The following is a 57,671-nucleotide window of genomic DNA, read 5'->3' as shown; positions in this document are numbered from 1 at the left end:
CCGGTCGAGCTGAAGCTCGCGCCCGCGCCCCGTACCAGCGGGCCGTTCCAGGACCTGTTCGTGCTGCCCGACATCATGGGGCACCGGCCGGACGCGCAGAAGCTGGCGCAGGCCGGCGCCGACATCGCCGCCTATGCGTGGCCGGTCGAGGCAACCTCCGGCGGGCTGCCCGCCATCCGGCTTGGCGAAAAAACGCTCGATGCACGTAAGCTGGCGACGGTGCAGGACGGCGACGTGGTCGAGATCGCGCCGCCGGCCGCCGGCGAAGCCATCGTCGTCGCGCTCGACTATCCGGCGCCGCGTACCGTGCGTTCGGCAACGATCTTCACGCCGGGGGCCGGGAACATTTTCGAGGGCCCCGCCTACCAGTCGGTGCTGGAAGCCAGCATGGACGGGCAGGCGTGGAAAAAAGTCGCGGACCTGCCGCTGTCGCTGGTGCCGGCCACGGCCGGCTTTGCACCGGTCACGGCGGCGAAGTTCCGGGTCGTGATCAAGGCCAACCCGCCCGCCGTCAATCCCGGCTTCATGCCGGTGCCCGGCGCCGATACGGGGCCGTTCGCGGCGATGGCCAAGCCGAAGAACCTGCGTCTCGGCCAGCTGGTGCTGTCGGCCGAGCCGCGGGTCAACCAGTTCGAGGCCAAGGCGGGCTTCGCGACCGTGGCCGATTACCACGCGCTGGACGCGGCCGCCGATCCGAACGAGGCCGGCACGCCGCCGTCGCAGATCATCGACCTGACGGACAGGCTGGCTGCAAACGGTACGCTGCGGTGGACGCCGCCAAAGGGAAAATGGAAGATCGTGCGGCTCGGCTGGTCGCTGACCGGCATCGAGAACCATCCGGCGACGCCGGAAGCCACCGGGCTGGAAGTCGACAAGTACGACAGCGGGGCGGTGCGCCGCTACCTGCAGACCTACCTGGGCAATTACGAAAGCGCGGTCGGCAAGGAGCTGATCGGCAAGCGCGGCGTGCGTGCGCTGGTGACCGACAGCACCGAGGTCGGTGCCGCGAACTGGACGCCGCGCATGCTCGAGCAGTTCAGGCGGCTGCGCGGCTATGACGCGCGGCCCTGGCTGCCGGCCCTGACGGGCCTCGTCATCGGCAATCGCGGCCGCACCGACGCATTCCTCTACGACTACCGCCGCACCCTGGCCGACCTGGCCGCCAGCGAGCACTATGGCACCGTGGCGGCCGTCGCGCGCGAACGGGGCATGAAAGTGTATGGCGAAGCGCTGGAGAGCGCGCGGGTCACGCTGGGCGACGACATGGCCATGCGGCGCCACGCCGACATCCCGATGGCGGCGATGTGGACGTATCGCCAGGACCTCGGACCCAACCCGACCGCCATCGCCGACATGCGGGGCGCCGCCTCGGTCGCGCACATCTACGGGCAGAACCTGGTGGCGGCCGAATCGATGACGAGCGCGATGGCGCCGTGGGCCTTCGCCCCGGCCGACCTGCGCCCGATGATCGACACGGAGTTCGCCAATGGCGTGAACCTGCCGGTGATCCACACGTCGGTGCACCAGCCGCTGGGCGATGACAAAAAGCCGGGACTGTCGCTGGCGATCTTCGGCCAGTACTTCAACCGCAACGAAACCTGGGCCGGCATGGCGCGGCCGTGGGTCGACTACATGGCGCGCAGCGCATACCTGCTCCAGCAGGGCCGCCACTACGCCGACGTGGCGTATTTCTACGGCGAAGAGGCGCCGCTGGTCACGCTGTACAAGGCCGGCCAGCCGGCCGATGCGCCGCGCCGGTATGCCTACGACTTCGTCAATGCCGATGCGCTGGCGCAGGCGCTGTCGGTCAAGGACGGCGACCTGGTGGCGAAGAGCGGTGCGCGCTACCGCGTACTGTACCTCAGCGGCAGCAGCCGGAAGATGACGCTGGCCACGCTGCGCAGGCTGCACGCGCTGGCGTCGCAGGGTGCGACGATTGTCGGCCCGGCACCCGCCGGCTCGCCGGCGCTGGCGGACGATGCCCGGCAGTTTGCCGCGCTGGTGAAGCGCATGTGGAGCGGCAATACGAGCGGCAAAGGCGGCACGGGCAGGGTCGGCAAGGGACGTGTCGTCGACAGCCGCGATGTGGAAGCGGTGCTGGCGACGCTGGGCCAGGCGCCGGACGTCGAGTACGCCGGCGCCGGCGGCACCCCGCTGTCGTTCGTGCACCGCCGGCTGGACGATGGCGACGTGTACTTCATCGTCAACCGCACGGCGGCGCCGGTCGCTACCGAGGCACTGTTCAACGTGCGCGGCAAGGCACCCGAGTTCTGGCGTGCCGACAGCGGCATCGGCGAGCCGGCAAGTTATCGAACGGAGGGCGGCAGGACGGCGGTGCCGCTGTCGCTGGGCGCCAACGAGTCGGTCTTTGTCGTGTTCCGGAAGGCGGCTGCCGGGCCAGGCGCCACCGTCGCGTCGCCGGAATGGGCGCAGGCCGCGCGCCTGGACGACGGCTGGCAGGTCGCCTTCGACGGCCCCGGCGCACCGGGCGCCATCGCCGGCCGGGTACCGGGCTCGTTGACGGACAGCGCCGATCCGCAGGTCAAATATTTCTCGGGAACGAGCATCTGGCTGCGTGGCTTCACGCTGCCCGATGGCGCCGAACCGGGCAGGCCGATGAAGCTGGACCTCGGCCGGGTGGGCGACGTGGCGGAGGTGATCGTGAACGGCCGGAGTGCCGGCATCGCGTGGAAGCAGCCGTATGAAGTCGACATCGGCAGGCTGGTCGTGGCGGGCGCCAATACCGTCGAGGTCAGGGTTGCCAACCTGTGGGTCAACCGGCTCGTCGGCGATGCGCAGCCGGGCGCGCGGAAGGTGACGTTTACCGCCGCGCCAACCTACCAGGCCGATGCGCCACTGCGTCCCGCGGGGCTGATCGGACCGGTCACGCTGCGGGTGCGCTCGAGGTAGCGGGGGGCGGCCGGGACAGGCAAGCGCAGATAGCAGGTATCGCCAAACAAGGCTTTGGCGATACCCGCGGCGCCACTAAAGTTGGGGCATCAATTTCAGAAATACAGGAGACACAAGTGGCTGGAATCATTATCAACAACGTACGCATCTTCGACGGTGCCCAGCTGCGGACCGGCATCGGCGCCGTGCGCGTCGAGGGCAACCGCATCAGCGAAGTGGCCGACAGCGGCCGCCGCATCGAACCGCAGGCCGGCGACCGCGTCATCGACGGGCAGGGCGGCACGCTGATGCCGGGCCTGGTCGAGGCGCACGCGCACCTGTCGTGGCCGAGCTCGGTCGAACGCTTCGTGCCCGGCATGGCGCTGCCGCCGGAAGACCTGGTGCTGACGACGGCGCGAAATGCGCGCATCCTGCTCGATCACGGCTTCACCAGCGCCTATTCCGCCGGCTCGCTGAGCAAGTCGGTCGAGGTGGTGCTGAACACGTTCATCACCAGCGGCGGCATGCCGGGTCCGCGGCTGGTGGCGTCGTCGATCGAACGTTCGCCGCCGACCATCGACGAACTGGATCCGGGCCAGGTGGCCGACCACGGCACCGGGCCGCAAGCGGTGCGCGAGTTCGTCAAGCAATGCGCGTCGATCGGCGCCAAGTCGGTGAAGTTCCTGCTGTCGGGCGAGGATGCATTGATGCCGGGCGCTTCGCAGCAGCTGCTGTACACGCAGGAGGAAGCCAGCGCCGCCGGCGAGCAGGCGCGCGAGTCGGGCGTGTGGCTGGCCTGCCATGCGCAGGCCAACGAGGCGGTCAAGATGGGGCTGCGCGCCGGCTTTCGCGTGCTGTACCACTGCACGTATGCCGACAGCGAAGCGCTCGACATGCTGGAAGCCAAGCGCGACGACATCTTCATCGCGCCCGCGGTCGGCATCATCCAGGCCACGCTGGACGCCAACCCGCCGCCGCACTTCGACATGACGCACATGAAGACCAGCGCCGCCGAGGTGCTGGCGCTGCAGAAGAAGCTGGTGCCGGAACTGAAGCGGCGCGGTTTGAAGGTGCTGCCGGGCGGCGACTACGGCTTCCCGTTCAACCCGAACGGGCGCAATGCGCGCGATCTCGAACTGTTCGTCGAGCACTTCGGCTACAGCCCGGAGGAGGTGCTGTCCGCCGCCACGCTGCTGGGCGGCGAGCTGATGGGCATGGGCGATGAGCTGGGCCAGGTGAAACCGGGCTTCCTGGCCGACCTGCTGCTGGTCGATGGCGATCCGGTGGCCGACGTAAGGGTGCTGCAGGACCGCAAGCGCCTGCGCGCCATCATGAAGGATGGCCGCTTCCACAAGGATCCCGCGCTGGCCGGGCTGGCGGGAGCATAAGCATGGAGGCTGTCCTGAACACGCCGGACACGCGCAAGCTGGAAAAGGCGATCCGTGCCGCCGGGCCGGTGATCGATCCCGCGTTCGCGAAGAACCTGTATGCGCCGCTTCTGGCCAGTGCGCCGCGCGGCGGCGGCATCGTCCGCGACATCGCCTACGGCGACGACGAGCGGCACCGGCTGGACGTGTACCTGCCGCTCGGCGCGCAGGGGCCGGCGCCGGTCGTCATCTTCCTGCACGGCGGCGGCTTCATCCGCGGCGACAAGGCCGACCGGGAAGCCGTCGGCCATTACTTCTCGCGGCACGGCGTGCTGGCCGTGCTGCCGAACTACCGGCTCGGCCCGCGCCACCGCTGGCCGGCCGGCGCGGAAGACGTATCGTCCGTGCTGGCCTGGGCGCGCACCCACGTGGCGGCGCACGGCGGCGATCCCGGGCACATCGTGCTGGCCGGCGAATCGGCCGGCGCCGCGCACGTGGCCGCCGCCACGCTGGTGCGGCGTTTCCATCCCGCCGAGGGCCTCAACATCGCCGGCGCCTTCCTGGCTTCCGGCGTGTACAACGCCGAACTGGAACTGCTGGCCCGGGCCCAGTTGAACATCGCCACGCCCGATCCGCGCAACGAAGCCTACTTCGGCACCGACTTCACGGCCTACCGCGCGATGTCCACGGTGGCGCTGGCCGACGCGGCACCGTTCCCGCTGGCGATCAGCTACGCGGAGCTGGACCCGGTCCAGATGCAGGCGCAGGCCGGCGAGCTGTTCGCCACGCTCGTCACCCGGCACGGCTTCCAGCCGAAGATCTCGGTGGTGCGCAACCACAACCACCTGACGCAGGTGTATGCGATCAACAGCGGCGACAACGCGCTGGCCGGGCCGCTGCTGGCGTTCGTGCGCAATCCGCGGGGATAGCCTGAAAACCGTTGGCACAAAAAACCGGTGACAGGCTCCAGTTATTTTGCAATGTTTCAAAAAAACCGGTGACAGACACCAGTCGTATTGAGGGGATGACCCCGGTTTTCGCGAGCGTGCAGGAATGCTGGCAAAAACCGGGGTCAGTCCCCTGACAGCGCCGGTGGCAAGTACGTTGGGCATCACTTACCGGGGACAGACCCCTTGTGACTCTGCCGCCACGTTCCAAACTCTTCTTTACATCCGTAACAGCCAGCCTTTCCAGATGACAGCAACCATAAAACCCCCTACAGTGGAAGATAAAAATATGCTGGCAATAAATAATATCAAGGAGACAAAACCATGCGATTCAACCGGCTGGACCTGAACCTGCTGCTCGCCCTCGACGCGCTGCTGGAAGAGCAGAACATCACGCGGGCCGCGGCCCGTGTCAACGTCAGCCAGTCCGCCATGAGCGGCATGCTGGCGCGCCTGCGCGAATTCTTCGAAGACGACCTGCTGGCCGCGGTGGGCCGCAACATGGAATTGACGGTGCTGGGCCGGCAGCTGGTGGGCCCGGTGCGCGACCTGATCCTGCACGTGCACGCCACCGTGGGCATGCGCGTGTCGTTCGATCCGGCGCGCGAGACGCGCTGCATGAAGATCATGGTGTCCGACTATGCCACCGAGGTATTCCTCAACAAGGTGGTGGCGCGCGTGCTGCGCGATGCCCCGAACATGACGCTGGACCTGGTGCCGCTGGCCGACGACGCGGCCGAGAAACTGCGCCGCGGCGAGAACGATTTCCTGATCATCCCGCGCCAGTTCCTCGACCCCGAGCACCCGCAGCGGATGCTGTTCGAAGACCATTATTGCGCCGTGATCTGGGAAGGCAACATGCAGGTCGGCGATACGCTCGATGCCGCCACCTACGAACGGCTGCCGCACATCGCGCCGATGCTGGGCCGGCCCCGCTCGCCAACGGTGGAAGAACTGCTGCTGAAGGCCCAGAACGTGAACCGGCGCATCCGCGTCATCACCGCCGATTTCACCAGCATGGCCACCGCGCTGGTGGGTACGGACCTGGTGGCCACGATGCACACCCGCCTCGCGCTGGCCTGCGCGCGCCGCCTGCCGATCCGCGTGCTGCCGCTGCCGTACGCGCTGCCGTCGATGGCCGAATGCCTGCAATGGCACCGCTTCCAGGAAAACGATCCCTGCCACATCTGGCTGCGCGGCATCATGCTGGAAATCGGCCGCGGCATGCCGGCCAATGCCGAGCTGGCGATGGCGCCGCACAGCGCCAACGCGCTGGAGACGATGCCGTCGCTGCGCCTGCCGGCGCTGGAACCGGCCTGACGAAGCGGCTTATGAAGCGGCCTCGCCGCCCCGGCGCGCCGCCGCTTCCAGCAGCAGCGCGTCGATGCGGGCCAGGTCGACCGGCTTGGTGAGATGCGCATCGAGGCCGGCGTCGCGCGAGCGCTGCCGGTCCTTGTCCGTGCCCCAGCCGGTCAGCGCCACCAGTATCGCCCCGGCCATGCCGTCGAGCCGGCGCAGGTCGGGCGCGACCTCGTAGCCGGTACGGTCCGGCAGGCCGATGTCGAGCAATACGATGTGCGGCCGCTCGCGCGCCGCGATGGCCAGCGCGTCCTTGCCCGTATGGGCCATCCGCACGGCGTGGCCGCGCATTTCCACCAGTGCCGCCAGCATCTGCGCGGCATCCACGTTGTCGTCGACCACCAGTACGCGCAGGGCACCGCCTTCGCCCTCCGGCGCGGCCGGATCGCCGGCGGCGGCGGACTCCGCCGCGAGCGCCGCGACGCCGGAATCGCCCAGCGGCAGCGTAATGGTGAAGCGGCTGCCTTGCCCTGCGCCGTCGCTATGCACGGACACCCTGCCGCCATGCAGTTCGACGAGGCGCTTGACGAGGTTCAGTCCCACGCCCAGTCCACCCTGCGCCAGTTCGTGGTGCTGCTTGACCTGCGCGTACATGTCGAACACGGCAGCCAGCATGGCGGCGTCGATGCCGATGCCGCTGTCGGTTACCGCGATGGCGATGTCCGCCCCCTTGATGCGGGCGGCAACTTCGATGTGCCCGCCGGGCGGCGTGTATTTCGCCGCATTGTTGACGAGATTGCTCAGCACCTGGGCGATGCGGTGCCGGTCGACGTGCAGCGTGACGGTGGCGGGCGGCAGGTCGACGGTCAGCCGGTGGCGGCCGGCATCCACCAGTGGCGCACTGATCTCCAGTGCGTCGCGGACCAGCCGGTCGAGCGGCACCGGTTCGCGGCGCAGTTCCACCTTGCCTTCGGACAGGCGCGCCATGTCGAGCAGGTCATCCACCAGCCGCACCATGTGCGTGACCTGGCGCCGCATCATGGCCTGCACGCGGCCGGTGTCCATCCCGGCGGGCGCGGCGCGCATCAGCTCCAGCCCGGTGCGGATTGGTGCCAGCGGATTGCGCAGCTCGTGCGCCAGCGTGACCAGGAACTCGCTCTGCATGCGGTTGGTGGCGGTCAGCTCGTCGGCCAGCCGCTGCAGTTCGCGCTCGGCGTGCGTGCGCGCATCGATATCGACGACGGTGCCGACGAAGCCGTTCGGCACGCCCGCTTCGTCGAAGCGCGGCATGCCCGCATCGATGAACCAGCGGTACGTGCCGTCGTGCCGGCGCAGCCGGTAGTCGAACGAGAACGGCACGTGCTCCGCATTGGCCGCCACGAAGATGTCGCGCGCGTGCGCGAAATCGTCGGGATGGACATTGTCCAGCCAGCCCATGCCCAGGTCCTGCCCGGGCGAGCGGCCGGTGTATTCGTACCAGCGCCGGCTCAGGTACGTGCACTGGCCGCCCGGATCGGTGGTCCACAGCATCACCGGCGCCATGTCGACGAGCGAGCGGAAATACGTTTCGCGCTGGGCCATCTCGGCATGGCGTTCGCGGCGTTCGCGCGCCAGGTCCAGCTGGCGCTGCACGCGCGCCAGCAGCTCGCCGGCGGCGAACGGCTTGACCAGGTAGTCGTCGGCCCCGGCCTGCAGTCCTTCGACCTTGGCCTCCTGGCCGGCCCGCGCCGACAGCAGGATCACCGGCAGGTGGCGCAGCGCCTCGCTGGCGCGGATGCGGGCGAGCAGGCCGAAGCCGTCCAGCCGCGGCATCATCACGTCGCTCAGCAGCAGGTCGGGCCGGTCGCGCAGCGCCAGCGCAAAGGCCGCTTCGCCATCGGCGCAGACGGTGACCTCGGCATGGCACTCGAGCAGCGCTTTCAGGTAGGCGCGCATGTCGTTGTTGTCGTCGGCGACGAGGATGCGGGGCAGCGGCGCGGCGGGATGGGCCGGTGCGCCGGTGCCGGTGAAACTGGCGATGGGGCGCGGCGGCTCCGGCTCGTCCGGCAGCCAGCGCAATGCTTCCTCGACGAAGGAGGCGGCGCCCATGCGGCGCGCGTCGTCGCCCGAAACGGACACGTCGTCCGCCGCATCCTCGCCGCGGTGGTCGACGCGCTCCTCGGGCAGGTGCGCGTGGCCGAACGGAATGTCGACGTCGAAGCGGGTGCCGTTATCCGGTTCGCTGTGCACGGCGATGGCGCCGCCGTGCAGGCGCACCAGTTCCTGGATCAGCGCCAGGCCGATGCCGGTGCCTTCGTAGGTGCGGCCCGGCGTGCCTTCGATGCGGTGGAAGCGTTCGAATACGCGCGGCAGTTCCGCCGCCGGTATGCCGCTGCCGGTGTCGCGCACGGACAGGCGCGCCATGCCGGCGTGGCGATACAGGCTGACGATGACCGCGCCCTGCAGCGTGAACTTGAAGGCGTTCGACAGCAGGTTGAAGACGATCTTTTCCCACATGTCGCGGTCGACATAGACGGGCTGCCCCAGGTCCTCGATGTCGAGGTGGTACTGCAGGCCGCCTTTCTCCATCGCCGATTCGAACACGCCGGCCAGGTCGGTGGTGAGCCGGGCCAGGTCGAGCGGCGCGTAGGTGGCCAGCGCGCGTCCGGCCTCGATGCGCGAGAAGTCCAAGAGCGAATTCACCAGTTTCAGCAGCCGCAGCGCATTGCGGTGCGTGACGTCGATGCGCTGGCGCTGCGCCGGCGGCAGCGGATCGCGCCCGTCCGCCAGCGCGTCGGCCAGCGGGCCCAGGATCAATGTCAGCGGCGTGCGGAATTCATGCGACACATTCGAAAAGAATGCCGTCTTGGCGCGGTCGATCTGGGCCAGTTCCTCGGCGCGGCGCTGCTCCTTTTCATAGGCGACGACGTTGCCGGCGGCCGTGTTGACGGTGGCGCCGAGCAGTTCGTAGAAGTGCAGGTAGTCCTCGTCGAGCGCGCGCGCGGCGCTGACGCCGGCCACCACGAAGCCGTACAGCTCCGCCTGGCCGGGGACGGTCACCGGCAGCACCAGCGCCGCATCGGGCGCGGTCTCGTAGGGGCCGCACGGCCCGTCGGCGAACCGCTCCCGCAGCCCGTGCACTTGCTGCGGCGCCCGGGTCCGGGCCGCGCTGGCGAATGGCCAGATCGCGTCGTCCGCCGCCACGATGGCCGGTGCCAGGTGGTCATGCCCGGCGGTGCCGGCCGCGCCGCGCAGCAGCAGCTTGCCGCTGTGCGCATCGAGCTGGTACAGCAGCACGAACGGCAGGTCCAGCGCCATGCCCTGGTACTGCGCTTCGATGTCGTGGGCGATGTCGCCGATCGCCCGGGCGTCGGATATGGCGGCGTTCAGGTCGCGCAGCACACGCGTGCGGCGCGCGTTCAGCACCGCCGACGTGGCTTCCGAGATCGGGTGGAAGATGCCGCCCACGGCGCCCGTTTCATCGCGGATCGGCGAGAACGAGAACGTCATGAACGCTTCCTCGAGGTAGCCGACGCGGTCGAGGAACATGCGCTGGTCGCGGATGTACACGCCTTCGCCGTGGTGGGCGCGCTCGAAAGCATCGCCGACCACCGGCAGCGCGCTGGCCCATACTTCCCTGAACGCGCCGCCCATCGCGCGCGGGTGCAGGTCGCCGCAGATGGGGCGGTACGCGTCGTTGTAGATCTGGATGTCGTCCGGCCCCCATGCGACGAGGATCGGAAAGGTCGACGACAGGCACAGGCTGACGGAGGTACGCAGGCTCTGCGGCCAGCTTTCCAGCGGCCCCAGTGGTGTTTTCGACCAGTCCATCGAGCGGATCAGGGCACCCATTTCGCCACCGCCGGCCAGCCAGCTCAGGTCATTGTTGATGGTGGAAGACGCGGCAGGGGCAGGGAGCATTGAGATCTACAATCGTATTTGGCACGACCGTTCTGGTCGCAAAGTATTGTAAATCACTTATGACAAGTTACCGGTAATATTGGCTTTTCAATCAACGCAATCGCGCATCGGGCGGTGCCAGCCCGCCACATGGCGCCACATACCATCGGGAGATCCATGTCCGCTTCATCCGCCACCGTCGAACAGGGCATCCTTGCCGCTGGCGTCGGCAAGTTCCAGTATCGCCTGTTCGTGATCTTCGGGCTCGTATGGATGGCCGATGCGATGCAGGTGCTGTCGATCGGTTTTTCGGCACCGTCCATCGCCACGACGTTCGGCATCGGCATGCCGCAGGCGCTGCAGACCGGCACGTTCTTCTTCATCGGCATGCTGGTCGGCGCGTTCGTGTTCGGCCGGCTGGCGGACCGCATCGGCCGCCGCCCGGTGCTGATGGCGGCCGTCGTGATCGATGCCTGCTGCGGCGTGGCCTCGGCGTTCGCGCCGGAGTTCACATGGCTGCTGGCGCTGCGCTTCCTGACCGGCATCGGCGTGGGCGGCACGCTGCCGGTCGACTACACGATGATGGCCGAATTCCTGCCCAGCGACCGGCGCGGGCGCTGGCTGGTGTGGCTCGAATCGTTCTGGGCGGTCGGCACCATCCTGCTGGCGATCCTGGCGCTGTTCGCCGCCAGCTGGGGCGACGATGCGTGGCGCGTGATCTTCTTCGTCACCGGCGTTCCCGCCCTGGTGGGCGTGGTGCTGCGCCTGTACATTCCCGAATCGCCGATGTACCTGAACCGCAGCGGCCAGCCGGAGGCGGCGCGCAAGGTGCTCGAGCGGGTGGCCGCGGCGAACGGCCGTAGCGGCCCCATCCCGCCGCTGCTGCCGGAGGCGGCGGGCCGCCATCCGCTGTCCGCGCTGTTCTCGCCGCAACTGCGCCGGCGCAGCATTGCGCTGTTCATCGCCTGGGGCCTCATTTCGATCGCGTATTACGGCGTGTTCGTCTACCTGCCGGTGAAGCTGGGCGCGCAGGGGTTCGGTTTCATGCGCGGCCAGGAATTCCTGATCCTGCTGGCGCTGGTGCAGCTGCCCGGTTTTGCGCTGTCGGCATACGGGGTCGAACGCTGGGGGCGCAAGCCCACGCTGGTGGGCTTCCTGGTGCTGTCCGCCATCGGCTGCATGGGCTACAGCGTGGGCAGCTCGATGCCGGTCGTCGTCGGCGCGACGCTGCTGATGAGTTTTGCGCTGCTCGGCACCTGGGGCGCGCTGTATGCGTTCACGCCCGAGGTGTACCCGACCGACCTGCGCGCCAGCGGCATGGGCACGGCCGGCGCCGTGGCCCGCTTCGGCGGCCTGTTCGCGCCGGCCATCGTGGCGCCGGTGATGGCGACGCACTTCACGCTGGCGCTGGCGATGCTGGCTGCTTTCCTGCTGGCCGGCGCGGTTGCCATCCTGTGCGTGGATGCGGAGACGCGGAACCGGGTGCTGGAGTAACGATCGGGAATGACGGGCAGCACCCGTGCTGGCCCGTCTTTTAAACTTGCCACTCTCGTTGACGAGGTGGCAAGATGAAAGGGATGAACGCCTATTCCCTTGCCAGACAATTCCTGTTGCCCGCGCTGCTGTACGCCGCAATGTTCGCGGCGATGTTCGCTGCCACATCGGCGCATGCCGCCGCCCCGGTCGCGCTGCGCGATTACACGCGCACCACGTGGACGGCGCGCGACGGTGCGCCGACGGAGGTGCAGCAGATGGCGCAGACGAGCGATGGCATGCTGTGGCTGTCCACCTCGACCGCCCTGTACAGGTTCGATGGGGTCGGGTTCCATGTCTACACGATGCCGCCCGGTGCCGAGGAAATGAAGGCCATCGTCGAACTGCGCGCACGGCCGGACGGCGAACTGTGGATGGCCGATGAAGTGGGTGGCTTGTACATGCTGCGGGCCGGCCGGGTCTACAACCGGTCGCCGCCGGGGCATGCCGCCACGGTACAGGGCATCGCATTCGACCCGGACGGCAGCGTGTGGGCGGCCATGACTTCCGGTCTCCATCGCTTCGATGGCAGGGCATGGCGGCGTTACGATGCGTTCGAAGGCGGGCCGGAAGGCGGGGCCTGGAGTGTGCTTGCCGACCAGTATGGGCAGATCTGGACCAACAACGGCAAGGGCCTGTTCCTGCTCGACAGGGCCAGCGGAACGTTCCGGCGCATTCTGGCCACCACGACCGAGAGCAGCCTGATCGCGTCGCCCGACGGCAAGTTATGGCTCGCCGGGAAGAACGTGCTCGTCGCGGTGCCGATGCCGCCCCAGCAGATTCCGTTGCCGCGCCCCGAGTATGCCAACCGCGCGTCGTCGCGTTCGCAGGCCCAGTTCGACCGTGACGGCAACCTGTGGTCGCTGCAGTGCGGTCCGGGCCTGTGCTACCTGCCCCGTGCGGCCGAGAATTCCGTGCGCGGGAAGATCGACCTGAAGGGCGCGGAGCACCTGTCCCAGCCGTGGCAGCTGTCTTCGCTGGCCGTCAACAGCGTGCTGGAAGATCGCGAAGGCAATGTCTGGCTGGCCACCCAGAATGGCCTTGACCGGTTTCGCAGCAACAAGGTGCTGGCGATGCCGATCCCGGGTGAACGCGGCGATTTCAGCATGGCCAGCGATACCGAGGGCAATGTCTGGGTCGCCGAACCGAATGCTTCGGTGGCATGGCGCCTGGGCCTGGACGGCCCGCCGGTGGCGGATCGCTCGGAACCGTTCCACCTGGTCGCGAACGATCGCGACGGCGCCCTGCTGCTGGCGGGCCGCGGCGCGCTGGTGCGCCGCTATCGCGGCACGGAAACCCGCCTGCCGCTGCCGGCCGGCCGGGACGGCAAGCCGACCGAGGTACCGCTGTTCGGCATACTGGATGACGGCAAGGTGCTGTGGATCGCGTCCGCGGAAATCGGGCTGATGGGCTACGTCGACGGGAAATGGAAACCGCGCAACGCGTTCCACTTCCCGCCGAAGGTTTTCGTCTCCGCCTACGGCGGCCGTCCGGGAACGCTCTGGCTGGGCTGTGGCGACGGCAGCGTGGTCTACTACGACGAAGGGAAGCTGACGACGTATGACGGCACCGCGGTGGGCATGTTCACCGCGGTGCTGCCGGGTCCGGAAATGGTCGTCGCCGGCATCAAGGGGCTCGCGGTCATGCGCGACGGACGCTTCCATCTGCTGCATGCCGACGTGCCGGAAGTGCTGCGGGGCGTATCGGGACTGGCTGTCGCGCCCAATGGCGACCGGTGGCTGAATGGCGGCCGCGGCATCGTCCAGGTGAGGGCGGCGGACTGGCGCGCGGCAGTGACGCATCCGGAGCGACCGCTGCGCTATCGCCTGATCGGTCCCCAGGACGGTTATCCCGGCAGTGCCATGGTGGCCAACCGGCTGCGCAGCATTTTCACCTCGCCCGACGGGCAGATGTGGTTCATGGCGAGCGGCGGGATCGTCCGGCTCGATCCGGCCGCCGTACCCCGCAACTCCGTGCCGCCCGAGGTTCGCGTGGCAGCCGTCACGGTCGGCAGTGCCACCTATCCCGCGGAGGGCACGGTGCGCCTGCCGCCCGGTTCGCCGAACTTCCAGGTAGCGTTCGTCGCGCCGAGCCTGGTGCGCGCGGACGGCGTGCGGTTCCAGTATCGCCTGGCCGGCGTGGATGCCGACTGGCAGGACGGTGGATCGCGGCGCACCGCGCGCTACACGAACGTTCCCCCTGGATCGTATCGCTTCGCTGTGCGGGCCATCAACGAGGATGCCGTGGCCGGGACTGCCCAGGCGGACATGCTGATCGACGTGGCGCCGGCGCTGGCGCAGACATGGTGGTTTCGTGCCGCCATCGCGCTGCTGCTCGCTGGCGCACTCTACGCACTGTACCGCTACCGCCTGCATCGGGCACTGGCACGCACGGCCGAGAAACTGCACGTGCGCATGGCCGAGCGCGAGCGCATCGCCCGTACATTGCATGACACCTTCCTGCAAAGCGTGCAGGCCGTCATGCTGCGCGTGCAGGCCATGGCGATGGAACTGCCCGCCGGCAGCGCGGCACGGCGCAAGCTCGAGACCATACTCGACCAGGTCGACCGTACTCTCGACGAGGGCCGCGACCAGGTCCATGAATTGCGCTCCGGCCCCGATATCGTGCAGGCGGTACGGATGGCCGGCGAAGCCCTCCAGGCGGCGCATTCCACCACGCGTTTCATGCTGGTCATTGCGGATGAACAGCGCAAATTGCAGGCACAGACTGGCGAGGAAGCGACGGAAATCTGCCTGGAAGCGATCCGCAATGCCTATCAACATGCCGGCGCCACGCAAGTGAAGGTACGGATCGCGTTTGGCGAGACGAACCTTTGGATTCAGGTTGCGGACAACGGCCGGGGAATGACCGAGCTCGACATCCGCGAGCGGCTGGAAGACGGCCACTGGGGCATGCTGGGCATGCGCGAGCGGGCAGCACGCATCGGCGCTACCCTGGCAATCACCAGCAAGCCCGGGGCCGGCACGACCATCGAACTGACGGTTCCGCGGCGGCTTGCCTACCCGGAGAGCGAGGTTGGCAAGCTGCTGTCGTGACAGATGGCTGCCTGGCCGGCGCTGCAGGCGCGCCGCCGGCAGCGGCCCGTCGACGAAAAACCCGGAACACCGCCCGCAGGGGGCCGGTGCCGTGCGCACTGAAATACTCGTCCGGGCCATGGGGGTCCGGGTGCACGCTACCCTTTTCGCCACTCGGTCTAAAGCGCTCTAGAACGCGCCCGAATGGTCTAATACGGTCCAGAATCAGCGCTGCTCCTGAAACTTTAGACCGGAATCGACTTTTTCTGGCGAAGATTGCGGTGAAATAGACTGGCCGGTATGGGCATTTCAGACCGTTTTAGACTGTCGCGGTCCATCTTTAGACCGGTTTCGCGGACGGCCATTAAAGCGTGCCCGGCAGTCGTCAGCCCGGATCCATGCTTCGTCACCAGGAAAGCGTAGCCAGATGAAACGCCATGCATTGCGTCCATTCAAGCGGCGATTGGCGAAGAGCGATGGCGTCAACGTGCCGCCATCGTCCGAGACACGCGATCGCCCCTGACTTTGGCGAACTCGACGTTTTAGTCGTGCGTACGCAGGATCGTTCCATCCGGCAGAAACAAGGTTTTCCATTGAAAGCCGCGCAATGCCGGGCCATTGATGTGCGAGCCATGAGTTTCGGTTTTCGCTGTCATCCAGCTCCTGAGCAATTCCATCAGGAACGCTTCGGGCTTCATGCCTGGCCGGGTATCGCCCAATGGAGTTCCAGTTGCAGGAGATCGGCAACAGTAAGGTACACGGGCCGCTTCGATTCGTATTCCACGATTTCGGTCCTCTCTGAATGGGTATAAAAAATTGGACCGGCACGCGGCGATTAGGTTGTTTTAGACTGTCCTCGATCTGAGAGAGACCGAAATAGACCTGGGCCGGGAAGGTTTAGACGCTATTCATTGCCGGGTTGTCGGAACGAGAGCGAATTAGACGCTTATCGACACGTTTAGATCGGTTTAGACCTGCCGTGAAAAGGTAGCGTGTGCCTGGCACCGGTCAATGAGGTGTGTTCGACGAATGCGAAACGCATATGCCTTTTGCCAACCCGGCACGTGCGCTGGACATGCCCTATAAAAATGCCTGGATGCTCGTGTGTTCACTCAACGACGGTTTCGGCAAGCCGCTCGTTGTGGGCGGCACGGTACTGACATATCGGTAAGCGTCTGCTCAGCACCGTCTTGAGCACCGAGAGTTAAAGCGACATGATGCTTGCCAAACCGCTGGGAAGCGGAGTTCAGCCGTCCACCCTGGCGGCACAGTTCCGGGCAGGAAGTCGTCGACACAGTTCACGGCTTGATCGGCGATATGCGTCAGCACATCGCGCTACCAGGCTTCTGGGTAGATACCGTTCAGCTTGGCCGTTCCGATAAGCCCGTACAATCAAACCTGACTGAACATTCAGCGACTTTAACTCGCTGGGTGCATACTCCGTAGCACACAGCGAAATCCGATATGGGACGTGCTGGTATCGATCGACTGCGGCTGTCGCGCGGCAGGCCGATAGCGCTGGCAATAACTCGGCGAGCACAGATGTGAACCGCCCTTGATCACTTTCCGACCGATACGCCCTCCTGTGCCGCCAGGGACAAGGCTCTCCTGTTCAGACGCGCCGCGCAGGTTACGCGGGATACAATTCGGGCAGGACGCGGTGCTCCTGGACGGGTCAGCGTACCAGTCGGCCGTCCATTCCCATACGTTGCCGATTATGTCGAACAGTCCGTATCCGTTTGCTGGATAGCTGCGTACGGGAGAGGTGCCGGCATAGCCGTCGAGCGCCAGATTCTCGAACGGGAACTCGCCCTGCCAGAAATTGGCCAGGTATTGCCCGTCTGGGAGCAGGGTATCGCCCCAGGCGTAGTCCTTGCCCTCGAGGCCCCCTCGCGCTGCGAATTCCCATTCGGCTTCGGTCGGCAGTTCCTTACCTGCCCAGGCCGCATAGGCCAGTGCATCCGCATAGGCGACGTGCACCACCGGGTGCTCATCCAAGCCATAGATATCGCTGCCTGGACCGGCAGGATGCCGCCAGTCGGCCCCGATCACGTATTGCCATCCCGGAGTCGGCCTGGTGCGATCGCCACCGTCCCGTGCGCCAGGCAGCACGAACGAAAGCGAACCGGATTTCAGCAAGTGGAGTTCGACACCCGGGTATGCGGCGGGATCAAGCGGCAGTTCCGCCACCGTGCGGTAGCCGGTCGCATCGACGAACGCGCTGAAATGCGCATTTGTCACCGGCGTTTCGTCGATCCAGAAGCCGTCCACGGCGACCGGGCGGACCGGCGCTTCTTCGGGATAGAAACGCTCGGCCCCCATCAGGGTCGTGCCGCCCGCAATGAACCGCATGCCGCGGTATGCCGGAACACCAGGCGCCGTCATGCCAGCGTACGCAGCAATGCCACGCCTGCGTCGCCGACGGTCGCGATCCCGGGCTTGTAGAGCCCCTTCAACACTAGCACCGCGTAGATTCCAGCACCGAGGAGGTACTCGTCATTAGTGTTGATGGTGGCGATGCGCATGCGCTCCACGACCGGTGCCGCTGCAGCGCCGACATGGGTTAACGCCTCGATGGCGTGCAGTCTCACTTTCACCACCGGATGGCTTTCATACAGCTCGATCAGCACATTCAGCGCATGGTGGCCGGGGACGAGCTTGACAAGTGCTTCGGCCGCCACCACACAGGTTTGCGGCAGTTCGTCGCCGAGCATGCGTTCGAGATCGGCGATGGCAGGCCTGGCGTTCTCGCCCAGCATCAGCAAACCCTGCGTACCCCAATGGCGTATCAACGAATTGCTGTCGAGGGTAGCTTGGCGCAGCCGCGGCAGCGAGTCCGGTTGGCGCCGGGCTGCAATGCCCCCAGCTCGATCAGCCGTGCAAGCGGATAGACGCCAGGCACCCGGCTCGCCTCGTAGCCTTCCTGTGCCGCGCTCTCCGGGATGAAGCCATTGTCGTTAATGGCGAGCATCTGCTCGTCCAAGGCTGCGCGCATTTCGATGATCTTCGCCTGGCGCGAAGGATCGTCGATCAGGTTGTTGATCTGGTCGCGGTCCGATCGCAGGTCATAGAATTCCTCGAAAGGCTTTTCATTCCAGAAGCGCTCCTGCACTGGATTCAGCCGGCCCGCCAGGTGTTCGGTTTCCCACGACTGGTAGCTGAGCAATTGCGCCGAAAAGGCATTGCGAAGGCCCCAGGGACGGTGCGGCATGTAGTGGCGGATATAGAGCTCATTGCCGTCCGTGACTGCTCGGCTGAAGTCGGTCCGTTCGTCCATCCGGTTGCGCATGCTGAAGACATAGCTGGTTGTGCGCGGGAAATCGGAGCGCGATGCCAGCGCGGAGAGCAGCGGCTCGCCCTGCATGTGAGCAGGCGCCGTCAGGCCGGCCAGGGCCAGCACAGTGGGCGGGAAATCAATGAACCCCACCGGCGTCTCGACTTCCTTGCCCAAGCCTTTCGGAATGACGTTTCTCCATCGCTCAGGGACGCGCACCACCAGGGGGCAACGCACGCCTTCGTCGTAGAGGAAACGCTTCGAGCGGGGCATCACGCCACCGTTGTCAGAGAAGTAGAAGACGATCGTGTTCTCCGAAAGCCCGTCGTCGTCCAGTTGTTTCAGCACCGCGGCGAGTTCCGCATCCATCCGCTCCATGCGGTTGTAGTAGCTGGCCAGGTCCCTGCGAACGCTGGGCGTATCGGGCAGGAAGGCAGGCACCCTGACCTGTTCCGGCTTTACGTTTCCTTCGGTGATTGCGCCGGGAATCAGCGCGCTTTCATGCGTCGTGAACGTGGTGATCACCGAATAGAACGGTTTGCCGACCGGGCGCGAGCGCCAATGCGCAGTGCGCGAGTTCTCGTCCCATATCTTCGTTTCGTCGAAGCTATTGGTGTTGTAGTCCGTCTTCCAGTTATTAGTGCAGTGGTAGCCATGGGCGCGCAGGTACTCCGGCACGCTGCGCATGATGTCCGGCAGCTTCGCCACACCGCGCATGTGGTGTGCCGGGCCACAGCTCTGCGGGAGGACCCCGGTGATCAGGCTGAATCGCGTTGGCGCACACACCGGGGCGGTCGAGAAGACATTTCGATAGAGGATGCCGGTCCTGGCGAGCTGGTCGATTGTCGGCGTGCGGGCTATCGGGTCGCCGTAGGCGCCGATATAGGGGTTCGCGTCGTCGCTGATAAACCAGAGAATGTTGGGGGGGCTGTCCGGAAGGGACATGTTTTCGCCAGAGCCGCATGCGCTCAGGAAGGGGAGACCAGCGAGTGCTCCTGCACCCGCCAGCAGTTTACGCCTTGTTACCATGAGTTCCTATTAGTTGTAGCAGAGCTGCTAAGCACGCTGCAGCGTCCTATCGTTGCCGGCCTGCGCGATTGATAAAGCGGGAAGTCTATCGGGCCTCAACTCAATAGCGAAGTTGGTTTTTCGATAATGCAAATAATCTGTGCGACTATCCAGTTTTCTTAATTACACTTACTTTATTGCGCCTTGCACTTTACGGTGCAAACGGCCGGGGGCGCTGACTAGCCACTTGGTCGTTCGCCGAGGACTTAGCGTCTCTCCTGGCCGGGGCCGTAAGTGGGACCTCGCGGGCGCGAAAAAAAAGGCCCTCCCCGAAGGGATAGGCCAGAAAACAGAGGCTTACGCCACCGCAGGAGACATTAGCTCAACAATTAAAAATTGTAGCGGAATAGCGTAAGCGCCTTCTCAGCACCGTCTTGAGCACCGAGAGTTAAAACGAGATGATGCTTGTCACACCGCTGGGAAGCGGAGTTCAGCCAGCCAGCTTGGCGGCACAGTTCCAGGGCAGGAAGTCGTCTACACGGTTCACAGGATGATCGGCGATATGCGTCAGCACATAGCGCAACCAGGCTTCGGGGTCGATACCGTTCAGCCTGGCCGTTCCGATAACGGCCTTGCCGCATTGTGCTGTGGAGCGCAGGGATGGGTGCGTCGGTGGCCCTGATGAAGTGAAGTCAAACTGCGCGTGCCTGCGGGAGAGGCAATCAACGGGCAGTGCTTCTCGGCGCGCGCACGACGCGGCCCGACACCTGCAGTATCTTCTCTCATGACTCTGCCATAGGTGCCGGCCAACCTCTTTTGTATACAATATGTGTATGCAATTTGCTCGCATGATCGCGCGGAGCGGCTGGCGCCTGCTTGCCGGAACCGCGCCATCCGCTGGCGGCCAGGCATCCCAAACGGGGCAGGGCAGCGCAGCGCGATGATCGGTGGCCATCGCCACTTTCCCGGTATCCCCCATGTGTCCCCCATCCCTGGACAGCCATGCCCGAACCGGCAAGCAGGCATCATCCATTGAACGAGGTGTCCATTGAATTCGAGAGTGAAGCTGGCGATAGCGCCATTGGCGGCGCTGGCCGTCGCGGCAGGTGCGGGAGCGGCCGGTAACAGCACCCACTGGGAATACCAGGGCAAGGCGGGCGCCGAACACTGGGGCGAGCTGGCGCCGGAATTTTCCGCCTGCCGGGAGGGCAAGGCGCAATCGCCCGTCAATATCCGTGCGCACAGGGCGGGCACGTCGGCGCCGATCGGCTTCGGCTACCGCGCCGGCAGCGCCGATATCGTCAACAACGGCCATACGGTGCAGGTCGACCTGGCCGACGGTGGCGGCATCGAGGTGGCCGGCACCAGGTACCGGCTGGTGCAGTTCCACTTCCACACGCCGAGCGAGGAAGCCATCAACGGCCGGCGCTATCCGCTGGTGGCCCACCTGGTGCACAAAAACGACGCCGGCGAACTGGCCGTGGTGGCGGTCCTGTTCAGGAAGGGCCGCGACAATGCGGCGCTGGCACCCGTGTTCGCCGGCATGCCGGCGGCGGCGGGAGAAAAGCGGGCCGCGGGCGTCGAGTTCGATCCCGCTACGCTGCTGCCCGCGCGGCGCAGCTACTACGGCTATACCGGTTCGCTGACGACGCCGCCCTGCAGCGAAGGCGTGCGCTGGCATATCCTGAAGCAGCCGGTGGAAGTCTCGCCCGCACAGCTGGCGGCGTTTCGCAAGCTGTACCGGATGAACGCCCGTCCGGTGCAGCCGCTGAACGGCCGCGAGGTGGTGGTCAACCCCTGAGCGAAGTTCCCGGCAGTGGCGGGCCGGGACAGGAGCGTCAGAACTGCGCCCGCAGCGTTGCCGACGCCGTGCGCGGGTCCGCATAGTGCAGGCCGTTGTAGAAGCCCACGCGGTTGTAATACGTCTTGTCGAACAGGTTGTTCACATTAACGCTGGCCGTGAGATGGTCGTTGATGCGGTAGCTGGCCATCAGGCTGGCCAGCCAGATCGAGCCCTGCGAGATGCGTGACAGCGCCGTGACGGGTGTGCCGCTGGCGTTGAACGCGCCGGTCGGCTGCTGCGCGGTGCTCCACAGGTTGCTCTGCCAGTTCACACCGCCGCCCACCGTGTAGCGCCGCTCCGCGCCGAAGCGGTAGGTGGTGAACACTTTCAGCATGTTGCGCGGAACGATGGTGTTGATCGGGTTGCCGCGCGCATCGCGCGAGCGGGTGTGGCTGTAGCCGGCGGAGAGGTTCCAGTCGCGCGTGACCTGGCCGGAAGCCTCGGCCTCGAAGCCGTCGACCTTGTTGCCCTTGCCGGTGGAACGGTAGGCCTGCACGGCCCCCGGCAGGGAATTCGGCGGCACGCTGTCGTCGATCTCGCCCAGGTTGTCCTTTTCGCTCTTGAACACGGCCGCCGCGAAGTTCACGCGGCGGTCGAACAGTTCGGCCTTGATGCCGGCCTCGATATTGTTGCCGTCCACCGGTTCGAGGAAGTCGTTGTTCCGGTCGCGCAGGTTCTGCGGCTGGAAGATGCTGGTGTACGAGGTGTACACGGTCCAGTCCCGGTTCAGGTCGTACAGCAGGCCCACGTACGGGGTGTTGATGGCGTTCAGCGCATAGCCGGTGGTGCTGGTGACGGCGCCTGCCGCGCTGAAGTTGCGCGTCGTCGTCGCGTAGTCGCCGTGGCGCATGCCGACCACCGCTTTCAGTTCGTCCGTCAGGTTCAGGCGGGTGGCAATGAACGCGGCCTTCTGGTCGACGCTGCCGATGCTGGTCGGAACCGGTTCGATGGTGGCCGGGAATTGCGCGATGTCGCCGGTCCAGGTCTGCCAGTTCGGGATCCTGTCGTAGCCGGCGGGCATTGCGCCGAGCGTAACGCGCCCGGACACCGTCTCGCGATCCGCCTTGCCCCAGCCGAACACCACGTCGTGGCGGCGGCCGAACAAGTCGAACTTGCCGTCCACGTTCACTTCCAGCACGTCCATCGTTTCGTCGACAGGGAACCGGTTATAGGCGGCGACGATGCCGCTGCCGTCGGCGCGCGGGTAGCCGCCGTAGCCGAAGTACAGGCTGCCGTCCTGCACGCGGTCGGCCTTGGTCCAGCCGGCGCGCAGGCGCCAGTCGGCATTGAAGCGGTGTTCCACCGTGGCGAAGGTCTTCCTTTCATCCATGTTCCACGAGCTCCACGGCGTTGCCAGGTTCAGGTCGGACGGCAGGTTGGCCAGCGAGCCGTCGGCGTTCCAGTAGGGCACGGTGCCCCACGTGGAGCCGCGCGGATCGGATTGCTGCCGCTCGTAACCCACCGCCACCGTGGTGGCCGTCCCCAGGTCGGCTTCGAGGATGCCGTACAGCGCGCCGAGGTCCTGTTCATACATGGGCCGGAACGACTCGGCCTTCTGCTTCGCGGTGACGAAGCGGCCGCGCAGCTTGCCGTCGAACGCCAGCGGGCCGCCGATGTCGAGTTCCGCGCGGCGCAGGTCGTAGGTGCCGATGCGCAGCGCGGCACTGGCCTGGAACTCGCGGGTCGGCCGCTTGCGCACCTGGTTGATGGTGGCCGAAGGGTCGCCGGCACCGGTGGTCAGCCCGGTGGCGCCGCGCACGACTTCGATGCGGTCGTACACCACGTTGTCGCCATTCGCCTTCAGCGAGCTGCCGAACAGGTTCAGCATGCCGTCGACCTGGAAGTTGTTGACTGCATAGCCGCGCGCGTTATAGGTGATGCGCTCGGTGTCGTTGTAGTTCACGTAGATGCCGGTGACCTGCTGCATGGTTTCGGCCAGCGTCTGCAGGCCCTGTTCCTCCATGCGCGCGCGCGTGACGACCGACAGCGATTGCGGTATCTCCCGCGGCGTCAGGTCCAGGCGCGTACCGCTGGCGACCGGGCCGGTCGTCGTGTAGGAGCCACTGTGTTCGGTGGTCGCATCCTGGCTGGCGGTGACTTCGATTTCGGCCAGCGTGGCCGGCGGCGCTGGTGTCGTTTGATTGACGGTTTCCTGCGCGGCGGTCTGCGCGTGCGCGTACCAGGCCGGCAGGATGCCGAGGATGGCCGCGGCGGCGGCGCGCAGGGTCAGATGGGCGAGGGGACGGGCGTGGGCTGAAGGGTGGCTCATGTCGATATGGTTATTGGCGTGGACAGTACATTTTTGCAAGCGTCAACTGAAAATGATAACACGAATGATTATCATTTATGAGTCGGTCGCTTCTCGTACGTTATCCCTTGCTATGCCATTTTTTTGATGTCAATATTGCATTGTTTTGTGCCGGCACAAGCGCCGGTGCGCCTTCGTTGCTCTCGATGCCTTCGTGCCCGCACTGGCCGGCAGCCAGCAGGAGAAACAATCATGGCGAACCGTGTTTACCTGACCGGCCTGAACGAAGACTTCTTCGAAGATGACGATGTGTCGATGCACGCGCTGGTGGAACGCAACTACGCGATCCCGCTGCTGTGGTTCGGCCTGTTCGAAGCGGACGACCTGAAGCTGTACAGCGACGTGCCGATCCTGCTGACGTCGCGCGACAGGGCACTGGCCAACCTGCGGCGCCGCGCGCCCGGCCTGAAGGCCTTCCTAGGCGACCTGGCGGCGCCGGTGGTGGATCACTGGATCACGTTCATCGAGCAGAACGCGTATGCCAACTATCTGCTGAACACGCTGGAACTGGCGCAGATGGAGGAAGAGGAGGGCGAATTCCAGCGCGACCTGGAACAGTACCAGGCCGAGTTCGAGTCCATCGTCGCCGGCACGTTCGCCAGCCGCGAACTGAGCGTGATCCTGCAGGAAACCGACCAGCTGGCGCAGTTCCCGTACGCGGGCGGGCCGCTGCACCTGTGCGGCTACAGCTTCGATCTCGAACTGCCGTGGGAACGCAAGGCGGCGTAGGCACGTTTCGTGCTGGATAGCGATATGGGATGGTGCATTCCGCCATCGCCATTCGCTCCCCCAACACTGAAAGGACTGCCATGCAACGTACCGACGTCACCGAAATGATCATGACCGCCAAGATCCGCAAGGACATCAAATGGTGCGACGTGGCGGCCCAGGTCGGGCTGTCGAAGGAATGGGTGACGGCCGGCTGCCTGGGCCAGATGACGTTCGATGCGCGCCAGGCGGCGATCGTCGGCGAGGTGTTCGGCCTGCCGGAAGAGGCGGTACTGCTGCTGCAGCAGGTGCCGTACCGCGGTTCGCTGCCGACGGCGGTGCCGACCGACCCGCTGATCTACCGTTTCTATGAGCTGGTCAGTGTCTACGGCACCACGTTCAAGGCACTGATCCACGAGGAATTCGGCGACGGCATCATGTCGGCGATCGACTTCCGCATGGACATGCAGCGCGAGCCGGATCCGGCCGGCGACCGCGTCAGCATTACGATGTCCGGCAAGTTCCTGCCCTACAAGACCTACTGACAGCTTACCGGTCAATCTACTGGCCGCTCTGCCGGCCGATCTGCCGGCCTTGCCGGGCCGGGCGCGCACCAGCGCGGTGCGCCTGCCCGTTCGTGGCGCAGGCCGTTCGTGGCGCAGACCGTTCAGCCGGCGCCGCGTCCGTCCAGTTCTTCGATCCGGTGCTCGGCAGCTACCGGCCGGCCGAACAGGTAGCCCTGGAAATGCGAACAGCCTTCCACCTGCAGCTGCCGGAACTGTTCCTCGGTCTCCACGCCTTCGGCGGTGATTTCGATCAGCAGGCTGCTGGACAGACCGGTGATCGCACGGATGATCGCCATCGCCTCGCGGCTTTCGCCCATGTCGCGCACGAACGACTTGTCGATCTTGATCTTGTCGAACGGGAAGGAGCGCAGGTAGCTCAGCGAAGAATAGCCGGTGCCGAAATCGTCCAATGAGATGCGCACGCCCAGGTCCTTCAGCGCCTGCAGCGTGCGGATATTGCCCTCGGTGTTGGCGAGCAGGACGGATTCGGTGATTTCCAGTTCGAGGCGGTGCGCCGGCAGGCCCGCATCCTCGAGCGCCAGCGCGACCGTCTTTACCAGTTCGCTGTTCTTGAACTGCACCGGCGACAGGTTCACCGCCACGGTGGCGCCGTTGGCCCATGTCGCGGCTTCCTGGCAGGCCAGGTTCAGCGCCCGCGCGCCCAGTTCGTGGATCAGGCCGGTCTCCTCGGCGATCGGAATGAAGTCCATCGGCGGGATCGCGCCCCTGACGGGATGCTGCCAGCGGATCAGCGCCTCGTAGCCGGAAATGCGGCAACCTTCCTTTTCGATGATCGGCTGGTAGTGCATCTGCAGTTCGCCGCGGTGCAGCGCGCGGCGCAAGTCGATTTCCACCTGCCGGCGCACGCGCGACGCCGCTTCGAGTTCGGGGCGGAACAGTTCGTAGCGGTTGCGGCCATTGTGCTTGGCTTCGTACAGCGCCATGTCGCCGAAGCGCAGCAACTGCTCGGCGCTGCTGCCCTCGTGCGACGAGATCGCGATGCCGATCGACAGGCCGACCGTGAAACTGTGGCCGTCGATCGCGAAGGGCGGCGCGACCGCATCGATCAGCCGCCGCGCCGCGTGCTGCGCCTCGTCGACGCGGCCGATACGCGGCAGCACCACGGCGAATTCGTCGCCGCCCAGGCGCGCCAGCGTATCGTGCTCGCGCACGCATTTCTTCAGCCGCGCGGCCAGCATCAGCAGGATCTTGTCGCCGAAGCCGTGGCCGAACGCATCGTTGATGTTCTTGAAGTTGTCCAGGTCCAGGCACAGGATCGCGGCGTGGCTGCCGTCCGCCGCGCTGTCGGCGATGGCCGCTTCCAGGCGCTGCTGGAAGAACGTGCGGTTCGGCAGGTTGGTCAGGCCGCCGTGCTGCGCCATGTGGTGGATCTGCGCGTAGGCCGCCAGCTCGTCGGTCACGTCCTCGGTGATGACCAGCAGGTAGTCGCCGGCGCCATCGGGCTTGCTGCCCACCACGGTGCGGCTGCGCAGCGTGCGCGGGCCGAGCGGCGTCTGTACCAGGCTGTCGTCCGGCGGCGCTTCGCCGCTCGCCGAAGCCGCCGCCAGGCCTTCGAGATAGGCCGCCACCTCGGCACCGAGGCAGCCGCGCACGGTCTGGCCCTGCATGGCCGCCCCGCCGGAAAACAGGCGGCGCGCCTGGGCGTTGGCCAGCAGGATTTCGCCGGGACCCCCCTCCAGCTCCCCGTTCACGTCCAGCGCCAGCACGCTGCCGGGTATGTTCGTGATCACCGAGTCGAGGAAATGCGACAGGGACGCCATCTGCTGGCTGTACTGCTCGGCCAGTTCCTTGGCCTCGACCAGCTTCAGTTCCTGCTGGTGGCGCTCGGTGATGTCGCGTGTGATCTTGGCAAAGCCGACCAGCTTGCCGTCGTCGTCGTGGATGGCGTCGATCACCACGTTGGTCCAGAACCGCGTGCCATCCTTGCGCAGGCGCCAGCCCTCGGCCTCGAAGCGCGACTCGGCGCGGGCGGTTTCCAGCGCCTGCCGCGGCAGTCCCGCCGCGCGGTCCGCTTCGCTGTAGAACACCGAGAAGTGGCGTCCCACGATCTCTTGCGCGTTGTAGCCCTTGGCACGCTCGGCCCCGGCGTTCCAGTTGACGACATTGCCGTCGGTGTCGAGCAGGTAGATCGCGTAGTCGACCACGCTCTGCACCAGCAGGCGATAGATCAGATCGGAAGAGGAGGCAGTCATCGCTTGCTTGCACTTGAGTGATATCGGAGAGGCGGCTCGGTTCCAGGACAGGGGCTCGCGGGGCCCGTGCCTGTCCAGCGCAGGAAAAACTATACCTTAGTTAATGCCGGCAGGAAACAGCGGTTTGTCCTCGACAGTTGTTTTGTTGCTTGCCGGACTGTCACTGAGAATGATAATGCATTATCATTTGCGAAAAGACCCGTTCCCGGCAGTCCCGTATCAGTCAGTCCATTGTCGGCAATCCCTTTTCCCATTCGAGAGGAAGATCGTTTGAACATCGCAACTACCCACGCCGTGGCGGCAACGGAACGCGGCCACGTGCTCGAGGCCACGGCGGTCGTCGCCGGTTATGGCGGCAAGACCATCCTGCGCCAGCTCGACCTGCACATCCGCGCCGGCGAGATCTATGCGCTGCTGGGCGCCAACGGTGCCGGCAAGACCACCACACTGAGCCTGTTCCTGGGCTTCGTCACGCCGGGCGCCGGGCAGGTGCGCGTGCACGGCATCGATCCCGTCGCGCAGCCTGACGACGCGCGGCGCCATCTTGCCTACATCCCCGAGAACGTGGCGCTGTACGAACACCTGAGCGCCCGCGAAAACGTCGCCTACCTGCTCGACCTGGCGGGGCAGGGCGGCGATCCGGGCGCCATCGACGCGGCGCTCTCTGCCGCCGGCCTGGCCGCGGCGGCGTTCGACCGCCGCGTATCGGGCTTTTCCAAGGGCATGCGGCAGAAGGTGGCGATCGCACTGGCGCTGGCGCGGCGTGTGCCGGCGCTGCTGCTGGACGAGCCCACGTCCGGCCTGGACCCGCAGGCCACGGCCGAATTCAACCGCCTGCTCGGCGTGCTGCGCGAACAGGGCGTGGCCGTGCTGATGGTGACGCACGACCTGCTCAGCGCCGCCGACGTGGCCGACCGCATCGGCTTCCTCGATGGCGGCCGCCTGCTCGAGGAGGTGGCCGCCAACGGCGCCGACCGCTTCGACGTGCGCGCCCTGCACCGCCGCTACGGCGGCCACGCGGCATGAGCGCCGCTCGCGGTAGCAACGTCGTCGCGCGCATCGCACGCGAGGAATGGCGGGCCCTGTTCCGCGACCGGGCCGCGGTGGCCGGCATCGCACTGCTGACGATGCTGATGCTGGTGGCGGCCCTCACCGCGCACGAGCACCGGCGCGCGGCCGATGCCGAGCGTGCCCGCTACCAGGCGCAGGCGAACCATGAATTCGAGGCGCAGCCGGACCGGCACCCGCACCGCATGGTGCATTACGGGCACTTCCTGTTCCGGCCGCTGAACCCGCTCGCCGCCTTCGATCCCGGCATCGACGGCTTCACCGGCAATACGCTGTTCCTCGAAGGGCACCGGCAAAACAGCGCCAACTTCGGCGACGTGCGGCAAACCTCGCTGCTGCTGCGCTTCGGCCAGCTGACGCCGGCGTTCGTGCTGCAGGTGCTGGCGCCGCTGCTGCTGGTGTTCTTCGGCCATGCGGCGGTGGCGCGCGAACGCGAATCGGGCACGCTGCGCGTGCTGCTCGCGCAGGGTGTGCGCAGCCGGCAGGTCGTGGTGGGCAAGCTGCTGGCACTGGCTGGATTCGCCGGGCTGGCGCTGCTGCCGGCACTGGCGGCGCTGGCCTGGTTCGCGCTGGATGGCCATGCGCCCTGGCCGCTGGCCATGGCGCTGGCCGCCGGCTACACGGGCTGGCTGCTGCTTTGGGTACTGGCGGTGGTGCTGGTCTCGCTGTGCGTGGCGCGCGGCCGCGATGCGCTGCTGGTGCTGCTGACGGCGTGGGCGGTGATCGTCATCCTGCTGCCGCGCTGGGTGCCGGACATGGCCAACACCGCGGTGGCGCTGCCGACGCGCTTCGAGGATGCGATCCACGTGCAGCGCGAGTACCTGGCGCAGGGCGATTCGCACGATCCGGACGATCCGAAATTCGCCGCCTTCCGCGACAATCTGCTGAAGCAGTACGGCGTGGCACGCGTCGAAGACCTGCCGGTCAACTTCAAGGGGCTGGTCGGCATGGAAGGCGAGCGCAAGTCCAGCGAACTGTTCAACCGCTATGCCGCCGCCGCGTTCGACCGGCAGGAACGGCAGGCCGCGCTCATCGATGCCTTCGGCTGGGCCAGCCCGGCGCTGGCGCTGCGCCGCCTGTCGATGGCGGCGGCCGGCACCGACCTGGCCAGCTACCGCAGCTTCCTGGAGCAGGGCGAGCGCTATCGCTACGCGCTGATCCAGGGCCTTAACCGCCTGCAGGCGGAGCGCGTGGCCTACGCCGACGATATCGACCGGAGCAAGGATACCCGGGTGTCGCGCGAACACTGGCAGGCGTTCCCCGAATTCGCCTTCGAACCGCCGCCGCTGGGCGATACGCTGCGGCGCATGGCACCCGCCGGCGCCATGCTCGTCCTGTGGCTGGCGGTGCTGGGAGCTGCGGCCTGGGTACTGGCCGGCCGGCTGGGGAGGGCGGTGCGATGAACCGGCTCACGTTCGAATTGCGCCTGGTGCTGCGTTCACGGCTGTCCGCCGCTGCGTTGCTGCTGCTGTTGCTGCTGTCCGTGCTGGCCGTCTGGTCCGGCATGCGGGAAGTGCAGCGCCAGCGGCAGACCATCGAGCGCCTGGCGCCCCTGCACGAGCGGGACGTGGCCGCGCTGGCGGCCCGCTACCCGGACAGCAAGGACGCCGGCAACCCGGCCTACTACACGTTCTACAACACGTGGGATCCGCCGTCCGGCGCGGCCTTCCTGGCGCTGGGCCTGCGCGACGTGGCGCCGTACGTGCTGCGCATCCGCGCGCTGGGGTTGCAGGCCCAGCTCTACGAAGGGGAAACGTTCAACCCGGAAGTGGCGCTGCCGGGCCGCTTCGACTACGCGTTCGTGCTGATCTACCTGGCGCCGCTGTTCACGATCGCGCTGCTGCACGACCTGGTCTCGGCGGAAAGGCAGTCGGGGCGCCTGCGGCTGCTGCTGGCGATGCCCGACGCGGGGCGGCTGTGGCGGCGCCGCGTCGGGCTGCGCTACGCGCTGCTGTTCGCCTGCCTGGCCGTGCCGGCATGCGTGGGCGCGGCGCTGTCGGCCAGCGGGATCGCGGCCACGATCGTTGTGCTGGCGGTGACGGCGGCCTGCCTGGCTTTCTGGACCGGCCTTTCCCTGCTGGTCGCCACGCGCCAATGGCGTTCCGTCACCAACGCCACGGTGCTGATGGGAGCCTGGGCCATGCTGACGCTCGTGCTGCCGGCGCTGGCCAACGTGGCGCTGATCCGGGCGATCCCCGTGAACCAGGGCGTGGACCTGATGCTGGCCCAGCGGCAGGCCGTGCACGGCGCGTGGGAAATCCCGCGCGCCGAAACGATGCGCAGGTTCGTTGCCGGCCACCCGGAGTGGAAGCACCAGGCGGACGTGCCGGGCCGCTTCCACTGGAAATGGTATTTCGCCTTCCATCAGGTGGGCGACGAGAGCGTGGCCGGCGCAGCGCGCGCATACCGCGACGGGCTGGTGGCCCGGCAGGCGTGGACGGGGCGGCTCGGCTGGCTGCTGCCGGGCGTGGGGGCGCAGGCCGTGCTGCACCGGCTGGCCGGCACCGACCTTCCGGCGCAGCTGGCGTACCAGGACGCCATCGTGGCGTTCCACCGCGAGATCCGCCATTTCTACTATTCGTACCTGTTCAACGACCGGCCGTTCGGCTCCGCCGATTTCGCCAGGCGGCCGGCCTTCGTGCCGCACGCGGCGGCCGGGATGCCCGGCGGGACCGAGCTGTTCGCGCTGTTCCTGCTGGCCGGCGCGGTGTTCGCGGCGGGGGTGTGGCGGCTTGGCCGCTTGCGGATGCATGGGGGAGAGTGAACGCAAGCGGTGACAAACCGGCATTTTCACCTGTAGAATCCGGCGCTTGACGTGAACGGTGCCCTCCCGCCTGCCGGCTGGAGGGTGAAACGGGAAGCCGGTGACGCGCGGGATCGCCATCCCCCGCCAGTCCGGCGCAGCCCCCGCTGCTGTATGCCTGACGAACCGGTTCCATCGCCACTGTGCACGCACGGGAAGGCACGAACCGGCCAGAATGACGGCGAGCCAGAAGACCGGCCGTTCGCAATGGATGTGCCGGGCCCGGGGTGTGGTCCCGCCAGTTGCGTATACATGGCTGGCCCGCACGCGGGCAGGGCCGGACCGGTCGGATCAACTTGAATCTCTCTCCCTTCCTGCGCGCGCTGCTTGCGCTGCTGTGCATCCTGGCCTGCGCCCGCGGCCAGGCCGCCACGCTGTTCGCCATCGTCACCGAACGCGCCGCGCCGGTGGCGATCGAGGCGGCGCACCGCCACCTTGCCCTGCACCCGAAGGACCGCATCGAACTGCGCACGCCGGCGCAATGGATGGCGCTCTCCGACCGCGAGGCGGCGCGCCTGGTCGGCGGGGCCGACACCATCCTGGCCGTTTCGCTGTTCGGCGATCCGGCCCACCGCCTGAAGACCGCGCTGGCGCGCCACGCGAAGCTGCGCACGGCGGTCCTGGCATTCAACGGCGAGGCGGGACTCAGCCTGATGAGCCGCGACGGGCATGGCGCGATGAGCGATTTCCCGCCCGACACGCTGCGCGACCTGTCGACGGAAAATCCGCCGGCCGCGGCGCTGCGGGCGGCACAGGCCCATCCCGCGGCGCCGCACTGGCTGGCCGCGCGCCGCCTGTGGCAGGCCGGCGGCGTCGACAACACCGCGGCGCTGCTGGCCCACCGGCTGCACCCGGCCACGCCGCTGGCCGGCCCGCAGCCGGAACCGACGCTGCGCGTGCGCGCTGGCCGGCGCGAACTGGTCGACGGCGCCGCCTGGGGCAACGCTGCCCGGCTGGGATTGACGGCGCGGCCGGCCGTGGTGGTGCTGGACCTGTCGAACATGGACGCGGCCGTGCCGGCTGCCGTGTGCGCGCGCATCGAAGCGGGCGGCCAGCCGTGCGTGCAGGTGCTCACGCGCTGGGGCGGCGCGTCGCGCGAAGCGCTGGAACGGCTGCCGGAACTGGTGGCGCCGGCACGGCCGGCGGCGCTGGTGGTGCTGCAGGATTTCGTGGTCGGCGCGGCCGAAGGACGCGAAGCGGTCGCTGCGGCGCTCAAGCGCCTCGATGTTCCCGTGTTCAAGGCCATCCGGCTGTCCGACCGCACCGCGCTGCAATGGCGGCTGTCGCCCGACGGCCTGCCGCCCGATTCCGTGCAATACCGCGTGGCGCTGCCCGAACTGCAGGGCATCGGCCAGCCGATCGTGGTGGCGGCGCTGGGCCAGGCGCAGCGCGACAGGGCGACCGGCATCGAGAACCGGCCACCCGTCGTGCTGGACGCCGAGGCCGGGCGGCTGGCGGCCCGCGTCACCCGCTGGCTGGCGCTGCGCGAAAAACCGAACCGCGACAAGCGCGTGGCGCTGATCTATTACAACCACCCGCCGGGCCGCCAGAACATCGGCGCCGACAATCTCGACGTTCCGGCCTCGCTGTTCGACATGCTGCATGCGCTGAAAGACGCCGGCTACACGGTGGGGGAGCTGCCGGCGTCGCCCGAGGCGCTGCTGGACCGGATCATGGCGCATGGCGTCAACCTTCCCGAAGACCGCGCCGCCCTGCGCGAAATGGCCGCCGCCGTCAACACGATCGGCGCGGCGGACTATGCGAAGTGGTTCGGCACGCTGTCGCCGCGCGTGCAGCGGGAGATGGCCAGCGGGCTGCTGGGCCGCCTGCATGCCGACGTGCTGGAAGCGGAAAAGGCCGGCGAATGGCTGCTCGGCCGCAAGCAGGTGGACGTGATCGTCAAGGAATTGCAGCACCTGGTCGAAGGCGCCGACCATCCGCAGCGCGCGGCGGCGATGCGCGGCCTGGAAGCGCTGGGCAACGGCTACCGCGCCTGCCTGGAGGTGCGCGCGCCACACCGCTGCGGCACGCTGGAACCGCTGAACCGCACGGTGGCCGGCTACGGCATCGAAGGCTTGAAAGGGTGGGGCGCCGCGCCCGGCAGGATCATGGTCGACCAGGGCAGGATGCTGGTGCCGGGGCTCGTGTTCGGCAATGTGTTCATCGGCCCGCAGCCGCCGCGCGGCTGGGAAGTGGACGAGGAACTGCTGCACGCGAATACCAGCATCACGCCGCCGCACCAGTACCTGGGTTTCTACCACTGGGTGCGCGACCGGTTCCGGGCCGATGCGCTGGTGCACGTGGGGCGCCATTCCACGTACGAATTCCTGCCGGGTAAGGCGGTCGGGCTGGCCGGCGACGACTACCCGAGCCTGATCGCCGGCGACCTGCCGGGCATCTATCCGTACATCGTCGACGGTGTCGGCGAAGGCACGCAGGCCAAGCGGCGCGGCCTGGCCGTGATCGTCGACCACCTGACGCCGCCGCTGGCCAGCACGCCGCTGTACGACGACCTGCTCGCGCTGCGCCAGGTGGTGGAAAGCTACGAGGCGGCCAGCTCGGAATCGCTGAAGACGCAGGCGGCGGCCCTGATGCGCGAACGCGTGGCGGCGCTGAACCTGAAGGCGGAACTGGAAGCGTCGATGGCGGACGTGCTGGAAGTGCGCGGCATCGGCTACGACGCGGCCGACGACGACCTGCTGGCGCACGAGATCGGCCACTACCTGACCAAGCTGCAGGAAAAATTCATGCCGCACGGGCTGCACGTCTTCGGCCGGCAGTGGAAGCAGGAATCGGTCGACCTGATGCTGGCGTCGATGAAGAAGGGCGGCGTCGAGGGGCCGGAGGTGGCGGCGAAACTGGCCGATTCGCCACGCCTGGAAATGCTGGCGCTGCTGGCCGGGCTGGATGGCCGCTACATCGAACCGGGCAAGGGCAACGATCCGCTGCGCTCTCCGGAGGCACTGCCGACGGGGCGCAATTTCCACGCGGTCGATGGCGACATCCTGCCGACGAAGCTGGGCTACCGCCTGGGCGCGGACCTGGCGGGCAAGGCGGTCGCCCGAAGTTCCGACGCAACCGGCAGCGAAGGCATCATCCTGTGGGCGTCGGATGCGGTGCGCGACGAGGGCGTGATGGTGGCGTTCGCGCTGGCGATGATGGGCGCCGAGCCGGTGTGGAACGCGCGCGGCATCGTCACCGGCGTGCAACTGAAGCCGGGGGCGCCGCGGCGCGATGCGCTGGTGACGACGTCCGGCCTGTTCCGCGACCTGTACCCGAACCTGATCCGGCTGATCGACCGCGCCGGCCGGCTGGCGCTGGCGGCATCGGCCAATACGCTGGCGGCGCAGGATCCTTCGCTGCGCGAAGCACTGGAAGCCGCGCTGGCGCCGCTGGACGGCGCTGCCTGGGGCGACGAACCGGTGGCCGGCAACCGTGTCGCCGGCGAATGGCTGACCCGCCAGCGCGCGCTGGTGCGTGCCGGCCAGCCGGTGGCCGAGGCCGGGCGGGGCGCCGCGCAGCGCGTGTTCGGCGATGCACCGGGCGCCTACGGCACGGGCGTCAACCGGCTGACCGAGCGTTCCGGCGCGTGGCGCGAGCGCGACGAGATCGGCGACGCCTACCGCAACCGGATGGGCCATGCATACGGGCTCGACGGCAGCGGCGAAGCGCAGCACGCGGCATTCAACGCGGCGCTGGACGGCATCGCGCGCACCTACCATGGCCGCGCCAGCAACCTGTACGGCCTGCTCGACAACAACGATGCGTTCGATTACCTGGGCGGGCTGTCGCTGGCGGTCGAGGGCCGTACCGGCCGCGTGCCGGAGGCGCTGATCCTGCAGCACGCGCAGCCGGGCCGCGCCGACGTCGAGCCGCTGGCGGCGGCGCTGCTGGGCGAGCTGCGCGGCCGCTTCCTGAATCCGGCGTGGCTGAAGCCGCTCATGGAGCACGGCTATGCCGGCGCGCGCACGATGGGCCAGGAATTCGTCGAAAACCTGTGGGGCTGGCAGGTCACGCGGCCCGACCTGGTGAAGAACTGGGCGTGGGACGAAGTGAAATCCGTCTACTTCGACGACAAGCACGGGCTGGACCTGCCGCGGTTCCTCGGCCAGCGCCACAACGCGCACGTGAAGGCGCACATGCTGGCGATCTTCATGGTCGCCGCGGAGAAGGGATTCTGGAAGACCGATCCGGCCACCATCCGGCAGATGGGCGGCGAGCTGGCGCGGCTGGTGGCGGCCAACGGCCTGCCCGGCAGCGGCCACGCCGCGCCCGATCACCCGATGTGGAACTGGCTGGCGCCGCAGCTGGACAGCGCCGACGCGCAGGCGCTCGGCATCACGCTGGCCAAGGCGCGCGGCGACCTGCTGCCCGCCGGCAGCGATGCCAGCGCTGCCAGCGAAGCCAACAATGCCAACAACGCCAACAATGCCAACGATGTCAACAGCCGAGCCCGTGTTGTGCGAGCAGTGCTCGCACTGCCTGGCACCGGGACACGGGCTCATCAGCAAGCGCAGGCGCAGGTAAAGCCGGGCGACGAAATCGTGGTCCCTGACGTGCCTGCGCCGCGCGCGTATGAATTGCACCGGGAAGCTGACGTGGCGGAGGCGCCCGGCATCACCGTCGTCCGCCTGCTGGCCATGCTGGCGGCGGGCCTTGTCCTGTTCGGGGCGGGCCTGTGGCGCGGCCGCGCCGTACCCCAACCTTCGGGCGGCCGCCCCGTACCTCAACCTTCAAGGAGCTTCACATGATCGATCCCCATTCCTTCGGCTGGCTGCACGATGCGGTCAGCTGGCTGCTGGTGCCGTCGCTGGCGGCGCTGCTGGCTGCCTGCGCCATCGCGCTGGTGGAAGCCGGCATCGCGGTCGGCGAACGCTTCCACGGGCTGCGCCGCCTGCGCGACGGCGGCAATGTCGCCCAGGTGCAGGCGATCGCCCGCCACCGGCTGGAGCGCGCCGACCTGCTGGCGCGGATCCCGCCGATGCTGGGGCTGATGGCGACGATCATTCCGCTGGGCCCGGGCCTGGCCGCGCTGGGTGCCGGCGATCCGGCGCAGCTGGCCAGTGCCGTCACCGTGGCGTTCGATGCCACGGTGCTCGGGCTGGTGGCCGGCATCGGCGGCCTGGTGATCGGCAAGCTGCGCCGCCGCTGGTATGAAGAGACGCTGGAAGCCATGGAAGACGCGATGGAAAACGCGGCATGAGCACGAGATCCACGAATTCCACGAATGCCACGAAACCCGCACGCCGGCGGCTGCGCCTCTATTCGCACCTCGATGCGCGTTTCGACGGCGGCGACGAAGATCCGCGCGCCAGCCTGGTGAACCTGGTCGACGTGATGCTGGTCTTCGCCTGCGGCCTGATCGCCGCGGTCGCCGGCAGCCAGGGCGCGTTCAAGGCGCCGCAACCGGTGGAGAAGGGCCGGCAGATCGAACGTCCCGCCGCCGGCATCACGCAGGCCGGCAGCGGCTACGACCGGGTCGGCGAAGTGTATCGCGATCCGAAGACGGGCAAGCTGGTACTGGTCGAGCCGGGGCCGCAGGCGACGAAGTAACGACTCTTGCGCCCCACCTACCCCTGGCGGACCGCCAGGCCGCCGGCGCTTCGCCGCATCGCACCAGGCCCGGTGGCGCCGCCGCCGCGTGTGCAGGCCTGCAACAGACCCACTTCACTTGGTGAAGCCGCGCACAGTTCGCGTCTTCCTTGCACGGCATACTCGGAACCGTAGGAACCTATCGAGACAGGTCCGCCGGCGTGCCGGCGCGGCTTATCCACTGACTGATACCGGGGAGGCAAACATGATCGGCGCAGAACTGTCGAAGTTGAAAACAGTGCAATACAAGGGTTACGAAATCTGCATGGGCTCGGTCTACAAGGACGGCGAGCCGTTATTTCACTACTACGTCCCGCTCGGCATGAACGACGGCGGCGTCGAGCAGGGCAAGCGCATCATCGACCAGATCGGGCAGGAGGACTGAGCCAGGGACTGAGCCATTGCGTAGCTGAGCGATCCGCCGGCCGGCACCGCCCGGCCACTCCACCCGCCGCCTACTTGAATACGCCCTGCCGCACCCACTTGGTAGCGACCCATTTCTCGCCGCGCGTCACCGGCGCGCCGCCGTGCAGGCTCGCCTCGTCGAGCTGGCCTTCCGCGTTGACGTATTCGAAGTACACCGCTGACCCCTTGCGCGGCACGATGGACAGGCCGAGCTTCGGGAAGATGGTGTCGCCCGCTTCTTCCACGTCGTTCAGGTAGACGATCAGCGTGGCCACGCGCTGCCCGCCGCGCCTGAGCGTGGCGGCAAAGCCGCTGTTGGCGGGATCGAAGTAATCGTGGTGCGGCTTGTACTCGGCACCCACGCCGTAATGCAGTACGTGCAGCGCTTCGCCATGGGCCACCGGCTGGTTCATGATTTCGGCGATGCGCCGGTTCAGGCGGCGCAGCACCGGCTCGTCGGCATCGTCGAGGAAGGCGCCGAGGCTGGTGCGGTGCTCCTTCACCTGGTTTTCGCCGGTGGTGGGGCTCAGCGTGGCCGAAGGCTGCAGCCGCGCACGCGCCAGCGCCACCACGGCATCGCATTCTTCGGCCGAGAACACGTCGTCCAGCACGGCGATCACCGGCTGTTCGATGCGCATCGATACGCGCACCGTGCGGTCGCTGGTGGCGATCAGGTTGTTGCGGTGGCGGATCGTCGGCGTGCCGTAGCGGTACGGACCGGCCGTTGCCGCCGCCGGCGCGGCCTGCGCCCGCCGCGCAAGGCGTTCCTGCACGGCCCGTTCCGCATACGCCGCATCGTAGTTCGCGGCCACCATCGCGGCCACGATGTCTTGCGTGCGGCAACCCTTGTCCAGGCTGGCGTCGAGCCAGCGGTCCCATTCGTCGGACATGCGTGTGTATTTGTTCATGGTGACGAAGTATACCTAAAGCGGCTGCCCTTCCGCAGGCGCATCCGGGGCGAGAGGAGCGCTCGCCGGCGGCCCGGCAGGGCGTTCGGCAACCAGCGTGTCGGGCACGCGCTGCACAACACGCTGCTGGACGACCTGCGTGGCAACGGCACGGCGGGGCGGTTCGGGGCGGGGCGGTTTCGGAAACATCGGGTCCTCGAGTGAATTTAAGCAACAAGTGCCGGTGCAAATGCGGGTCGTTGCGCAATTTGCAAGGCCGATGTGCTACTGTGCGCGAGGGGATACGCCGGCGTGCTTATAATTCTTGACAACAAATCAACCTGCCTGGCGCGGCTTTATGAGACCAAACAGACACGGTCCGATGACACGTGCTCCAACCATCCAGCGTCCATCCGGGATTCGTGCGCCGATTGCGGCAGCCTGCCTTGCCATGGCAGCCGGGCTTGCGAATGGCGCGCCGCTGCAGGACGACATTGCGGAACTGTCGCTCGAGCAGCTGAGCGACATCGTCATCACGTCCGTCTCCCGGCAGGAAGAAAGGCTGGGCAACGCCGCCGCCTCGGTCTACATCGTTTCCGGCAACGAGATCCGCCGCAGCGGCGCGCGCACGCTGCCGGAAGCGCTGCGCCTGGCGCCGAACCTGCAGGTGGCGCGCGTCGATGCGCGCGGCTACGCCATCACGGCGCGCGGCTTCAACAGCCTGCAGTCGAACAAGCTGCTGGTGCTGATCGATGGCCGCACGCTGTATACACCGCTGTTTTCCGGCGTGTCCTGGGAAGCGCAGGACGTGCTGCTCGAAGACGTCGAGCGGATCGAGGTGATCAGCGGGCCCGGCGCCACGATCTGGGGGGCCAACGCCGTCAACGGCGTGATCAACGTGATCACCCGTTCGGCCAAGGACAGCCAGGGCGGCCTGGTGGCCGGCGCGGCCGGCAAGGAAGACCGGGACGGCAGCGTGCGCTATGGCGCGGCATTGCCGAACGGCGGCCACTACCGCGTCTATGCGCGCTATGCCGAGGCGGACGACGCGGTGCGCGACACCGGGCGGGCGGCCACCGGGTACTCGCGGCGGCAGGCCGGCTTTCGCGCCGACTGGGACCGTGCGCGCGGCGGCCTGATGCTGTCGGGCGACGTCTACGAGGCCGACCTGGCGCAGCGCACCGGCGGGTCGACGCTGCTGTCCGGCGCGAACCTGGTGGCGCGGCTGACGCGCCGGCTGGCGGACGATTCCAACGTGCGCCTGCAGCTGGTGCTCGATCACACCGAATGGAACCAGCCGAACCTGATGTACGAGCGGCTCGACACGGTCGAGCTGGAAGCACAGCACGGCGTGCGCCTGGCGGCCGATTCTTCGATGCCGCACAGCGTGACCTGGGGCGCCGGCTACCGCTACTCGCGCGACCGCATCGCCAACGGCCGCGCCCAGGCTTACCTGCCGAACGACCTGGCGATGCACTGGGGCAGCCTGTTCGTGCAGGACGAAGTGGCGCTGCGCGGCGACCTGCGGCTGACCGGCGGCGTCAAGGTGGAGCACAACCACTACACGGGAGCCGAAGTGCTGCCCAGCATGCGCCTGGCGTGGACCCCGGACAGCCGCCAGCTGCTGTGGGCCAGCCTGGCGCGCACGGTGCGCGCGCCGTCGCGCATCGACCGTGATTTCCACCGGCCGGTCAATCCCGTCCTGGTGGGCGGCGTGCCGCGCTATATCTTCGGCGGCGGCCCCGATTTTCAGTCGGAGACGGCGAAGACGGTGGAGCTGGGCTACCGCATCCAGCCATCGCCGCGCTGGTCGTATTCGGCCACCGCGTTCATCGCGAAGTACGACCGGCTGCGTACCCAGGAACCCAATCCCGACGGGCCGGCGTACAGCGGACTGACGGAATTTCGCAACATGGCCCATGGCCACACGCGCGGCATCGAGATGTGGGCGCGCTGGGAGCCGCTGGACGGCTGGCGGCTGAACGGCGGCCTGGTGGTGCAGCGCGTGCGCACGGCGCTGTACCCCGGCAGCCGCGACCCGGGAGGCAGCGGCGGCGTGACTGGTGCCGACCCGAGCCATTACTGGCAGCTGCGCTCGTCGCACGACCTGCCGGGCGACATGCAGCTGGACTGGACGCTGCGGCGGGTCGGCGCGCTGCCGCGCCCGGCCGTGCCGTCCTATCATGAACTGGACCTCCAATGGTTATGGAAGGCCACGCGCAATCTCGACGTGGCGCTGATCGGCCAGAACCTGCTGCACCGGTCACACCCCGAGTTCGGAGCGGCGCCGAACCGCAGCGTGTTCGAGCGTACCGCCGTACTCCGGCTCACTTACCGTTTCTGACATGACGTCACTCGCGATCGCACACCACCGGCCGATTCCGGCATTGCCCTGCTGGCCGGGCTGGCTTACTGCACTGCTGGCGCTGGCCATGCTGTGCGTGCTGCTGAGCTGCCCGGCGATCGGGCAGCCGGCGGCACCGGCCGTGCCGAACCTGGAGCGCAGCGTGAAGGCTGCCTACCTGTTCAAGTTTCTCGGCTATGTGGAATTCCTGGCGGCGAAGGAAGGCGCGGAAGGCGGCAATGCGCTGGCCGTCGGCGTGATGGGCGCGGACGACGTGGCCGCCGAACTGTCCCGCATCACGGCCGGGCGCACGGTGAACGGCCGCCCGATCACCGTGCGCACCCTGCGCGAAGGCGAACCGGTGGCGGGCTTGCAGATGGTGTTCGCCGGTGCGGCCGACGACTTGCCGAAGGTCCTGCGCAGCGCCACGCAGAGCGGCGCGCTCGGCGTGGCCGACGACGAGAACGGCTTGCAGCATGGCGCCGTCATCAACTTCCGCATCGTCGAGGAGCGCGTACGCTTCGAGGTATCCCTGCCGGCCGCGGAGCGCAGCAACCTGAAGCTCAGTTCGCGCCTGCTGTCGGTGGCCTGGCACGTGCAGAAGGGCAACTAGTGCTGTCGCACCTACGTCCCGATACCGTGCGGGCAAAGCTGGTGGCGATGGCCCTGGCCACCACCTTCGCCGCGCTGGTCACCACTTCCGTCAGCATGCTGGTGTACGACCTGACGACGTTCCAGCAGAACTGGGTGGACGACCTGACCACCCAGGCGGAAATCGTGGCCACCGTGTCGGCGCCGGCGGTGGGCTTCAACGATCCCGCCGCGGCGCGCCAGAACCTGGCGCTGCTGCGGGTGCGGCCGCAGATCCAGCAGGGCGCGATCTATGGTGCCGGCGGCGCCGTTTTCGCCGACTACGCGCTGCCCGGGGCCGACGTGCCTGCGCTGCCGGCGCGCCCCGGCCGTTCCGGCCATGCGATCGAAGGCGGCCGGATGGTGGTTTACCACCCGATCGTGGAGAACGGCGAGCGGGTCGGCACCGTGTACCTGAGCGCGCGCTACCGCCTGCTGGACCGGCTGGCCAGCTATGCCATGATCCTCGGCGTGGTCATGCTGGCGAGCCTGCTGCTGGCGGCCCTGGTGGCGAGCCGGCTGCAGCAGGCGATCACGCGGCCGCTGCAGGCGGTGACGAACGTGGCGCGCGCGGTGATGCAGCGGCGCGACTTCTCGCTGCGCGTCGACTACGACGACGATCACCATGGCAAGCATGGCGGCGAGATCGGTACGCTGGTCGATGCGTTCAACGACATGCTGGCCGAGATCGGGCGGCGCGCCAACGCGCTGGAGGAAGCGAACCTGACGCTGGAACGCGAGATGGCCGTGCGGCAGGGCGCGGAACGGGCGCTGTTGCTGGCCGACCGGCGCAAGGACGAGTTCCTGGCCACGCTGGCACACGAGTTGCGCAACCCGCTGGCACCGCTGCGCACGGGGCTCGACATCATGCGGCTGAACGGCGGCGACCCGGCCGCCAGCCTGCGCGCGCGCGGCGTGATGGAGCGCCAGCTGAAACAGATGGTGCGCCTGGTCGACGACCTGCTGGACGTATCGCGCATCAATACCGGCAAGCTGACGATCCGGCGCGAGAACCTGGACCTGCACGCGGTGGTGGCCAATGCGCTGGAGATCGCGCGCCCGTTCATCGACGCGCAGGGGCACCAGCTGGCGGTGCACCTGCCGCCCGGCCCGGTGCATCTGCTGGGCGACTCGACACGGCTGGCGCAGGTGCTGTCGAACCTGTTGAACAACGCCGCGCGCTACACGCCGCGCGGCGGCCACATCGCGCTGTCGGCCGAAGTGGGCGGCGACGGCAGGCTGCGCATCCACGTGGCTGACGACGGCATCGGCATCGCGCCGGACATGCTGGGCGCGATCTTCGAGATGTTCGTGCAGGCCGACGCCACGCTGGAGCGCACCAACCAGGGCCTCGGCGTGGGCCTGTCGCTGGCGCGCCGCCTGGTCGAGCTGCACGACGGCGCCCTGGAAGCGGCCAGCGACGGGCAGGGGCAGGGCAGCACGTTTACGGTCACGCTGCCGGTGCTGGCCGAAGCGCCGTCCCCCGTGGCACGGCCCGCGCCGAGCCTTGGCGGCGAACGGAAGTTCCGCATCCTGCTGGTCGACGACAACGAGGATTTCGTCAACGCGATCGGCGGCCTGCTGCGCACGATGGGGCACACGGTGCATGTGTGCCACGACGGCCCGCAGGCACTGGCCGACGCCGCCGGCTTCGCGCCCGATTTCGCCTTCCTCGACATTGGCCTGCCGGGCCTGAACGGCTACGACCTGGCGCGCGCGCTGCGCGCCATGCCCGCACTGGGCCGCACGGTGATGATCGCCGTGACCGGCTGGGGGCAGCAGAAGGACCGCGACCTGGCATTCGAGGCCGGCTTCGCCCAGCATCTGGTCAAGCCGGTCAGCGTCGAACAGATCCTCGCCATCCTGGCCGGGAAAAGCGATTCCGTGGCCGTGACGGACCGGGGTTAGCGGTTCGGCACGCTATCCGCCGTACCGTTCAGTGCGGATCGCGCGCGGTGCGATGCCGGCCGCCACCAGCAACTGGGCAACCGTTTCGACGAACCCGTTGGCGCCGCACACGTAGCAGGTCGACGGCGCGCCGCCCAGGCGCGCCAGTGCTTGGTCGATCATCGCGCGGTCGATGCGGCGGGCGTGACTGGCGGGTGCCTCGTGACCGGGTGACGCATGGCCGGATGACGCATGGCCGGATGAACCGGCGTCCCGGGTCACGGTGGTGATGTAGTCGAAGTTCGCGTGCGCATCGGAGATGGCGCGCAGGTCGTCGCGGTATGCCAGGCTGTCCCAGGCGCGTGCCGAGTGCAGCAGCAGCGCCGGCACCGGTGCCCCGGCCTGCCGCCATGCGCGCGCGATGGAGACCAGCGGCACCACGCCGGAGCCGCCGGCCACCAGCAGGATGGCGCCCGGCTGTTCCGGATGCCAGACGAAATGGCCGCCCAGCGGGCCGCGCACGTCGAGCGTATCGCCCGGCTGCGCCATGTCGTGGAACCAGGCGGAGACTTCGCCGTCGTCGAGCAGCTCGATGGCCAGCTCGATGTCGGCGGCGCCGGGGGCCGAGGCGATCGAGTAGCTGCGGCGCGCCTGGTAGCCGTCCGGCGCCGTCAGCCGCAGGTCGACATGCTGGCCAGCCACGTGGCGCGCCAGCGGCGCCCGCAGGTAATAGCTGCGCATCCGCCCGGTGCGCTGTTCGATGCGGGCGATGACGGCCCGCTGCCAGCCGGCGCGCCCGGCGTCGTTCATGTGGCTGCGCTCATTCGTCGCCCCCATTCATCGTGCGTCATTCGTCGTCCGTCATTCATCGTCCCCGTAGCGCTGCTCGCGCCACGGATCGCCGCGCATGTGATAGCCGCGCAATTCCCAGAAGCCCGCTTCATCCTTCTCCGTGAACTTCAGGCCCCTGATCCACTTGGCGCTTTTCCAGAAATACAGGTGCGGCACCAGCAGCCGCGCCGGGCCGCCGTGTTCCGCCGCCAGCGGCTTGCCGTCGAAATGCGTGGCGACCATCGCCTGGCCGTTGACCAGGTCGGCAACCGGGACGTTGGTGTCGTACTCGTCGTACGACTGCGCCAGCAGGAATGCGGTGGGCGGGGCGACGCCGGCCGCGGCGAGCAGGTCGTCGACCGAAACGCCTTCCCACAGCGTGTCGAACTTGCTCCACGTGGTGACGCAGTGGATGTCGCCGCGCCACGTGGTGCGGGGCAGGGCCAGGAACTGTTCCCAGTCCCAGCTCGCCAGCGGGCGGGCGCCGTGGCGCAGCGTGAAGCGCCAGCTCGCCAGGTTGATCGCCGGCGCCGGGCCGAGCGACAGCACGGGGAAATCGTCGGTTTCGTGCTGGCCGGGCGGCAGGCGGCGCGCCGCATCGGCGCCGGGCCGGCGGCCCGTGAATCCTCGTGTGCTCATGGTGTACTCGCTGATGAAGCGGCAGTGAAAGTGATGCGACAGTGTAAACCGCCGCTGCCGGTTGAAGGCCTCTGCCATTCGGCATGGCCGGCCGGCGGGAGCGGGGCAGCGTTACGCCTGGGCTGATCCGGGCGCCGTGTTCGCGCCGGTAGTGATAAGCTTTTTAGCAATATTTAATGAGGAGCATCATTATGAGTGGAGACCTGGAGCGCCTGACGACGCTGGAAACGATATCGGGACCGGTGTTGTCCCCGATATCGGCCCATATCACCCCCGACCCCGATACCCCGCCGCCGGGAGAGGATCCGCCGAACCAGCCGCCACCGATCGAAAAGCCGCCCAGCGAGATCCCGCCGGTGGAAGAGCCGAGCGCGCCGCCGCCGCCGATCAAGATGCACTGAGCAGGATGCACTGAGCATTAACTTCCGGGCGGCACGGGCGGCGCGATCCGCTTACTTGCCGTCTTTCGGCGGCGTGGGCGTGTGTTGGGGAATCTGGCGGATCTGCTCTTCGGTTTCCTTCTCGCCCGGCGATTTCTCGCCGCTGCCGATATCGGGCTCGTTGATCATGTGGCCGCCATTTTCCGAATTGTCCGCCGCGTGGTCGTTCGCTTTGTCGTTCTTCTGCGCTGCGCTCATCGTCTTCTCCTGTGAGTAGTAAATGAGTCATCGTAGCAAGGGGGCGTTTGCAGCGGCGCCATATTGACGAGAAGGACACAGCTGTTGCTAACTACATACAGGATGTGGTTATTTGTGCTGGCTGTCACAGTCGCGTCACTGAAGTGTTCCTATAATTGAGCCAGTAATAAACGATTCATCTGGAGACTGTCATGGGTAATTCTCTGCACAACAAAATTTATCTTGGCCGCCGCAGCCGTACCGAGCGCCTTCGCATGCTGCTGGCCGGCATGGCCGCGGGACTGGGTGTTTTTCTGCTGGCATTCAAGGCTTTCAAGTAAGCCTTGCTTGCGGGGGGCCTCCGGCCCGCGTACCATGACGGCCGCATACGCCATCATGGAACAGGTTCAATGAAAGACGAAAAACTCACTACCGACGAATACAACGCGCTGGACGAAGTGCGCCGCGGTATCCAGGGCAGGCCCAGCGCCTGCGTTGCCCGCAACACGAAGCGCCTGTCCGGCCTGAAGATGTTGTCGTTCGCCCGTAACGGCCACTTGTCGCTGACCGACAAGGGCAAGGAAAAGCTGTTCCTGCGCCGCTGCATTCTCGGCCTGCGCGCGCTGGCGGACGATCCCGTCGCCAAGGTCGACGACGAGGTGATTGCCTTCCTCGGCAAGAAATCCCATATCGTCCCGGCCGATACCGGCTTTGCCGTCACCGACAAGGGCCGCGAGACGCTGGCCGATATCGAGGCGCAGGGGCTGTAGGAATACCGGCGGAGGCACCAGGACCGGTTTGCCGGATCGGGTTCTTCCGCCATCGCCTGGCCCGCAGCGATCTCTATCGCATTTTATTCTTGACGCTCAGTCAAAAGTAATTCGTTCCTATAGGGCTTAATCCGCAAGGATAAGCCACGCATACTACGCTCCATCGACCACATCCGAGGAGTTTGCAATGCGTATCCCCGCCCATGGCGCCGACGCCACGAACACGAACCCTGCCGACGCGACCGATCGCGGCGACCCGCTGTTCCAGCCCTGCCGCCTCGGCGCCGTCGAATTCCCCAACCGGATCGTCATGCCGCCGATGACGCGCTCGCGCGCCAGCCAGCCAGGCGACGTGCCCAACGCGCTGATGGCCGAGTACTACGCGCAGCGCGCCAGCGCCGGCCTGATCGTCAGCGAGGGGACCTGGATTTCACCGCTCGGCAAGGGCTATGCATGGACGCCCGGCATCCACACGCCGGCACAAGTCGATGGCTGGCGCGCCGTGACCGGCGCCGTGCACGCGGCGGGCGGCCGCATCTTCGCCCAGTTGTGGCACGTGGGGCGCCTGAGCCACACCAGCCTGCTGGACGGGCAGGTGCCCGTGTCGTCGTCGGCCCTGCAGGCCGAGGGCGTCAATGTCTTCGTCGATACGGACGGCAAGCCGGGCTTCGTGCAGGCCTCGATGCCGCGCGCGCTGTCCGCCGATGAAATCCGTGCCATCGTCGACGACTACCGCCAGGCCGCGAGCAATGCCATGGCGGCCGGCTTCGACGGCGTGGAACTGCATGCCGCCAACGGCTACCTGGTCAACCAGTTCATCGATTCGAACGCGAACACGCGCACCGATGCCTATGGTGGCACGCTGGCGAACCGCCTGCGCTTCCTCGGCGAGGTGGCCACGGCACTGGTGGAGGGCACCGGCGACCAGGCCCGCGTCGGCATCCGCCTGGCGCCCCTGACCACGCTGAACGGCTGCGTCGACGCCGATCCGGAAACCACCTACGTGGCCGCCGCAAAACTGCTCGGTGAAATCGGTGTGGGCTATATCCACATCGCCGAAGCCGACTGGGACGACGCGCCCGAGATGCCCGTCGACTTCAAGCGGCGCCTGCGCGCCGCCTTCCCCGGCCTGCTGATCTACGCCGGCAAATACACGGCCGAACGCGCCCGCGCCGCCTTGTGCGAAGGCTGGGCCGACATGATCGCCTTCGGCCGTCCATTCGTCGCCAACCCGGATCTGCCGGCGCGCCTGCGCAGCGACGCGCCGCTGGCCGCGCACGACCGCGATACGCTGTTCGGCGGCGGGGCGCAGGGATTGACGGATTATCCGGCGCTGGATATGCGGGCGGCTTGATTGGTGGACGGATAAGGGGAGGGTGCGGCGCCGCAGCCTGTCCGGGAAGGACTATCGGTCGGTGTCCCTCTCCGCCGATATTGTCATCAGGGTTGCTTCGGTGATGTCGTGGGTGACCGGATTTGTGCCGATGCCTTGATGCGTTCGATAACGCCGAGCAGGTCCGTGTCCGATGGATTGCCGGTGAAAGCCGGCACGCAAAGATGCCGGGTGGGCTGCCGGTGCAGTTTTTCGGGACTGTCGTCGATCGTGATGATTTCGTCCGCGGAATAGTCGTGCTTCAGCGAGTAAACGGCAGCTTCCGCCCCAAAGCGGACGTTGGCACTTTGCTTGCGGCTCACATTGCGTTAGGCCGTCCCAGTTGTAGACCAGTCGGGGAGCTATCAGTATTGCCGGAATGGAGCGAACCGCTGGCTAAGCTCAGTGGCGTCTTTTCGTCAGGCGAGAGACGCGACGCCGGTCATATCGCCAGGCGCTAGCTCGACGGTATAGTGGCCGCCTTCAGCCTTCGTGAGCATGAGTAAATCGTAGGTCTTCAGCATGTCCACAAGGCCCGAGTATCCGTACACGGCCGGTGAGAAAGCAGGATCGGTACGCTTCAGGTAATGGCCAACGCAGACAAATGCACCTGGCCATCGGCGGTCGGTCCGGCTAGTAGTGCCACCGAATCGACCACAAATCTGGCCCACGCTTGATGACGGTCTTGTCGCCGGGACGGACAACTAGTGTGGAGGACTGAAAGTCCGAGGAATGGCCCCGTTCAATATGGGCGATACGGTTGCGCCCTGCTCACGAAGACCTAGGGCAACTTGGGCCTGTTGCAATGTTTGTGTTCGAAATTGCTTTTCTTAGAACCGCTGATGACCCTTCTACAGCATCTTGATTTATAACAGGAGTTATAACTCAAGTTGAAGGCTGACCTAACCCAACCGTTCCCTTCCTCTAAGTCTCCCCCTCAATAGGTCGCTATGATTCTCGGATCGTGAGCGCAGCGTGTTCGACAGAAAAAGTGGTTGCGGTGGTTGTAGGCCACTCTACGCAACAGCCAGGGAGGGAGCAGATTCCCAAATTGTAAGCTAAGTGTAGAAGGTGCCGGTTTTGCGAAAAATGGTAGTAAGGCCCCCCACAGGCAGCAGTACTTGGTGTGCTCTCCTGCACGGGCTTTAACACCGCACGATAGCAAAAGCAGTTGCTCATTAGGCGCGGACTGCGGGACAGAGCTAGTTGCTATGTGAAATCGTTGTTTTCTGAAGGCGTACCTAATACTTGCAAATATTTATTGCACCTCGATTAAAGGCCCACTACACTTGACTTGCCATAAGACCGCAGTCATGACACGATTTCTTTCCGACCGATGACTAAGGAGACGAGATGCCAAAGCTTATCTTGCTAGAAGAAATGCCAATTGAAATCGGACGGGGTGTAGATTGGGCTACTGGAAATCTGAAAAGCACTGTTCTTCCAGAAGTTGTGGAGGTAAGAACTATCGACGGCGTACAAGCCAAGAAAACGACGTTCGATTTAGTTTTCGCAGAAAGTTCGGCAAAGTTTCTTGAAACAAAAACTAGCGCCGCGAGGGCGTCATTCGGAAATGGCGTTTTCTCTGCGTCCGGAAGCGTTACTCAATCGTTAATGAAGAACAGCTCAGCGTACTCGGTCCGTATTTTTGTTGCAGTCGACGTACAGTTAGCGACCGAAGTAGTCGGGAAGGCGATTGCGGAAGATCCAAGTGTGGACGAAGTAACACCCCAAGAATTTGTATTGAAATATGGAACGCATTTTGTACAGGGGCAGCAATTAGGCGCTACTCTAGTTGGTTTGCTCCAAATTGAAACAAATTCGTATCATGAGCGCTTGCAATTAATGGCGGAACTGAGTGCAAGCGGGGTGATGGGCTACGGCCAAGGTGGAGGCGCAGCATCCCACAATCAAGTATTGGAAAAAATTCTCAGCGGAAAAAAATTAAGATCAACTATCAACACGCTGGCGGATCATTTAGTCCTGCATCCGATGTATGGAAGGATTTCTTTAGTGCAGCGGACGCTTTTCCCAGTACGGTTATGCGAGAAAATGCATATGTTCGAGAAATCTGGTTAGAGGGCTATGAATATGTTAAAGAAATATCTGGGGATCTTGGCCTCGCCGTGCGTAAGCTTGTACGAGACCAAATTTTTAGATTAGACACACTTGCTATAGCTTCGTCACGACTTCTGGACGTTATAGCCGACATAAAAAGCGTATTAGCGAATTCCGAGCGTTTTACCGATAATGCAGTAGAAGAGGCTCGCGATTTACTTCCGCAATTCGAGGAGTCTCATCGGCTGCTCCTCAAAGAAGTTGGATCCGTAGAGGATGATGTTGGATACGAACCACCAAAACAGTCAATACCGCTTTATATGCGACCTGTTGAAGTGTCCCCACCACCTGTCGAGCCACCAGTCGGGTTGCAACCTCGGGTGATCATATACACTGGGCCATCGAGAACGGGAGAGCGTCGTGAGGTTTTTGCCGGCCCCCTGCCGCCAGATTTAAAGAATAAAATAAAATCTTTAGAAATTCTAGGTGATTTCCAGGTGAACACCTGGTGGATATCCTTCCGCCTTTACACGAATGGTCCAATAGACTTCCAAACATTTATATCGCCGTGTGTAGTCAACGTCCTATCCGAATTCGGTTCTCCACGAACATATCGGGCATTTAACATTATGACCGGAAATGAAGAGGATATTCGGTTGTCTGACTGGTTCGGAGGCACTTCGGAAGTTGTCATTGTTAAGAATTCGGATTCATCCAAGTTACCACCAACCTTTAATGGATTGGGTTCGATGGGTATGCCGTTAAGTTAAGAGATTTCTGGAAACCTCAGCCGCAACAAGAGTGGCACATTGGAAACCCGCTAATTGCAACCGGCGGCTATGCGAAGAAGTCAACATGAACTTGGCGTACCGCTGGTTCTGTCGGCTTGGACTGAGAGACAAGGTTCCGGATCACTCCAGTTTATCCAAGAACCGGCATGGCCGTTTCCGTGATCACGACGCTTTTCGCCAGCTGTTCGATTCCGTTCTTCGGCGTTGTATGGCTGAAGGTTTAGTTCAGGGTGAGAGATTTGCGACCGACGCCAGCATGATCAAGGCTGACGCCCAGCGTCAACGATCTCGACCAGGCGATGCCGGTATCTAGTTACGTTGCATAGTCGAGCGAGCGACCTCATTGCTGGACTGCTCCGCCTACGCGTCTAGTGACCGCTCCTGGCCGAAAGCACCCCATCCAACCCGCTGCGTACGCCCCACACCTTTCAATTCATCCAGTGGCCCCCGGCACTCACTTCACAACCGGCTTGAACCCATCGGCACTGATATCGAGCTCCGTCACCTCGCCATACTTGGCAGCCACCTTGCGGATGTCATCGGCCTTGCCGACCAATAGCATCTGCAGGTTATTGCGCGGGAAGTGCCGGTCCACCAGCTGCTTGGCCTTGGCGGGCGTCAGGCCGTCGACGTCGCGCATGAAGTTGTCGATCTGGCCGCGGTCCACGCCCAGCGCATACATGTCGCCCAGCAGGCTGGCGAGCTGCTCGCCCGTTTCAAAGCGGGGCGGGAACTGGCCTTTCACATACGCCTTGGCCGAATCGAGCGTGGCCTTGTCGATGCCGCCCTGTTTGCCCTCTGCCCACAGCCGGTTGTACGTCTTCAGCGCCAGGTCCAGCGCCGCCTCGGTCTTGGCCGACGCGGTGAAGCTCGACATCGAGAACACGCCCGATTGCGCCAGCGGCGCAAAAGCGCTGTTGGCGCCGTAGGTGAGGCCTGAGTTCACGCGCAGTTCGTCGTTCAGCCATGACGTGAAGCGCCCGCCCAGCACCGTGTTCAGCACCTGCAGCGGCACGTAGTCGGGATCGTTGCGGGCGATGCCGGCGCCGCCGATGACGAAGGTGGTCTCGATCGCATCGGGCTTGTTGACGAGCCATACGCGCGGCTTGTCGGCCACCGGGCTGCCGTAGCTGGTGCCTTGCGGCGCAGGGCCTTCCGCCTTCCACTGCCCGAACAGCGTTTCGATCTGCCGGCGCATCGCGGCCGGGTCGAAATCGCCGACCACGATCACGGCCGCATTGTCCGGCCGGAAGTAGCGGCCGTGGAAGCCCTGCACGTCGCGGCGCTGCAGCGCCGACAGGCTGCCGACGGTGCCGGCGGCCGGGCTGGCATAGGGCGCATCGCCATACAGCATGCTGCGGTAATACGTGCCGGCCACCTGGCGCGGGCTTTCCTTGGCCTGTTTCAGGCCGCTGACCTTGCGGTTCTTCAGCTTGTCCAGTTCGGCGGCCTCGAAGGCGGGCTGCTGGACGATCTCGGCGAACAGCGGCAGCAGGGCCGCCGCATCGCTCTTCGCGAAGTTCGCCTGCACGGTGGTCTGCTCGGTGCCGCTGCCGCCGGACAGCAGCGCGCCGCGGAAGTCGAACGCTTCGTCGATCGCGGCCTTGGCGTGTTTTTCGCTGCCCAGCAGGATCGCGTCGCCCGTCAGGTTGGCCAGGCCGGCCTGCTTGCCATCGTTGACGGCACCAGCCCGGACGACGGCGCGCACGGCGATCAGCGGCACCTCGTGGCGCTCCATCAGCATCACGGTCAGGCCGTTCGGCAGCTTCGTCGTCTCGAACGGCGGCAATTTGAATTCAGCGGACTGCGCGCCCGCGGCGGCGCCCACCAGGGCAGTGGCGAATACCAGTTTCTTCATCATTCTTCCTTCGCGGCCAGCATGCCGATGGTGCGCTGCGATTTCTTCAGGTAGCGGGCGGCCACGGCCTGGATGTCGGCCGGCGTCAGCTTCTCGTATTCGGCCGGCGCGTCGAACAGTTCGCGCCAGTCGCCGAAGAAGGTCTCGTAGTTGCCCAGCTGCTGGGCCTTGCCGTTGATGGTTTCCTGCGCGCGGTACAGGTTGACGAGCTTCTTGTTCTTCACGGCCTGCAGTTCCTGCGCGCTGATGCCGTTCTTCACCACGTTGTCGATCTCGTCGAGCAGCGCCTTCTCCACCTTCGCACCCGCGACACCGTCGGCGGCCACCGCGAACACGTACAGCAGGCCGGGGTCGAAGCCGTCGGTGGCATCGGCGCCGACCGACGTGGCCAGCTGCTTTTCCACCAGCGCCTTGTACAGCCGTGAGGTCTTGCCTTCGGTGAGCACGCTTTGCAGCACGTTCAGCGCGTAGTAATCGGGGCTGTCCGCGCGCGGCACCTTGTAGGCCACCATCAGGTTGGCGGACGTGGCCGACGGCTTGGCAACGAACAGCCGCCGTTCGCCTTTCTGCTCCGGTTCCACCGTTTTCACGGCCGGCGGCATGGCGCGCTTGGGGATCGCGCCGAAGTATTTCGTGGCCAGCGTCTTCACCTGGTCGGCCTTCACGTCGCCGACGATCACCGACACCGCGTTGTTCGGCGCGTAGTAGGTGCGGAAGTAGTTGACGAGGTCCTGCTGCGTCCATGCCTTGATGTCCGACTCGAAGCCGATGACCGGCCATGAATACGGGTGGGCGGAAAACGCCACGCTGTTCAGGTCTTCCATCAGCATGCGCACGTTGGAGTTTTCCAGGCCGGTGCTGCGTTCCGACAGCACCACGCCGCGCTCGCTCTCGACCATCTTCGGGTCGATCGTCAGGTGCGCGATGCGGTCGCTTTCAAGCCTGAAGATGGTTTCGAGCGACGATGCAGGGAACCAGTCCTGGTACACCGTCACGTCGCTGCTGGTGTAGGCGTTGTTGCTGCCGCCGTTCGCTTCCATCGTGCGGTCGAACATCTTCGGCCCGTAGTTCTTCGAACCGTTGAACATCATGTGTTCGAAGAAGTGCGACAGGCCGGTGGTGCCGGGTGCTTCGTTGCGCGAGCCCACCTTCCAGAACGTGTACATGTTCGCGTTCGGGATCGTGCTGCTTTCCAGGACGATGAACTTCATGCCGTTGGCGAGCGTGAACGACTTGACCTGGTCGGCCGTGAACGCGGCGTGGGCAGAGCTGGCAAGCACATGGCTGGCAAGAGCTGCCGCGACGGTGGCGGCGAATTTCCACTTCATGGGTGGATCCCTTCGATGTCGATTATTGATGATGCGCAAGCATACGACATTGCCGTTAGAATGTGTAGGACCCCTCATCCACATGGAAAGCACGATGGAAAGCGCAATGCACTGGTCGGCCCACGAGCTGACGATGACCGTCCTGATGACACCCGACATGGCCAATTTCTCCGGCAACGTGCATGGCGGAACGATCCTGAAATTCCTCGACAGCGTGGCCTACGCGTGCGCCAGCCGCTATTCGGGCAGCTATGTCGTCACGCTGTCGGTGGACCAGGTGATGTTCCTGCAGCCGATCCACGTGGGCGAACTGGTGACGTTCCTGGCATCGGTGAACTACACGGGGCGCACGTCGATGGAAGTGGGCATTCGCGTGGTGACGGAAAACATCCAGCAGCGGCTGGTGCGGCACGCGAACAGCTGCTACTTCACGATGGTGGCGGTGGACAAGGACCGGAAGCCGGTGGCCGTGCCGCCGCTGGTGCCCGAAACGCCGGAGCAGATCGCCCGCTTCGAACAGGCCGAAGCGCGCAAGGCCGCGCGGCTGGCGCTGCACGGGGCCAAGAACAAGGCCAAGGGCCAGTAACGGCAAAACCGGTGACAAAACCGGTGACAGGCACCTATTAATCTGCAACAGGTGTTCCAAAAACACTGGAGCCTGTCACCGGTTTTGTGTTTCAAAAAAACTGGAGCCTGTCACCGGTTTTGTGTTGGCAGCGAGTCAGCGCCGGCGGTACGACGGCGGCGTGACGGTACGCCGCCGCTTCGGGTACACGAGGGCGCGTACCGCCACCTCGACCGGCACGTGCATCGAAGCGAGGAATTCGGCGGACTTGCGGATGCCCACCTCGGGCATCGCGGTCACGGCCTGGTCGACCAGGTCGCGCATCTTGCGGTTGGTGCGCGCGTGTTGCGGTTTCAGCAGATACTGTTTCTTGACTCGTGCATTCATTGTTGCCATCCCTGTTTTTTTTCGTTTCCGGCCGGCCCGCTAGGCGGGCAGGGGAATGGGTTCCGGTTCCGGCGCCGGCTCCCTTCGTAACTCCGCCGCCAGCGAGCGGCCGCTCCGGATCATCTTTCCGAATTCCTCGGCCGGCACCGGCCGGCTGAAATGATAGCCCTGCATTTCGTCACAGCCGTGGGCGCGCAGGAATTCGAGCTGAGCCGTAGATTCTACCCCTTCGGCGATGACCCGCAACTTCAGGTTGTGGGCCAGCGCGATGATCGACACGACGATCGCCGCCTCGTCGGCATCGCTGGCGATGTCGGCCACGAACGAGCGGTCGATCTTCAGCACGTCGATCGGGAAGGTGCGCAGTGACGAGAAGCTCGAGTAGCCGGTGCCGAAATCGTCGATCGACAGCGCCACGCCCAGCGCCTTCAGCTGGTGCAGCAGGTCGAGGGCCTGCGCCACGTCGTCGACGAACAGGCTTTCCGTCAGTTCCAGGTCCAGGCAGGCGGCCGGCAGGCCGGTGTCGTCCAGCACCGCGGCGATGGACGCCACCAGGTCCGGCTGGGCGAACTGGCGTGCCGACAGGTTGACGGCCACGCGCAATGGCGCCAGCCCGCACAGCTCCCACATGTCGTTCCACGCCTTGGCCTGCGCGCAGGCGGTGCGCAGCACCCAGGCGCCGATCGGCACGATCAGGCCGGTCTCCTCGGCCAGGCCGATGAAGCGCTGCGGCGGCACCATGCCCAGCTCCGGGTGCTGCCAGCGCAGCAGTGCCTCCATGCCGACGATGCGGCCGCTCGCCAGGTCCACCTGCGGCTGGTAATGAAGCACGAACTCATTGCGTTCCAGCGCGCTGCGCAGCGCACCCTCGATGCGCAGCCGTTCCTCGGTCTGCTCGTTCATCGCATCGTGGTAGAACTGCCAGCGGTTGCGGCCCAGCTTCTTGGCCGCGTACATCGCGATATCGGCATGCTCGATCAGGTGGTCGGCCGGCGTGCCGTCCGCCGCGTAGGCGGCCACGCCGATGCTGCAGGTAACGCAGAACTCCTTGCCTTCCAGCGTCATCGGCTGCGCCAGCGCGCCCATGATGCGTTCGACCACCTCGTCCACCAGGGCGGAGTCGGCGTGTTCGCAGAGGATCACCACGAATTCGTCGCCCGACAGCCGTGCCACCGTGTCCGATTCCCGCACCGCGGCGCGCAGCCGGCCGGCGATCGTGCGCAGCAGCTGGTCGCCGGCCTTGTGGCCCAGCGTATCGTTGACGAACTTGAAGCGGTCCAGGTCGATCAGCAGCACCCACATGCGGCGTCCGCCCCGGTTGGCCCAGGCCACCGCCTGCGCCAGCCGGTCCTGCAGCAGGATGCGGTTCGGCAGTCCCGTCAGCGCATCGTGGTGGGCGATGTGGCGGATGCGCTGTTCGGTCATCTTGCGTTCGGTGATGTCGCTGCCGGTGCCGCGGTAGCCGCGGAACTCGCCCTGCGCATCGTAGACCGGTTCGCCGGTGGACTGGAACCAGCGCGTGATGCCGTCGTTGCCGGTGATCTCGTGCTCCAGGTTGGCGAACGGCTGCCGCGCTTGCAGCAGTGCGTAATGGTCGCGGCCGACCTTCGACTCGAGGTAGCCGGGCGCGATCTGCCAGCGCGTGCGGCCGATGTAGTCCTTGCGCTGCACGCGTGCCTTGTCGAAGAAGCCGTCGGTGATCTGGGTGAAGCAGAAGTTGGCGTCCTGCTCCCAGTACCAGTCGGAAGACAGCGCGAGCAGGCGCCGGAAACGGTGCTCGCTCTCCTGCAATGCGCGCTCGGTGCGCTTGCGTGCCGCCACGTCGTCGTTCAGTTGCGCGTTGCTGCGCCGCAGGTCGGCAGTGCGCTCGTCGACCAGCCATTGCACGCGCCGCGAGCGCTGCTCCAGCGTGTGGACCAGGGCGGCAGCCAGCAGCGAGAACAGCAGGCCGCCCACCAGCGCGATCAGCGAACCGGCATGGTCGGCCAGGAACGGGCGCGGCAGGGCATCGACGCGGACATGCCAGGTCTGGCCCAGCAGGTCGAAGCGTTTTGCCACGTGCTCGGGGCGATGGATGTCCAGCCAGGGCGGGGGCGTGAACCAGCGGCGGTCGTCCGCGTCGGTCTCGGCGCCGGTGGTGTAGACGAGTTCGGCGTCATCGCCGGCGTACACCCGCAGCAGCAGGTGCGGGTCGTCGAGCAGGCCGCCGTATTGCAGGATCGTGTGCACGAGGTGCGGGGCGCGCACCAGCGCGGCGGTCTCCCCGCTCCACGCGGCGCGGCGCTGCCGCGGCGTTTCGGTCGGCATGCCAGGGCGGTACAGCGGCATCAGCAGCACGAAGCTGTCGCGTTGTACCGGCTGCATCACGCTGACGAGCGGGGTGGCGGCCGGCTTGCCGGTGTGGAGCATCCGCTCCGCCGTCGCCGGCGTGGCGGCCAGCGGCCAGACATCCAGGCCCAGGGTACCGGGCTGCGTCGTCAGCGGCGCGAACAGTTCGGCGACGAGGTAACGCTCGCGCTTCGCGGCAGGCACGATCTGGCCGGCACGGATCTCGGTGACCGTGAAGCCGGGCCGGCCGGCCGCCACGCGCGCCTCGAAGGCAAGGCGCTCGTCGTGCGTCATCCAGCGCTGGTGCGTGAACGACAGCATGAACGGATGGCGCTGCAGCAGCGGCCGGGCGAAGTCGCTGAACTGCTCCTGCGTCACCTCGGGCATCGTGCGGAACAGCTGGTTGGTCACCGTGAGCACTTCGACGGCATCGTCCAGGCCGCGCCGGATCGCCGCCACGCGCAGGTTGGCGCGCTGCTGGAAGCCTTCCGACTGTTTGCCGTATTCGAGCGCGCTGACGGCGAGGAACAGTGCGCCCGTCACGCACAGGCCGGCCGCGAGCGTGACTGCCGCCGCCAGCGATACCGGGGTAAACCTGCGTGCCATGGAACTCCTGTCGTTTCAACCAAACCGTCGGGCAATCGGGCCCGGCCGTCAGTGTGGCATGAATCGATAAAGTTGCCGAGTGGAATCTAATTAAATGGCACTAAGTGTTGCCGAATTACATCTTGACGGTCAACGGGCTGCGCGGTGCCGCAGCCGCGCAACCACCCAGTGCGCCAGCAACCGGTTGAGCGGCGCGAGGCCGGGCCACAGCGCGCCGCACAGCGCCACGCGTTGCACCAGGCGGTGCGCAGGCGTGGCGGAACGGGCGGTGGCGGCGCTGGCCGGCCGCAGCGCAAACAGGATGTGGTTGTTGCCGGCGATGCCGCGGAACTGGCACACGTTGTCGCTGAATGCCTGGCGCAGCCGGTGCTTCATGGCCCCGTAGTGGGGATCGTAGCTGAACATGTTCGCGACCAGCAGCCCGTCGGGCTTCAGCGCGCGGCGGCAGTCGGCGTAGAAGCGGGCGCTGCCCAGTACGGGCGGCAGGCCGGCCGCGTCGAAGCCGTCGACCAGCAGCACATCGGCGCTGCCGGCCAATCGTGGCATGTGGTGCGCCGCATCGGCATGGATCACGTGGAAGCGCTCGCTGTCCGGCGGCACCGCGAAGTGCTCGCGCAGCGCGATCACGTCGGCCGACAGTTCCAGCACCGTGATGCGCGCATCGGGCAGGTAGCGGTGGCAGAACTTGGCCAGCGAACCGCCGCCCAGGCCGACCATCACGATGTGCGCCGGGCGTGGCTTGAACAGCACGAAGCACATCATCGCCCGCGCATAGGCCAGCACGAGCCGGTGCGGATCGGCCAGGTCCATCTGGCTCTGCACTTCGCCGGGCACGAATTCGAGTGTCAGGCGGCCCTTGCGGCGGCTGAGCACGGGCGGGGCCGGCGCGTGGCTGGCGGCGGGATCGAGGGACTGGGACATTGGCGACTTTGCATCGGTTGGTGCCGGGAACGCTTTCTGCTAAGCTCTCGGGCTCGCAAAAGTGTACCCCGGCGGCCGGGTTTGCACGACAATACCTTAAAACGGTTTATCGGTA

The 57,671-nt window shown here is 66.4% G+C and carries 43 protein-coding genes, 2 pseudogenes and 1 riboswitch (1 of these 46 cut by a window edge); of the genes and pseudogenes, 27 read left to right on the top strand and 18 right to left on the bottom strand.

The annotated features are described in order from the left end of the window. From FHS02_RS13355 to FHS02_RS13340, 4 genes are all read left to right on the top strand, one after another. Positions 1 to 2,910, top strand: the 3' portion of a protein-coding gene (locus FHS02_RS13355) for a glycosyl hydrolase (RefSeq protein ID WP_137317082.1). Its footprint begins 471 nt before the window's first position; 2,910 of the gene's 3,381 nt are visible here — the last part of the coding sequence; its start codon lies beyond the left edge, outside the window; it ends in the stop codon at positions 2,908 to 2,910. 116 nt (positions 2,911 to 3,026) lie between these two features. Further along, complete coding sequence (locus tag FHS02_RS13350) at positions 3,027 to 4,277, top strand: amidohydrolase family protein (RefSeq protein ID WP_137317083.1); 1,251 nt, start codon at positions 3,027 to 3,029, stop codon at positions 4,275 to 4,277. A gap of 2 nt (positions 4,278 to 4,279) precedes the next feature. Continuing rightward, positions 4,280 to 5,185: an alpha/beta hydrolase gene (locus FHS02_RS13345; protein WP_137317084.1), complete on the top strand. Its 906-nt coding sequence runs from the start codon at positions 4,280 to 4,282 to the stop codon at positions 5,183 to 5,185. A 342-nt stretch (positions 5,186 to 5,527) separates the two neighbouring features. After that, on the top strand, positions 5,528 to 6,523 hold the full coding sequence (locus FHS02_RS13340; RefSeq protein WP_137317085.1) for a LysR family transcriptional regulator: 996 nt from the start codon (positions 5,528 to 5,530) through the stop codon (positions 6,521 to 6,523). A gap of 9 nt (positions 6,524 to 6,532) precedes the next feature. On the opposite strand, the gene FHS02_RS13335 is transcribed toward FHS02_RS13340, so the two are convergent. Continuing rightward, a complete protein-coding gene (locus tag FHS02_RS13335; protein ID WP_175424956.1) occupies positions 6,533 to 10,402 on the bottom strand; it encodes an ATP-binding protein in 3,870 nt (1,289 codons plus the stop codon). Positions 10,403 to 10,558: 156 nt separating this feature from the next. Between FHS02_RS13335 and FHS02_RS13330 the strand changes: the two genes are divergently transcribed. Together FHS02_RS13330 and FHS02_RS13325 are read left to right on the top strand one after the other, a co-directional pair. Continuing rightward, entirely contained in the window at positions 10,559 to 11,875 is a 1,317-nt protein-coding gene (locus FHS02_RS13330) for an MFS transporter (protein WP_137317086.1), read from the top strand. Between the two features lie 83 nt (positions 11,876 to 11,958). Then, complete coding sequence (locus tag FHS02_RS13325; protein ID WP_175424957.1) at positions 11,959 to 14,970, top strand: sensor histidine kinase; 3,012 nt, start codon at positions 11,959 to 11,961, stop codon at positions 14,968 to 14,970. A 521-nt stretch (positions 14,971 to 15,491) separates the two neighbouring features. On the opposite strand, the gene FHS02_RS13320 is transcribed toward FHS02_RS13325, so the two are convergent. From FHS02_RS13320 to FHS02_RS13300, 5 genes and pseudogenes are all read right to left on the bottom strand, one after another. Beyond that, positions 15,492 to 15,668: a hypothetical protein gene (locus FHS02_RS13320; RefSeq protein ID WP_221403847.1), complete on the bottom strand. Its 177-nt coding sequence runs from the start codon at positions 15,666 to 15,668 to the stop codon at positions 15,492 to 15,494. A gap of 700 nt (positions 15,669 to 16,368) precedes the next feature. Continuing rightward, positions 16,369 to 17,301, bottom strand: a complete 933-nt coding sequence (locus FHS02_RS13315; protein WP_137317088.1) for a formylglycine-generating enzyme family protein — start codon at positions 17,299 to 17,301, stop codon at positions 16,369 to 16,371. Positions 17,302 to 17,330: 29 nt separating this feature from the next. Next, positions 17,331 to 17,708 carry a hypothetical protein gene (locus tag FHS02_RS13310; RefSeq protein WP_137317089.1) on the bottom strand — a complete coding sequence of 126 codons (378 nt, stop codon included), beginning with the start codon at positions 17,706 to 17,708 and terminating at the stop codon, positions 17,331 to 17,333. A gap of 29 nt (positions 17,709 to 17,737) precedes the next feature. Continuing rightward, on the bottom strand, positions 17,738 to 19,168 hold the full coding sequence (locus FHS02_RS13305) for a sulfatase family protein (RefSeq protein ID WP_175424959.1): 1,431 nt from the start codon (positions 19,166 to 19,168) through the stop codon (positions 17,738 to 17,740). 553 nt (positions 19,169 to 19,721) lie between these two features. Beyond that, positions 19,722 to 19,847, bottom strand: a pseudogene (locus FHS02_RS13300) (transposase domain-containing protein); the annotation flags it as partial. Between the two features lie 444 nt (positions 19,848 to 20,291). Between FHS02_RS13300 and FHS02_RS13295 the strand changes: the two are divergent. Further along, complete coding sequence (locus FHS02_RS13295) at positions 20,292 to 21,032, top strand: carbonic anhydrase (protein ID WP_137317091.1); 741 nt, start codon at positions 20,292 to 20,294, stop codon at positions 21,030 to 21,032. Positions 21,033 to 21,069: 37 nt separating this feature from the next. Here FHS02_RS13295 and FHS02_RS13290 read toward each other — a convergent pair whose 3' ends face one another. Next, positions 21,070 to 23,343, bottom strand: a complete 2,274-nt coding sequence (locus FHS02_RS13290; RefSeq protein WP_137317092.1) for a TonB-dependent siderophore receptor — start codon at positions 23,341 to 23,343, stop codon at positions 21,070 to 21,072. A gap of 231 nt (positions 23,344 to 23,574) precedes the next feature. On the opposite strand from FHS02_RS13290, the gene FHS02_RS13285 reads away from it, so the two are divergent. Then, on the top strand, positions 23,575 to 24,111 hold the full coding sequence (locus tag FHS02_RS13285) for a hypothetical protein (protein ID WP_137317093.1): 537 nt from the start codon (positions 23,575 to 23,577) through the stop codon (positions 24,109 to 24,111). 80 nt (positions 24,112 to 24,191) lie between these two features. Next, positions 24,192 to 24,635 (top strand): cyanase, encoded by a 444-nt coding sequence (cynS, locus tag FHS02_RS13280; RefSeq protein ID WP_131146671.1) that lies wholly within the window; start codon positions 24,192 to 24,194, stop codon positions 24,633 to 24,635. Between the two features lie 122 nt (positions 24,636 to 24,757). On the opposite strand, the gene FHS02_RS13275 is transcribed toward cynS, so the two are convergent. Then, the gene (locus tag FHS02_RS13275) at positions 24,758 to 26,869 is read right to left on the bottom strand and encodes a sensor domain-containing protein (RefSeq protein WP_137317094.1); all 2,112 of its coding nucleotides are present in this window, start codon (positions 26,867 to 26,869) and stop codon (positions 24,758 to 24,760) included. A 318-nt stretch (positions 26,870 to 27,187) separates the two neighbouring features. On the opposite strand from FHS02_RS13275, the gene FHS02_RS13270 reads away from it, so the two are divergent. The 7 genes from FHS02_RS13270 (at position 27,188) to FHS02_RS13240 (ending at position 36,717) form a co-directional block, all read left to right on the top strand. Then, positions 27,188 to 27,895: an ABC transporter ATP-binding protein gene (locus tag FHS02_RS13270; protein WP_371861492.1), complete on the top strand. Its 708-nt coding sequence runs from the start codon at positions 27,188 to 27,190 to the stop codon at positions 27,893 to 27,895. Beyond that, on the top strand, positions 27,892 to 29,340 hold the full coding sequence (locus FHS02_RS13265) for an ABC transporter permease (RefSeq protein WP_137317095.1): 1,449 nt from the start codon (positions 27,892 to 27,894) through the stop codon (positions 29,338 to 29,340). The genes FHS02_RS13270 and FHS02_RS13265 overlap by 4 nt, the downstream gene beginning before the upstream one ends. Continuing rightward, positions 29,337 to 30,701, top strand: a complete 1,365-nt coding sequence (locus FHS02_RS13260; RefSeq protein ID WP_137317096.1) for a DUF3526 domain-containing protein — start codon at positions 29,337 to 29,339, stop codon at positions 30,699 to 30,701. Before FHS02_RS13265 ends, FHS02_RS13260 begins: the two co-directional genes overlap by 4 nt. Before the next feature lie 39 nt (positions 30,702 to 30,740). Further along, positions 30,741 to 30,957, top strand: a riboswitch (cobalamin riboswitch). A 79-nt stretch (positions 30,958 to 31,036) separates the two neighbouring features. Next, entirely contained in the window at positions 31,037 to 35,491 is a 4,455-nt protein-coding gene (locus tag FHS02_RS13255) for a cobaltochelatase subunit CobN (RefSeq protein WP_137317097.1), read from the top strand. Further along, on the top strand, positions 35,488 to 35,943 hold the full coding sequence (locus tag FHS02_RS13250; protein ID WP_137317098.1) for a MotA/TolQ/ExbB proton channel family protein: 456 nt from the start codon (positions 35,488 to 35,490) through the stop codon (positions 35,941 to 35,943). The genes FHS02_RS13255 and FHS02_RS13250 overlap by 4 nt, the downstream gene beginning before the upstream one ends. Further along, a complete protein-coding gene (locus FHS02_RS13245; RefSeq protein ID WP_217496874.1) occupies positions 35,940 to 36,293 on the top strand; it encodes a DUF2149 domain-containing protein in 354 nt (117 codons plus the stop codon). Before FHS02_RS13250 ends, FHS02_RS13245 begins: the two co-directional genes overlap by 4 nt. Before the next feature lie 244 nt (positions 36,294 to 36,537). Continuing rightward, the gene (locus tag FHS02_RS13240) at positions 36,538 to 36,717 is read left to right on the top strand and encodes a hypothetical protein (RefSeq protein WP_137317099.1); all 180 of its coding nucleotides are present in this window, start codon (positions 36,538 to 36,540) and stop codon (positions 36,715 to 36,717) included. 70 nt (positions 36,718 to 36,787) lie between these two features. On the opposite strand, the gene FHS02_RS13235 is transcribed toward FHS02_RS13240, so the two are convergent. Further along, positions 36,788 to 37,645: a 2OG-Fe(II) oxygenase gene (locus FHS02_RS13235; RefSeq protein WP_137317100.1), complete on the bottom strand. Its 858-nt coding sequence runs from the start codon at positions 37,643 to 37,645 to the stop codon at positions 36,788 to 36,790. A 430-nt stretch (positions 37,646 to 38,075) separates the two neighbouring features. Between FHS02_RS13235 and FHS02_RS13230 the strand changes: the two genes are divergently transcribed. From FHS02_RS13230 to FHS02_RS13220, 3 genes are read left to right on the top strand one after another with little or no spacing between them, the layout of a single operon-like run. Then, positions 38,076 to 39,968, top strand: a complete 1,893-nt coding sequence (locus tag FHS02_RS13230; protein WP_175424960.1) for a TOL_0244 family TonB-dependent receptor — start codon at positions 38,076 to 38,078, stop codon at positions 39,966 to 39,968. Position 39,969: 1 nt separating this feature from the next. Next, positions 39,970 to 40,581, top strand: coding sequence for a TOL_0243 family YfiR-like periplasmic protein (locus FHS02_RS13225; protein ID WP_137317102.1), 612 nt, complete (start codon positions 39,970 to 39,972; stop codon positions 40,579 to 40,581). Continuing rightward, positions 40,581 to 42,506: a sensor histidine kinase, YfiR-like protein-associated gene (locus FHS02_RS13220; RefSeq protein ID WP_137317103.1), complete on the top strand. Its 1,926-nt coding sequence runs from the start codon at positions 40,581 to 40,583 to the stop codon at positions 42,504 to 42,506. Before FHS02_RS13225 ends, FHS02_RS13220 begins: the two co-directional genes overlap by 1 nt. 12 nt (positions 42,507 to 42,518) lie before the next feature. Here the strand turns inward: FHS02_RS13220 and FHS02_RS13215 are convergent, their stop codons facing one another. Both FHS02_RS13215 and FHS02_RS13210 read right to left on the bottom strand, forming a co-directional pair. Then, positions 42,519 to 43,295, bottom strand: coding sequence for an FAD-binding oxidoreductase (locus FHS02_RS13215; RefSeq protein ID WP_137317789.1), 777 nt, complete (start codon positions 43,293 to 43,295; stop codon positions 42,519 to 42,521). A gap of 51 nt (positions 43,296 to 43,346) precedes the next feature. Next, on the bottom strand, positions 43,347 to 43,955 hold the full coding sequence (locus FHS02_RS13210; RefSeq protein WP_137317104.1) for a sulfite oxidase-like oxidoreductase: 609 nt from the start codon (positions 43,953 to 43,955) through the stop codon (positions 43,347 to 43,349). Between the two features lie 191 nt (positions 43,956 to 44,146). On the opposite strand from FHS02_RS13210, the gene FHS02_RS13205 reads away from it, so the two are divergent. Beyond that, positions 44,147 to 44,356, top strand: coding sequence for a hypothetical protein (locus tag FHS02_RS13205; protein WP_137317105.1), 210 nt, complete (start codon positions 44,147 to 44,149; stop codon positions 44,354 to 44,356). A 51-nt stretch (positions 44,357 to 44,407) separates the two neighbouring features. On the opposite strand, the gene FHS02_RS13200 is transcribed toward FHS02_RS13205, so the two are convergent. Next, positions 44,408 to 44,593, bottom strand: a complete 186-nt coding sequence (locus FHS02_RS13200; protein WP_137317106.1) for a hypothetical protein — start codon at positions 44,591 to 44,593, stop codon at positions 44,408 to 44,410. A 191-nt stretch (positions 44,594 to 44,784) separates the two neighbouring features. Here FHS02_RS13200 and FHS02_RS31850 point away from each other — a divergent pair, with 191 nt between their 5' ends. From FHS02_RS31850 to FHS02_RS13190, 3 genes are all read left to right on the top strand, one after another. After that, positions 44,785 to 44,913, top strand: a complete 129-nt coding sequence (locus FHS02_RS31850; protein ID WP_259772477.1) for a hypothetical protein — start codon at positions 44,785 to 44,787, stop codon at positions 44,911 to 44,913. A gap of 69 nt (positions 44,914 to 44,982) precedes the next feature. Beyond that, positions 44,983 to 45,342, top strand: a complete 360-nt coding sequence (locus FHS02_RS13195; RefSeq protein WP_137317107.1) for a hypothetical protein — start codon at positions 44,983 to 44,985, stop codon at positions 45,340 to 45,342. A 187-nt stretch (positions 45,343 to 45,529) separates the two neighbouring features. Further along, on the top strand, positions 45,530 to 46,696 hold the full coding sequence (locus tag FHS02_RS13190; RefSeq protein WP_137317108.1) for an alkene reductase: 1,167 nt from the start codon (positions 45,530 to 45,532) through the stop codon (positions 46,694 to 46,696). Between the two features lie 86 nt (positions 46,697 to 46,782). On the opposite strand, the gene FHS02_RS31530 is transcribed toward FHS02_RS13190, so the two are convergent. Further along, a complete protein-coding gene (locus FHS02_RS31530; protein WP_137317109.1) occupies positions 46,783 to 47,037 on the bottom strand; it encodes an NIF family HAD-type phosphatase in 255 nt (84 codons plus the stop codon). Between the two features lie 1,030 nt (positions 47,038 to 48,067). Here FHS02_RS31530 and FHS02_RS13180 point away from each other — a divergent pair. The 3 genes and pseudogenes from FHS02_RS13180 to FHS02_RS13170 form a co-directional block, all read left to right on the top strand. Next, entirely contained in the window at positions 48,068 to 48,793 is a 726-nt protein-coding gene (locus FHS02_RS13180; protein WP_137317110.1) for an MAC/perforin domain-containing protein, read from the top strand. Continuing rightward, entirely contained in the window at positions 48,757 to 49,542 is a 786-nt protein-coding gene (locus FHS02_RS13175) for a hypothetical protein (protein ID WP_137317111.1), read from the top strand. The genes FHS02_RS13180 and FHS02_RS13175 overlap by 37 nt, the downstream gene beginning before the upstream one ends. Before the next feature lie 61 nt (positions 49,543 to 49,603). Beyond that, a pseudogene (locus FHS02_RS13170) lies at positions 49,604 to 49,864 on the top strand (transposase); the annotation flags it as partial. 153 nt (positions 49,865 to 50,017) lie between these two features. Here the strand turns inward: FHS02_RS13170 and FHS02_RS13165 are convergent. Together FHS02_RS13165 and FHS02_RS13160 are read right to left on the bottom strand one after the other, a co-directional pair. Then, the gene (locus tag FHS02_RS13165) at positions 50,018 to 51,424 is read right to left on the bottom strand and encodes a M16 family metallopeptidase (protein ID WP_137317112.1); all 1,407 of its coding nucleotides are present in this window, start codon (positions 51,422 to 51,424) and stop codon (positions 50,018 to 50,020) included. Beyond that, positions 51,421 to 52,749 carry a M16 family metallopeptidase gene (locus FHS02_RS13160; RefSeq protein WP_137317113.1) on the bottom strand — a complete coding sequence of 443 codons (1,329 nt, stop codon included), beginning with the start codon at positions 52,747 to 52,749 and terminating at the stop codon, positions 51,421 to 51,423. The genes FHS02_RS13165 and FHS02_RS13160 overlap by 4 nt, the downstream gene beginning before the upstream one ends. 106 nt (positions 52,750 to 52,855) lie before the next feature. Between FHS02_RS13160 and FHS02_RS13155 the strand changes: the two genes are divergently transcribed. Continuing rightward, positions 52,856 to 53,335 carry an acyl-CoA thioesterase gene (locus tag FHS02_RS13155; protein ID WP_137317790.1) on the top strand — a complete coding sequence of 160 codons (480 nt, stop codon included), beginning with the start codon at positions 52,856 to 52,858 and terminating at the stop codon, positions 53,333 to 53,335. A 135-nt stretch (positions 53,336 to 53,470) separates the two neighbouring features. On the opposite strand, the gene FHS02_RS13150 is transcribed toward FHS02_RS13155, so the two are convergent. The 3 genes from FHS02_RS13150 to FHS02_RS13140 form a co-directional block, all read right to left on the bottom strand. Continuing rightward, on the bottom strand, positions 53,471 to 53,701 hold the full coding sequence (locus FHS02_RS13150; RefSeq protein ID WP_229422440.1) for a hypothetical protein: 231 nt from the start codon (positions 53,699 to 53,701) through the stop codon (positions 53,471 to 53,473). A 39-nt stretch (positions 53,702 to 53,740) separates the two neighbouring features. Further along, complete coding sequence (locus FHS02_RS13145; RefSeq protein ID WP_137317115.1) at positions 53,741 to 56,635, bottom strand: bifunctional diguanylate cyclase/phosphodiesterase; 2,895 nt, start codon at positions 56,633 to 56,635, stop codon at positions 53,741 to 53,743. Positions 56,636 to 56,764: 129 nt separating this feature from the next. Further along, a complete protein-coding gene (locus FHS02_RS13140) occupies positions 56,765 to 57,556 on the bottom strand; it encodes a methyltransferase domain-containing protein (protein ID WP_137317116.1) in 792 nt (263 codons plus the stop codon). Positions 57,557 to 57,671: the final 115 nt, after the last annotated feature.

It is taken from the genome of Pseudoduganella umbonata, assembly GCF_014192225.1.
Classification (GTDB): Bacteria; Pseudomonadota; Gammaproteobacteria; order Burkholderiales; family Burkholderiaceae_D; genus Rugamonas; species Rugamonas umbonata.
This window is presented reverse-complemented; position numbering and strand designations above follow the sequence as displayed.

What these genes read in the sequence shown, in the direction of transcription:
- FHS02_RS13345 (WP_137317084.1), top strand. Translation starts at nt 4,280, where the DNA reads ATGGAGGCTGTCCTGAACACGCCGGACACGCGCAAGCTGGAAAAGGCG.
- FHS02_RS13340 (WP_137317085.1), top strand. Translation starts at nt 5,528, where the DNA reads ATGCGATTCAACCGGCTGGACCTGAACCTGCTGCTCGCCCTCGACGCG.
- FHS02_RS13335 (WP_175424956.1), bottom strand. Translation starts at nt 10,402, where the DNA reads ATGCTCCCTGCCCCTGCCGCGTCTTCCACCATCAACAATGACCTGAGC.
- FHS02_RS13330 (WP_137317086.1), top strand. Translation starts at nt 10,559, where the DNA reads ATGTCCGCTTCATCCGCCACCGTCGAACAGGGCATCCTTGCCGCTGGC.
- FHS02_RS13325 (WP_175424957.1), top strand. Translation starts at nt 11,959, where the DNA reads ATGAACGCCTATTCCCTTGCCAGACAATTCCTGTTGCCCGCGCTGCTG.
- FHS02_RS13315 (WP_137317088.1), bottom strand. Translation starts at nt 17,301, where the DNA reads ATGCGGTTCATTGCGGGCGGCACGACCCTGATGGGGGCCGAGCGTTTC.
- FHS02_RS13310 (WP_137317089.1), bottom strand. Translation starts at nt 17,708, where the DNA reads ATGCTGGGCGAGAACGCCAGGCCTGCCATCGCCGATCTCGAACGCATG.
- FHS02_RS13305 (WP_175424959.1), bottom strand. Translation starts at nt 19,168, where the DNA reads ATGTCCCTTCCGGACAGCCCCCCCAACATTCTCTGGTTTATCAGCGAC.
- FHS02_RS13290 (WP_137317092.1), bottom strand. Translation starts at nt 23,343, where the DNA reads ATGAGCCACCCTTCAGCCCACGCCCGTCCCCTCGCCCATCTGACCCTG.
- FHS02_RS13285 (WP_137317093.1), top strand. Translation starts at nt 23,575, where the DNA reads ATGGCGAACCGTGTTTACCTGACCGGCCTGAACGAAGACTTCTTCGAA.
- cynS (WP_131146671.1), top strand. Translation starts at nt 24,192, where the DNA reads ATGCAACGTACCGACGTCACCGAAATGATCATGACCGCCAAGATCCGC.
- FHS02_RS13275 (WP_137317094.1), bottom strand. Translation starts at nt 26,869, where the DNA reads ATGACTGCCTCCTCTTCCGATCTGATCTATCGCCTGCTGGTGCAGAGC.
- FHS02_RS13265 (WP_137317095.1), top strand. Translation starts at nt 27,892, where the DNA reads ATGAGCGCCGCTCGCGGTAGCAACGTCGTCGCGCGCATCGCACGCGAG.
- FHS02_RS13260 (WP_137317096.1), top strand. Translation starts at nt 29,337, where the DNA reads ATGAACCGGCTCACGTTCGAATTGCGCCTGGTGCTGCGTTCACGGCTG.
- FHS02_RS13250 (WP_137317098.1), top strand. Translation starts at nt 35,488, where the DNA reads ATGATCGATCCCCATTCCTTCGGCTGGCTGCACGATGCGGTCAGCTGG.
- FHS02_RS13245 (WP_217496874.1), top strand. Translation starts at nt 35,940, where the DNA reads ATGAGCACGAGATCCACGAATTCCACGAATGCCACGAAACCCGCACGC.
- FHS02_RS13240 (WP_137317099.1), top strand. Translation starts at nt 36,538, where the DNA reads ATGATCGGCGCAGAACTGTCGAAGTTGAAAACAGTGCAATACAAGGGT.
- FHS02_RS13235 (WP_137317100.1), bottom strand. Translation starts at nt 37,645, where the DNA reads ATGAACAAATACACACGCATGTCCGACGAATGGGACCGCTGGCTCGAC.
- FHS02_RS13230 (WP_175424960.1), top strand. Translation starts at nt 38,076, where the DNA reads ATGGCAGCCGGGCTTGCGAATGGCGCGCCGCTGCAGGACGACATTGCG.
- FHS02_RS13225 (WP_137317102.1), top strand. Translation starts at nt 39,970, where the DNA reads ATGACGTCACTCGCGATCGCACACCACCGGCCGATTCCGGCATTGCCC.
- FHS02_RS13215 (WP_137317789.1), bottom strand. Translation starts at nt 43,295, where the DNA reads ATGAACGACGCCGGGCGCGCCGGCTGGCAGCGGGCCGTCATCGCCCGC.
- FHS02_RS13210 (WP_137317104.1), bottom strand. Translation starts at nt 43,955, where the DNA reads ATGAGCACACGAGGATTCACGGGCCGCCGGCCCGGCGCCGATGCGGCG.
- FHS02_RS13205 (WP_137317105.1), top strand. Translation starts at nt 44,147, where the DNA reads ATGAGTGGAGACCTGGAGCGCCTGACGACGCTGGAAACGATATCGGGA.
- FHS02_RS13200 (WP_137317106.1), bottom strand. Translation starts at nt 44,593, where the DNA reads ATGAGCGCAGCGCAGAAGAACGACAAAGCGAACGACCACGCGGCGGAC.
- FHS02_RS31850 (WP_259772477.1), top strand. Translation starts at nt 44,785, where the DNA reads ATGGGTAATTCTCTGCACAACAAAATTTATCTTGGCCGCCGCAGCCGT.
- FHS02_RS13195 (WP_137317107.1), top strand. Translation starts at nt 44,983, where the DNA reads ATGAAAGACGAAAAACTCACTACCGACGAATACAACGCGCTGGACGAA.
- FHS02_RS13190 (WP_137317108.1), top strand. Translation starts at nt 45,530, where the DNA reads ATGCGTATCCCCGCCCATGGCGCCGACGCCACGAACACGAACCCTGCC.
- FHS02_RS13180 (WP_137317110.1), top strand. Translation starts at nt 48,068, where the DNA reads ATGCCAAAGCTTATCTTGCTAGAAGAAATGCCAATTGAAATCGGACGG.
- FHS02_RS13175 (WP_137317111.1), top strand. Translation starts at nt 48,757, where the DNA reads ATGCGAGAAAATGCATATGTTCGAGAAATCTGGTTAGAGGGCTATGAA.
- FHS02_RS13165 (WP_137317112.1), bottom strand. Translation starts at nt 51,424, where the DNA reads ATGATGAAGAAACTGGTATTCGCCACTGCCCTGGTGGGCGCCGCCGCG.
- FHS02_RS13160 (WP_137317113.1), bottom strand. Translation starts at nt 52,749, where the DNA reads ATGAAGTGGAAATTCGCCGCCACCGTCGCGGCAGCTCTTGCCAGCCAT.
- FHS02_RS13155 (WP_137317790.1), top strand. Translation starts at nt 52,856, where the DNA reads ATGCACTGGTCGGCCCACGAGCTGACGATGACCGTCCTGATGACACCC.
- FHS02_RS13150 (WP_229422440.1), bottom strand. Translation starts at nt 53,701, where the DNA reads ATGAATGCACGAGTCAAGAAACAGTATCTGCTGAAACCGCAACACGCG.
- FHS02_RS13145 (WP_137317115.1), bottom strand. Translation starts at nt 56,635, where the DNA reads ATGGCACGCAGGTTTACCCCGGTATCGCTGGCGGCGGCAGTCACGCTC.
- FHS02_RS13140 (WP_137317116.1), bottom strand. Translation starts at nt 57,556, where the DNA reads ATGTCCCAGTCCCTCGATCCCGCCGCCAGCCACGCGCCGGCCCCGCCC.